Source organism: Desertivirga xinjiangensis (genome assembly GCF_024436435.1).
GTDB lineage: Bacteria > Bacteroidota > Bacteroidia > Sphingobacteriales > Sphingobacteriaceae > Desertivirga > Desertivirga xinjiangensis.
This window is the reverse complement of the sequence record NZ_JAFMZP010000002.1, coordinates 634,385-691,264: the sequence shown is the minus strand read 5'-3', so window position 1 is coordinate 691,264 and position 56,880 is coordinate 634,385. Positions and strand designations below refer to the sequence as shown.

The 56,880-nt window shown below is 41.9% G+C and carries 60 protein-coding genes (2 of these 60 only partly in view); 33 read left to right on the top strand and 27 right to left on the bottom strand.

Annotation, left to right across the window (positions count from 1 at the left end; genetic code table 11):
- From J3P37_RS07740 to J3P37_RS07710, 7 genes are all read left to right on the top strand, one after another.
- Positions 1-774 carry the 3' portion of a GTP 3',8-cyclase MoaA gene (locus J3P37_RS07740; protein WP_256010524.1) on the top strand. The gene continues 192 nt to the left of window position 1, outside the view, so 774 of the gene's 966 nt are visible here — the last part of the coding sequence; its start codon lies off the left edge, out of view; its stop codon occupies positions 772-774.
- A 14-nt stretch (positions 775-788) separates the two neighbouring features.
- Positions 789-1,022 (top strand): MoaD/ThiS family protein, encoded by a 234-nt coding sequence (locus J3P37_RS07735; RefSeq protein ID WP_256010523.1) that lies wholly within the window; start codon positions 789-791, stop codon positions 1,020-1,022.
- Entirely contained in the window at positions 982-1,488 is a 507-nt protein-coding gene (locus J3P37_RS07730) for a molybdenum cofactor biosynthesis protein MoaE (RefSeq protein WP_256010522.1), read from the top strand. The genes J3P37_RS07735 and J3P37_RS07730 overlap by 41 nt, the downstream gene beginning before the upstream one ends.
- A 12-nt stretch (positions 1,489-1,500) precedes the next feature.
- A complete protein-coding gene (locus tag J3P37_RS07725; protein WP_256010521.1) occupies positions 1,501-1,785 on the top strand; it encodes an Rdx family protein in 285 nt (94 codons plus the stop codon).
- Complete coding sequence (locus J3P37_RS07720) at positions 1,782-2,345, top strand: molybdenum cofactor guanylyltransferase (protein WP_256010520.1); 564 nt, start codon at positions 1,782-1,784, stop codon at positions 2,343-2,345. Before J3P37_RS07725 ends, J3P37_RS07720 begins: the two co-directional genes overlap by 4 nt.
- Positions 2,346-2,493: 148 nt before the next feature.
- Positions 2,494-2,664 (top strand): hypothetical protein, encoded by a 171-nt coding sequence (locus J3P37_RS07715; RefSeq protein ID WP_256010519.1) that lies wholly within the window; start codon positions 2,494-2,496, stop codon positions 2,662-2,664.
- Positions 2,665-2,785: 121 nt separating this feature from the next.
- Complete coding sequence (locus J3P37_RS07710) at positions 2,786-4,117, top strand: sigma-54-dependent transcriptional regulator (RefSeq protein ID WP_256010518.1); 1,332 nt, start codon at positions 2,786-2,788, stop codon at positions 4,115-4,117.
- Here J3P37_RS07710 and J3P37_RS07705 read toward each other — a convergent pair.
- Entirely contained in the window at positions 4,059-6,611 is a 2,553-nt protein-coding gene (locus J3P37_RS07705) for a hybrid sensor histidine kinase/response regulator (RefSeq protein ID WP_256010517.1), read from the bottom strand. The genes J3P37_RS07710 and J3P37_RS07705 overlap by 59 nt on opposite strands.
- Positions 6,612-6,725: 114 nt before the next feature.
- Here J3P37_RS07705 and J3P37_RS07700 point away from each other — a divergent pair, with 114 nt between their 5' ends.
- Entirely contained in the window at positions 6,726-7,499 is a 774-nt protein-coding gene (locus J3P37_RS07700) for a DUF481 domain-containing protein (RefSeq protein WP_256010516.1), read from the top strand.
- 45 nt (positions 7,500-7,544) lie between these two features.
- Here the strand turns inward: J3P37_RS07700 and J3P37_RS07695 are convergent, their stop codons facing one another.
- The 5 genes from J3P37_RS07695 to J3P37_RS07675 all read right to left on the bottom strand — a co-directional run bounded on the left by J3P37_RS07695 (position 7,545) and on the right by J3P37_RS07675 (position 11,088).
- A complete protein-coding gene (locus J3P37_RS07695; RefSeq protein WP_256010515.1) occupies positions 7,545-8,042 on the bottom strand; it encodes an FKBP-type peptidyl-prolyl cis-trans isomerase in 498 nt (165 codons plus the stop codon).
- A 194-nt stretch (positions 8,043-8,236) separates the two neighbouring features.
- Positions 8,237-8,917, bottom strand: a complete 681-nt coding sequence (locus tag J3P37_RS07690; protein ID WP_256010514.1) for an MCP four helix bundle domain-containing protein — start codon at positions 8,915-8,917, stop codon at positions 8,237-8,239.
- A 115-nt stretch (positions 8,918-9,032) separates the two neighbouring features.
- Positions 9,033-9,242, bottom strand: a complete 210-nt coding sequence (locus tag J3P37_RS07685) for a hypothetical protein (RefSeq protein ID WP_256010513.1) — start codon at positions 9,240-9,242, stop codon at positions 9,033-9,035.
- Between the two features lie 61 nt (positions 9,243-9,303).
- Positions 9,304-9,675, bottom strand: a complete 372-nt coding sequence (locus J3P37_RS07680; protein ID WP_256010512.1) for a hypothetical protein — start codon at positions 9,673-9,675, stop codon at positions 9,304-9,306.
- Positions 9,676-9,861: 186 nt separating this feature from the next.
- Complete coding sequence (locus J3P37_RS07675) at positions 9,862-11,088, bottom strand: metallophosphoesterase (RefSeq protein ID WP_256010511.1); 1,227 nt, start codon at positions 11,086-11,088, stop codon at positions 9,862-9,864.
- Positions 11,089-11,230: 142 nt separating this feature from the next.
- Here J3P37_RS07675 and scpB point away from each other — a divergent pair, with 142 nt between their 5' ends.
- The 3 genes from scpB (at position 11,231) to J3P37_RS07660 (ending at position 13,293) form a co-directional block, all read left to right on the top strand.
- Entirely contained in the window at positions 11,231-11,809 is a 579-nt protein-coding gene (scpB, locus tag J3P37_RS07670; RefSeq protein ID WP_256010510.1) for an SMC-Scp complex subunit ScpB, read from the top strand.
- Between the two features lie 123 nt (positions 11,810-11,932).
- Positions 11,933-12,103: a hypothetical protein gene (locus J3P37_RS07665; RefSeq protein WP_256010509.1), complete on the top strand. Its 171-nt coding sequence runs from the start codon at positions 11,933-11,935 to the stop codon at positions 12,101-12,103.
- A gap of 71 nt (positions 12,104-12,174) precedes the next feature.
- A complete protein-coding gene (locus J3P37_RS07660; RefSeq protein WP_256010508.1) occupies positions 12,175-13,293 on the top strand; it encodes a GNAT family N-acetyltransferase in 1,119 nt (372 codons plus the stop codon).
- 29 nt (positions 13,294-13,322) lie between these two features.
- Here the strand turns inward: J3P37_RS07660 and J3P37_RS07655 are convergent, their stop codons facing one another.
- The 6 genes from J3P37_RS07655 to J3P37_RS07630 all read right to left on the bottom strand — a co-directional run bounded on the left by J3P37_RS07655 (position 13,323) and on the right by J3P37_RS07630 (position 18,223).
- Entirely contained in the window at positions 13,323-13,664 is a 342-nt protein-coding gene (locus tag J3P37_RS07655; RefSeq protein ID WP_256010507.1) for a helix-turn-helix domain-containing protein, read from the bottom strand.
- Positions 13,665-13,688: 24 nt separating this feature from the next.
- Positions 13,689-15,047: a UDP-N-acetylmuramate--L-alanine ligase gene (locus J3P37_RS07650; protein ID WP_256010506.1), complete on the bottom strand. Its 1,359-nt coding sequence runs from the start codon at positions 15,045-15,047 to the stop codon at positions 13,689-13,691.
- 55 nt (positions 15,048-15,102) lie between these two features.
- On the bottom strand, positions 15,103-15,942 hold the full coding sequence (gene prmA, locus J3P37_RS07645; protein WP_256010505.1) for a 50S ribosomal protein L11 methyltransferase: 840 nt from the start codon (positions 15,940-15,942) through the stop codon (positions 15,103-15,105).
- A 3-nt stretch (positions 15,943-15,945) separates the two neighbouring features.
- Complete coding sequence (gene tpiA, locus J3P37_RS07640; RefSeq protein WP_256010504.1) at positions 15,946-16,713, bottom strand: triose-phosphate isomerase; 768 nt, start codon at positions 16,711-16,713, stop codon at positions 15,946-15,948.
- 10 nt (positions 16,714-16,723) lie between these two features.
- On the bottom strand, positions 16,724-17,905 hold the full coding sequence (locus J3P37_RS07635; RefSeq protein WP_256010503.1) for a GlmU family protein: 1,182 nt from the start codon (positions 17,903-17,905) through the stop codon (positions 16,724-16,726).
- 69 nt (positions 17,906-17,974) lie between these two features.
- Positions 17,975-18,223, bottom strand: coding sequence for a type B 50S ribosomal protein L31 (locus J3P37_RS07630; RefSeq protein ID WP_256010502.1), 249 nt, complete (start codon positions 18,221-18,223; stop codon positions 17,975-17,977).
- Between the two features lie 134 nt (positions 18,224-18,357).
- Here J3P37_RS07630 and J3P37_RS07625 point away from each other — a divergent pair, with 134 nt between their 5' ends.
- Positions 18,358-18,813, top strand: coding sequence for a ferritin-like domain-containing protein (locus J3P37_RS07625; RefSeq protein WP_256010501.1), 456 nt, complete (start codon positions 18,358-18,360; stop codon positions 18,811-18,813).
- Between the two features lie 109 nt (positions 18,814-18,922).
- On the opposite strand, the gene J3P37_RS07620 is transcribed toward J3P37_RS07625, so the two are convergent.
- The 3 genes from J3P37_RS07620 to ccsA form a co-directional block, all read right to left on the bottom strand.
- The gene (locus J3P37_RS07620) at positions 18,923-20,356 is read right to left on the bottom strand and encodes a Glu/Leu/Phe/Val family dehydrogenase (RefSeq protein WP_256010500.1); all 1,434 of its coding nucleotides are present in this window, start codon (positions 20,354-20,356) and stop codon (positions 18,923-18,925) included.
- 106 nt (positions 20,357-20,462) lie between these two features.
- Positions 20,463-20,675: a CcmD family protein gene (locus tag J3P37_RS07615; protein WP_256010499.1), complete on the bottom strand. Its 213-nt coding sequence runs from the start codon at positions 20,673-20,675 to the stop codon at positions 20,463-20,465.
- A 2-nt stretch (positions 20,676-20,677) separates the two neighbouring features.
- Positions 20,678-21,400 (bottom strand): cytochrome c biogenesis protein CcsA, encoded by a 723-nt coding sequence (ccsA, locus tag J3P37_RS07610; protein ID WP_256010498.1) that lies wholly within the window; start codon positions 21,398-21,400, stop codon positions 20,678-20,680.
- A 53-nt stretch (positions 21,401-21,453) separates the two neighbouring features.
- Here ccsA and J3P37_RS07605 point away from each other — a divergent pair, with 53 nt between their 5' ends.
- The 7 genes from J3P37_RS07605 to J3P37_RS07575 all read left to right on the top strand — a co-directional run bounded on the left by J3P37_RS07605 (position 21,454) and on the right by J3P37_RS07575 (position 34,680).
- Positions 21,454-22,788: a glycoside hydrolase family 88/105 protein gene (locus tag J3P37_RS07605; protein ID WP_256010497.1), complete on the top strand. Its 1,335-nt coding sequence runs from the start codon at positions 21,454-21,456 to the stop codon at positions 22,786-22,788.
- Positions 22,789-22,816: 28 nt separating this feature from the next.
- Positions 22,817-24,049 carry a nucleoside recognition domain-containing protein gene (locus J3P37_RS07600; protein ID WP_256010496.1) on the top strand — a complete coding sequence of 411 codons (1,233 nt, stop codon included), beginning with the start codon at positions 22,817-22,819 and terminating at the stop codon, positions 24,047-24,049.
- A gap of 68 nt (positions 24,050-24,117) precedes the next feature.
- Positions 24,118-24,504 (top strand): methylglyoxal synthase, encoded by a 387-nt coding sequence (locus tag J3P37_RS07595; protein WP_256010495.1) that lies wholly within the window; start codon positions 24,118-24,120, stop codon positions 24,502-24,504.
- Positions 24,505-24,658: 154 nt separating this feature from the next.
- Positions 24,659-27,292 (top strand): PAS domain-containing protein, encoded by a 2,634-nt coding sequence (locus J3P37_RS07590; protein ID WP_256010494.1) that lies wholly within the window; start codon positions 24,659-24,661, stop codon positions 27,290-27,292.
- A 211-nt stretch (positions 27,293-27,503) separates the two neighbouring features.
- The gene (locus tag J3P37_RS07585) at positions 27,504-28,082 is read left to right on the top strand and encodes a DinB family protein (RefSeq protein WP_256010493.1); all 579 of its coding nucleotides are present in this window, start codon (positions 27,504-27,506) and stop codon (positions 28,080-28,082) included.
- Positions 28,083-28,210: 128 nt separating this feature from the next.
- Positions 28,211-33,652, top strand: a complete 5,442-nt coding sequence (locus J3P37_RS07580) for a PKD domain-containing protein (RefSeq protein WP_256010492.1) — start codon at positions 28,211-28,213, stop codon at positions 33,650-33,652.
- Positions 33,652-34,680, top strand: coding sequence for a PorP/SprF family type IX secretion system membrane protein (locus J3P37_RS07575; protein ID WP_369414059.1), 1,029 nt, complete (start codon positions 33,652-33,654; stop codon positions 34,678-34,680). The genes J3P37_RS07580 and J3P37_RS07575 overlap by 1 nt, the downstream gene beginning before the upstream one ends.
- 311 nt (positions 34,681-34,991) lie before the next feature.
- Here J3P37_RS07575 and J3P37_RS07570 read toward each other — a convergent pair whose 3' ends face one another.
- Positions 34,992-35,327, bottom strand: a complete 336-nt coding sequence (locus tag J3P37_RS07570) for an MmcQ/YjbR family DNA-binding protein (protein WP_256010491.1) — start codon at positions 35,325-35,327, stop codon at positions 34,992-34,994.
- A 200-nt stretch (positions 35,328-35,527) separates the two neighbouring features.
- Here J3P37_RS07570 and pxpB point away from each other — a divergent pair, with 200 nt between their 5' ends.
- From pxpB to J3P37_RS07555, 3 genes are read left to right on the top strand one after another with little or no spacing between them, the layout of a single operon-like run.
- Positions 35,528-36,280, top strand: coding sequence for a 5-oxoprolinase subunit PxpB (pxpB, locus tag J3P37_RS07565; protein WP_256010490.1), 753 nt, complete (start codon positions 35,528-35,530; stop codon positions 36,278-36,280).
- On the top strand, positions 36,280-37,269 hold the full coding sequence (locus J3P37_RS07560; RefSeq protein ID WP_256010489.1) for a 5-oxoprolinase subunit C family protein: 990 nt from the start codon (positions 36,280-36,282) through the stop codon (positions 37,267-37,269). The genes pxpB and J3P37_RS07560 overlap by 1 nt, the downstream gene beginning before the upstream one ends.
- 14 nt (positions 37,270-37,283) lie before the next feature.
- The gene (locus J3P37_RS07555) at positions 37,284-38,045 is read left to right on the top strand and encodes a LamB/YcsF family protein (RefSeq protein WP_256010488.1); all 762 of its coding nucleotides are present in this window, start codon (positions 37,284-37,286) and stop codon (positions 38,043-38,045) included.
- Between the two features lie 47 nt (positions 38,046-38,092).
- On the opposite strand, the gene J3P37_RS07550 is transcribed toward J3P37_RS07555, so the two are convergent.
- On the bottom strand, positions 38,093-38,344 hold the full coding sequence (locus J3P37_RS07550) for a hypothetical protein (protein WP_256010487.1): 252 nt from the start codon (positions 38,342-38,344) through the stop codon (positions 38,093-38,095).
- A gap of 111 nt (positions 38,345-38,455) precedes the next feature.
- On the opposite strand from J3P37_RS07550, the gene J3P37_RS07545 reads away from it, so the two are divergent.
- Both J3P37_RS07545 and J3P37_RS07540 read left to right on the top strand, forming a co-directional pair.
- Entirely contained in the window at positions 38,456-38,635 is a 180-nt protein-coding gene (locus J3P37_RS07545; protein ID WP_256010486.1) for a hypothetical protein, read from the top strand.
- 16 nt (positions 38,636-38,651) lie between these two features.
- Positions 38,652-39,398, top strand: a complete 747-nt coding sequence (locus tag J3P37_RS07540) for an SRPBCC family protein (protein ID WP_256010485.1) — start codon at positions 38,652-38,654, stop codon at positions 39,396-39,398.
- 116 nt (positions 39,399-39,514) lie between these two features.
- Here the strand turns inward: J3P37_RS07540 and J3P37_RS07535 are convergent, their stop codons facing one another.
- Together J3P37_RS07535 and J3P37_RS07530 are read right to left on the bottom strand one after the other, a co-directional pair.
- Positions 39,515-40,243, bottom strand: coding sequence for a (Fe-S)-binding protein (locus J3P37_RS07535; RefSeq protein WP_256010484.1), 729 nt, complete (start codon positions 40,241-40,243; stop codon positions 39,515-39,517).
- A gap of 45 nt (positions 40,244-40,288) precedes the next feature.
- Positions 40,289-41,575: an MFS transporter gene (locus J3P37_RS07530; protein ID WP_256010483.1), complete on the bottom strand. Its 1,287-nt coding sequence runs from the start codon at positions 41,573-41,575 to the stop codon at positions 40,289-40,291.
- A gap of 180 nt (positions 41,576-41,755) precedes the next feature.
- Between J3P37_RS07530 and J3P37_RS07525 the strand changes: the two genes are divergently transcribed.
- A complete protein-coding gene (locus tag J3P37_RS07525) occupies positions 41,756-42,286 on the top strand; it encodes a hypothetical protein (RefSeq protein WP_256010482.1) in 531 nt (176 codons plus the stop codon).
- Here J3P37_RS07525 and J3P37_RS07520 read toward each other — a convergent pair whose 3' ends face one another.
- The gene (locus J3P37_RS07520; protein WP_256010481.1) at positions 42,287-42,499 is read right to left on the bottom strand and encodes a hypothetical protein; all 213 of its coding nucleotides are present in this window, start codon (positions 42,497-42,499) and stop codon (positions 42,287-42,289) included.
- A gap of 36 nt (positions 42,500-42,535) precedes the next feature.
- On the bottom strand, positions 42,536-43,069 hold the full coding sequence (locus J3P37_RS07515; RefSeq protein ID WP_256010480.1) for a hypothetical protein: 534 nt from the start codon (positions 43,067-43,069) through the stop codon (positions 42,536-42,538).
- A 266-nt stretch (positions 43,070-43,335) separates the two neighbouring features.
- Here J3P37_RS07515 and J3P37_RS07510 point away from each other — a divergent pair, with 266 nt between their 5' ends.
- Both J3P37_RS07510 and J3P37_RS07505 read left to right on the top strand, forming a co-directional pair.
- Complete coding sequence (locus J3P37_RS07510) at positions 43,336-43,869, top strand: SRPBCC family protein (RefSeq protein ID WP_256010479.1); 534 nt, start codon at positions 43,336-43,338, stop codon at positions 43,867-43,869.
- A gap of 12 nt (positions 43,870-43,881) precedes the next feature.
- Positions 43,882-44,448 (top strand): hypothetical protein, encoded by a 567-nt coding sequence (locus J3P37_RS07505; protein ID WP_256010478.1) that lies wholly within the window; start codon positions 43,882-43,884, stop codon positions 44,446-44,448.
- Positions 44,449-44,487: 39 nt separating this feature from the next.
- Here J3P37_RS07505 and J3P37_RS07500 read toward each other — a convergent pair whose 3' ends face one another.
- Positions 44,488-44,841, bottom strand: a complete 354-nt coding sequence (locus J3P37_RS07500; protein ID WP_256010477.1) for a hypothetical protein — start codon at positions 44,839-44,841, stop codon at positions 44,488-44,490.
- 374 nt (positions 44,842-45,215) lie between these two features.
- On the opposite strand from J3P37_RS07500, the gene J3P37_RS07495 reads away from it, so the two are divergent.
- Positions 45,216-45,830: a YigZ family protein gene (locus J3P37_RS07495; protein ID WP_256010476.1), complete on the top strand. Its 615-nt coding sequence runs from the start codon at positions 45,216-45,218 to the stop codon at positions 45,828-45,830.
- Positions 45,831-45,979: 149 nt separating this feature from the next.
- Positions 45,980-46,963 carry a c-type cytochrome gene (locus tag J3P37_RS07490; RefSeq protein WP_256010475.1) on the top strand — a complete coding sequence of 328 codons (984 nt, stop codon included), beginning with the start codon at positions 45,980-45,982 and terminating at the stop codon, positions 46,961-46,963.
- Positions 46,964-47,203: 240 nt separating this feature from the next.
- On the opposite strand, the gene ltrA is transcribed toward J3P37_RS07490, so the two are convergent.
- The 4 genes from ltrA to J3P37_RS07470 form a co-directional block, all read right to left on the bottom strand.
- Complete coding sequence (gene ltrA, locus J3P37_RS07485) at positions 47,204-48,658, bottom strand: group II intron reverse transcriptase/maturase (protein WP_256010474.1); 1,455 nt, start codon at positions 48,656-48,658, stop codon at positions 47,204-47,206.
- Between the two features lie 18 nt (positions 48,659-48,676).
- Positions 48,677-48,865, bottom strand: coding sequence for a hypothetical protein (locus tag J3P37_RS07480; RefSeq protein WP_256010473.1), 189 nt, complete (start codon positions 48,863-48,865; stop codon positions 48,677-48,679).
- A 274-nt stretch (positions 48,866-49,139) separates the two neighbouring features.
- Positions 49,140-49,397 (bottom strand): hypothetical protein, encoded by a 258-nt coding sequence (locus J3P37_RS07475; RefSeq protein WP_256010472.1) that lies wholly within the window; start codon positions 49,395-49,397, stop codon positions 49,140-49,142.
- Between the two features lie 77 nt (positions 49,398-49,474).
- Complete coding sequence (locus J3P37_RS07470) at positions 49,475-51,712, bottom strand: Tex family protein (protein WP_256010471.1); 2,238 nt, start codon at positions 51,710-51,712, stop codon at positions 49,475-49,477.
- 127 nt (positions 51,713-51,839) lie between these two features.
- Here J3P37_RS07470 and J3P37_RS07465 point away from each other — a divergent pair, with 127 nt between their 5' ends.
- The 3 genes from J3P37_RS07465 (at position 51,840) to J3P37_RS07455 (ending at position 55,430) form a co-directional block, all read left to right on the top strand.
- Positions 51,840-53,192 (top strand): MATE family efflux transporter, encoded by a 1,353-nt coding sequence (locus tag J3P37_RS07465; protein ID WP_256010470.1) that lies wholly within the window; start codon positions 51,840-51,842, stop codon positions 53,190-53,192.
- A gap of 104 nt (positions 53,193-53,296) precedes the next feature.
- Complete coding sequence (egtB, locus tag J3P37_RS07460) at positions 53,297-54,448, top strand: ergothioneine biosynthesis protein EgtB (RefSeq protein WP_256010469.1); 1,152 nt, start codon at positions 53,297-53,299, stop codon at positions 54,446-54,448.
- A gap of 7 nt (positions 54,449-54,455) precedes the next feature.
- Positions 54,456-55,430 carry an L-histidine N(alpha)-methyltransferase gene (locus J3P37_RS07455; protein WP_256010468.1) on the top strand — a complete coding sequence of 325 codons (975 nt, stop codon included), beginning with the start codon at positions 54,456-54,458 and terminating at the stop codon, positions 55,428-55,430.
- Between the two features lie 596 nt (positions 55,431-56,026).
- Here J3P37_RS07455 and J3P37_RS07450 read toward each other — a convergent pair.
- Complete coding sequence (locus J3P37_RS07450) at positions 56,027-56,275, bottom strand: hypothetical protein (RefSeq protein WP_256010467.1); 249 nt, start codon at positions 56,273-56,275, stop codon at positions 56,027-56,029.
- A 113-nt stretch (positions 56,276-56,388) separates the two neighbouring features.
- Between J3P37_RS07450 and J3P37_RS07445 the strand changes: the two genes are divergently transcribed.
- Positions 56,389-56,880, top strand: the beginning of a protein-coding gene (locus J3P37_RS07445) for a LacI family DNA-binding transcriptional regulator (protein ID WP_256010466.1). The gene runs 510 nt beyond the window's last position; the window shows 492 of its 1,002 coding nt (coding positions 1-492); the start codon lies at positions 56,389-56,391; the stop codon falls past the right edge of the window.

Here is a 56,880-nt window from a genome sequence, read left to right as displayed (position 1 = left end):
GTTCTAAAGTTAGATACCGTTCGTTTCACGGGTGGAGAACCACTCCTCTATCACCAACTGCCTGAGATAATAAGGTCGACAAGGCTTCTCGGCATCGACAACTTAAAACTTACCACTAATGGCTTATTACTGGAAAATCAGGCTGCGGCCCTGGCCGAAGCCGGGCTTCGCTCCATTAACATCTCACTCGATGCCATAGATGAAGAGGTATTTTACAGTGTTAGCCGGAGGCATGGCATAAACCGAATCTTAAAAGGTATTGATACTGCAATAGATGAGGGACTAGAAGTTAAGTTGAACGCTGTGATTATGCGGGGCCTTAACGAAAACCAGATTATTCCATTACTTAAGTTCGCCTTTGAAAGGAACATCAGAATTCGCTTTCTTGAGATAATGGCAATGGGGCACTTGTTTGGCAAGGCGGATGAACACTTCTTTTCACAAGATGAGATCCTTTCTGAAATTAGCAAAGGTTATGATTTCGAGCGCCTGGAACGCAAGCCCTGTTCGACAGCCAATTACTGGAAAACTACCAGTGGTTACACATTTGGTATCGTAGCCAATGAAACCGAACCATTTTGCGGAGATTGTGATCGTTTGCGACTCGATTCGCTCGGAAACATTTACGGCTGCCTGAGTAGTAATTCCCCGGTTTCCGTAAACCACATCCATGATGATGCAGCGTTGATTGATTGTTTACAGGCTGCCATGTCACAAAAACAAAGCTTGAAGTTTACCGGGAGCAATTTGAGTATGTTAAGTATTGGAGGCTAATTAAAAATAAACATATGAAGGTGGAAGTTTTTGCACTACTGAAAGAGTATTTCGACAAACAGTTTTTCGTACCGGATCTGGTAGAGGATATCAATTCATTGAAAGATTATCTTGGCCAACAAAACCCTGAAGCTACCCGGATCCTAAGTTCATGCCGTTTTGCTGTGAACGACGAATTTATTGACACCTCCTATAAATTTAAACAGAATGACAGCATCAGCATCATCCCTCCCAGCAGCGGAGGCTAATACATATATATCTGCACTTCCGTTAGACATAGTTGGTCTGCTGTCCTCTGCTCATCATCCGCAGGCAGGAGCACTTGTTGTCTTTAGCGGAGAAGTAAGAGACAATAACCTGGGCATGGCTGTAGCTTACCTTGAGTACGAAGCCAAAGAAAGTCTGGCTGCTAAAATGATCCATGAAATACTGGATAAAGCCAGGGAAAAGTGGAAACTGAACATTGCTGTGGCACAGCACAGGATTGGCAAAGTTTCCGTGGCCGAATCAGCAGTGGTGGTTATTACTGCAAGCCCGCATCGGCGGGAGGCATACGAAGCGAACCGCTACATAATCGACCGTATAAAACATGAAGTTCCGATATGGAAGTGTGAGTACTTCAAAGATGGTTCAAAGAAATGGGGTGGAAATTGCAATTGCGAGGATTTTACCGGCGACCCTAACAAACATGTTTATGAGACTGGTTCCTATTAAAATTAAACTTACATGAAACCTCTGATCACTATAGAATATTGCCCGAAGTGCGGATGGCTGCTCCGTTCCGCTTATTTTGCACAGGAACTCCTGACTACATTTACTGAGGAACTGAGAGGTGTGTCCTTACACCCCGCTGAATTGGGTGGTACTTTTAAAATATGGCTTGACGGTACTCTGATCTTTGATCGAAAAGCTGCAGGTAAGTTTCCCGAAATCAAAGAATTGAAACAACACATCAGGGATCTCGTCAATCCGGACAAGAATTTGGGTCATTCTGATAAGGCTGATCTATGAAGGAACTTCTTGGCGTAATTTTATGCGGAGGCCGGAGCACCCGGATGGGAAGCGATAAAGGCTTGTTGATGATTCAAAACAGGCCCTGGGCTAAGGTTATTGCCGCTAAGCTGCAATCTATAAACCTGCCTGTGGTGGTATCGGTCAATCACGGGCAATTCGACAAATACCAAGAGGCTCTCCCGGAATTCACGTTGATACAAGATAAATTGCCAGTCCAGGGTCCGCTGAATGGCCTGCTCAGCGTTCACGACGCCTACCCGCAAAAAGACCTACTGTTAATGGCTTGCGATCTTATCGACATGGAGCAGCAAACCCTCTCCTTCCTGATCCAAACATATAACGAACAGACCAACTTCGATTTCTACGTTTATGAACTGGCTGACTTCCCCCAGCCTTTTTGTGCAATTTACACTGCTCAGGCCCTGGCGGAGACTTACAAAGCCCTACAAGAAAATAAGATTATAAAGTATAGCCTGCGAAACCGCTTTGAAGCCGGTAATACCAAATACATCCCAACTGCCAACAGCAGCGCTTTTAGCAACCACAACAGCTTATAAGTTGCGGCCTAATGCAGCAGTGTGTAGAATAATTCCACAAAGAAATAAGCGCACAAAAATCAAAACACACTAATTATCAATGTATTAACAATTTATATTTTCATGGCACTATGTTGATACTATAGGTGGCGTACTAAAAACTAAAACTATGAAAAGGACAGCATTAGCAATTATAGTAGCTCTGGCATTTGCAGGCATCAATTCAACAACTGCATCTATTTCGTCAAACTATTCAGGAATAAGCTTGCAGGATACGACCAAAAAAGACACAGCTCAAACCCCTACAGACACCTTAAAAACTAAAAAGCCAAAGCAATAGCCTAAAAAGCCATAGGCAAACAATTTTCAATACAATATTTTACAGTTAATTACAGTTAATCCTTTACAATAGCCGAAGAATCCTTCGGCTTTTGTATTTTTGATTAATTAAACCCGTTGCTATGGCTAAGCTTCTGCTTGTTGAAGATGATATAACTTTTTCAGAATTATTACAAGGATTTCTTACTAAAAAAGGGCATGACGTAGAAACTGCATCAAAGGTGAAGTTGGCCGTCAAAGCCTTGGAACAAAAAGAATACGATCTGTTTCTCCTCGATTATCGCTTGCCTGATGGAACTGGACTCGACGTAATAGCTGCCGCCAAATCCAAAGGAATAGTTGCTCCCTCTATTATAATGACTAGCTTCAATGATGTGAGGACCGCCGTGAGAGCAATGCGGTTCGGTGCGCTGGACTACATAACAAAACCTGTAAATCCAGATGAGCTTTTAATGGCTGTGAACGAAGCCCTGGAGAAAAAAGTTGAAAAGACTAACAACCAATTTCCTGTAAATTTAAACTTTATTGAAGGACGAAGTGATGCTTCGATTCAGTTACATGATTATATAAAACTGGTAGCACCTACAGACATGTCTGTTATAATCCAGGGTGAAAGCGGTACCGGAAAGGAATATGCTGCCAAATCTATACACCGCTTCAGTAAACGGGCACAGATGCCCTTTGTATCTATTGACTGCGGAGCTTTGTCCAAACATCTCGCAGGAAGTGAATTATTTGGCCACGTTAAAGGCTCTTTCACCGGGGCTGTTCTTGATAAAAAAGGCCGGTTCGAGGCAGCAAATGGTGGCACACTCTTTCTTGATGAGGTTGGGAACCTCGATTATGAGGTTCAGGTGCAGCTCCTGCGCGTGCTACAGGAAAGAGTGATACAGCCTATTGGAAGTAACAAACAGGTAAGTGTTGATGTGCGGATCATTACTGCCACTAACGATGACCTCTATAATAGTGTGAGTAAAGGTGACTTCAGGGAAGACTTATACCACCGGCTCAATGAATTTAAAATTGAGGTACCCGCCCTGCGCGAACGCGATGATGACATCGATATTTTTATAGACCATTTTATTCGTCAATCGAACAAAGAATTGGACCGGAACGTGCAAGGTGTATCCCTTGAAGTTAAAGATCTCCTTTTAAAATATGACTGGCCAGGCAATTTGCGTGAATTGCGCAACGTGATCAAACGGATGGTTCTTCTAACACCGGGACAAATTGCTCAGAAAACCGCTTTACCTTCCGAAATGTTCATTGCCGTAAAGCATGGTGCGAAACCGTCAACATCCGACATCAAAGCTGTTAACGAAGCTAATGAGAAGGAACTGATCGCCCAAACATTAGTAAAAGTAAAATACAATAAATCGCAGGCTGCAAAGCTGCTTAATATTGACCGGAAAACTCTTTACTATAAGATGGAGAAATACCAGATAGACGGCTGATCTCCATTTCAATTTTTCCCATAACACTTTCAACTTCTGCAGCAATTGCTTTCAGATCATCTTTTGTTACCGAAGAGGGGGCCTCGTGCTCCTCTTTATATGCTAATATCTCAAGCTCCCTCATTAACGCCGCGAGTCTGGCTGCACCCAATTGAGCACTTCGCCCTGCTAGCTTGTGTAGTAAGAAAGGCACCTCAGACTCGTCACCCTGCAGATCACTTAGCTGCCTTACATCCTCTCTGCTATCCTCTACATATTGATTAAGCAACCGGATCATTTTTTCTGTGTCTCCAAAGGTCATTTGCTCCAGAGAACTCAGATCAAAATCTTTCTCCAGCTGAATCTCCGGAAGCTGTTCGGTTGGAACAGTATCCAGCAACAGAGCCAGAACATCCGCTTCCCTGAAGGGTTTCATTAATATTCCATTAAACCCTGCCTCTAGGATCACCTGCCTCTCCTCGGGTAGGGCCTGAGCAGTCAGAGCATATATACGCAGTGATGAACTTTTCTTTCTTAGTTCAGTACAAAGTTCAATACCACTCATTTCAGGCATGCGTATATCGGCCATAACCACAGATTTGTCCGGATCTTTCAGATTATTCAACAGCTCCAAAGGCGAAGTAAAGCAGTGATAACGGATATGGTGTTTCTCAAATATGGAGCATACCAGTTGAAGGATCAACTGATCATCATCGACCAGATATACGTCTAATTCGTTAGCCGGAAAATTGCTAACCACCTCATAAGAAGACTTTAAAACAGCAGTCGGCTTAGCAAAGCCAAGTCGTACTTCGAATGTAGTACCTCTTCCCAACTCTGACTCAACGGTTACCGATCCGCCTTGCAGTTCCACCAATTCTTTAACTATGCTCAAGCCCAGGCCTGTTCCCTTCGTCGCGGCCACCGCCGAAGTATTTACTTGTTCGAACTGGTTAAAAATGTTAGCAAAACTATCTTTAGGAATGCCGTGTCCTGTATCTGCCACCTGGAAAACAAAATGATAACGGTGCTCTGTTTCAGTTGCACGCACACATAAAGTGACAGATCCCTCATCTGTAAATTTAATAGCATTGCTGATCAGGTTTAGGAGGATCTGCTTCAACCTAAACGAGTCCGCTATAACCTGATCCGCTTGTGTATGATCTTCCAATATTAAAGCCAGTGCTTTTTTGGATGCTTGAGGCTGTACGAGTGCAATAATTTCCTGTAGCAGGCTTTTTAGGCTAAAAGTTCCGAAATTAAGGCTGAATTTACCTGATGCAAGCCTCGAATAATCTAAAATTTCATTTACGATCTGCAGGAGATGCTCTGATGAGTAATGGATGGCGTTGATAGCTTCATTGCTTTGTGTATGGCCTTGCCGTAACTGCTCCGAATACCCGATTATAGATTGCAACGGAGTCCGGATCTCGTGACTCATATTGGCCAGGAAACGCTGCCTTACTGCACTATGATGCTCCGCCTCATCCTTTGCCAGTTCCAGCTGGTTTCTATAGCGTGCACTACGTGAAATATCTGTCAGGATAAGGTACAACAGAATCGCAGTGGCCAAAACAAACAGCAAAATAATGTTAATAATATTTCTGGCCCCTTCTTCGACAACCCCTTTTGTTTTGCTGTTATTTCTCTCCACCTGCGCCAGAGCATCCTTCTCTACCTCCTGCAGGATATTCAACATCTGGTTAATAAGAATATTCCCTGCATTGGTCAGGGCAGCCTCACGGTCGATAAAACTGGTACTTTTTAGGCGCTGAGTGCTGACAATGGTTCGGCGGGCCTTATCGATCTCCCTCTTTAAGCTATCCGGATTCACCTGAGCTGCCGACGAAATGGTATCGATCTTCACATCTACGGTTTCACTTGCCAATTGTTCGTGAGGCAACTGGTCTACTTCTGTCGTCTCCGGTGCAACATCCCGCTTTTTACCGAAAAGTCTGCCCAAAAATCCCCTGGATGCCTTTTTATCGTCTTCGTATCCAGGCGGGTTGATGGTAATAGTCGACGTTTTTTCCGTTGTAATTATTTTCTCAACAAGCACCGGGCTTTTAGAATAAATGCTGGTCAGCCTGCCGAGCTGCCTGGAAAGCTCTTTACCACTTACCAGGCCTTCCCTTACCCTCATATAATTTGAGAACAAGCTGTCCCGGTCGCGTAATATCTTTTTCATGGAGGCTATCCGGGCCAATTGGGATGAATCGCCCGTATACATCTTTCCAAGGTTGTCTAATGATTTCCTTAATTCCAGTGATTCATTGCGCAGATTATTAGAATCCCGGTCTTTACCCTGGATGGCCTGCGCACGCTGTAATTGTTCCAACTTATTGATATCACGAAATAACTGATTGACCAGATGTAATTTGTCGACTGGAGTCGATAAACTATCTACATTCCCAAGTATCTGTATGGAGGCCTGCCGGCTGGCTTCCCAGGCAAAAAATAACGCTATACATCCCGAAAGAAAAGCTACAATTACCTTACCCTTTATAAATTGCATAGATTCTTTTTAACCTTCATGAATGTATCTATTAATAACGAATAGATTTAGTTTTTTGTGTTTCCTATATCCGTTCAAAGCATTTGAAGCAAATTTAGTCAATCAGCATTTGGTATGTACCAATACAATCCAGTAGTTTTGATCAGCACACAATCTATGATCATTAAAACTCTTACATCTCTGCTTCTGGTACTTTTATACTTATCCGGCTATCCGCAGTTCAAGGACAGCACGCATCATTTCATCGCTTTTAATGCAAGTGGCAATATTAATAAAACCAATACAACGGATGCATACATCCTTAATAATTCCCTGAAATTCAGTGTCCGGAATAAAAAAGCAGTGCTTAACTTTAATAACAACTGGCTTTATGGTAAACAAAACCGGCAACTTTCCAATAATGACTATACGGCAAGCCTTGATTTCAATCTCTATCAAAAGGAGCCTTCACCTTACTACTGGGGCCTGGCTAATTTTACCACAAGCTATTCCTTAAAGATAGTCAATCAGTTGCAAGCGGGGCTAGGCCTTGCGTATAATGTCGTAAATTCGGAGCGCATACAGTTGAATATCAGCAATGGGATACTATTTGAAACGAGTAAACTCCTGGTCAATGATCACAATGAATACTACCAAACATTCAGGAATTCTCTACGAGTATTTTTTAAATATTCAATAAAGAAAATTATTGTCCTGGACGGTACCGGATTCTTACAGAACTCACTAAATTACAAGGATGATTATATTATAAGTACCAGCTCCGGATTTTCGGTGATACTTAATAAATACCTATCCCTTAATACTTCACTTAAATATAATAAATTAACAAAAACGAGGAGTGAGAACCTGATCCTCACCTACGGGTTTAAAGCAGAAAGGTATTTCTAAAGCGCAAAAAGCGCCGTTGGTCAAACGACGCTTTTTTTATTACTCTTAGTGTCCTGAATGGCCATCAGCACCATGAGCATGACCATGTGCCAATTCATCTTTCGTCGCTTCGCGAACGTTTAAGATCTGCCCCTTGAAATGCAGGTCCTGACCTGCCATAGGGTGATTCAAATCAACAGTAACATTGGTGTCAGACACGTTGGTCACCCGTGCGCGAAACTGATTGCCATGGTTATCCTGTAAAGGTAACACAGCATCAACTTCCGGTAGATCTGCTCCCTGGAACATTTCTATGCCAAGTTCAGCAACAGCATTCGCATCTTTTTCACCATAAGCATCTATGGCAGACAGATGGAAATCATAGCTATCACCTGCAGCTAGTCCGGATAAATTTTCCTCAAATTTTGGCAACATCATGCCTACTCCGTACAGGAACACAAGAGGTTGTTCTTCTGAAGCTTTCTCGACAAAAACTTCCTGACCATCTTCGGTGGTGTACAAATCGTACGTAAGCGCCACTACGCTGTTGGGTTGAATCTTCATAATATAAAAAAATAGGTCGGCTTCCGAACATTATAAAATATCCACAAGCCGCAAATGGTAAATGCATCCGATAAATTTTAACGGGCAACAGCTGGTTCTGTTTTCACAAACAAAAAAAAGCCATTATAGCACTGAATACAATTCTTTTGAGATGCAAGAAATTTCGCTAAAGTAATTAAATGTTAGCAAAGAGCTCAATTCAAGTGGAAATTCTTTTCTGTATGAGTAACGGCCTTGGAAGCAGTAATCAAGGAAACAATTACCAGGCCAATTCCAATCGCCAGAGCCATCTGAAGATGCGATAAAAGGTCAGACGTGGCTAGTATTCTTTTGGTATTATTTAATAGTTCTCCTCCAACCGTTGTCTGAATTTTCGTAAGTTCAGATAACTTTTGAACAGTGGAGATAAGTGAGCTTTTGCCTTGTGTATCATATAAAGCAAGGGCTTCCCTTTTCGAATGGTTTTCAGCCAGCAAAAGTATTTGCTCTTCTATCCGGGTATAACTGGTCACCTTTTGCTTAAACTCGTTCAAAAAAGTCAGCTCTTTATCAACCATATAAGTTTTCTCAAACTGATTGATAAGGAGTTTTATATTCTGGTCATGAACTGCCAGACTTAACCTCAGGGCCTTTATGTCCTGGCTGCCCGAAGAAAGAAACTTTTCAAGCAGGAACCTTTTGCTATATAAATTATCGGTAAGATAAAAGATGCCGGTAGCCGGAACCAACCGGTCATTATAGATAGAAGTAACTGAACGGTTCATTTCAGCAATATTCTTTCGCTCGATTAGATTGAACAGAACCACCATCAACATTACACCGGCCAGCAACGAAGCTACTTTAAGCTTCTGCTGAATTACAAAAGTCCATTTCATAAAGCTAAAAATGAATTACAATTAAGAGAGAGCCGGTTATAAGAGATTACTGGTCCTCTATATATATCTTAAAGATAAACATTCTCCTTCTAATCAGGAATGGGTTAGATTACAATTATAAAGAACTTAGCTCATTTAGCTCTAAAAATTTCCACCCCCCTTCTGAACCGGGGCTCCTTTCAAAAGAAACCACATAGGTATGCAGTGTTCCATGGTCGTCTTCCATATCTACAGCAATATCAATTTTATTGTCTCTTATTAATCCGGCCTCTTTATCCTGCAGGGATGCCTTTCGTATTATATCCTCATCTGAATGCGGTCTCATATAGACTTTATTAAAGATAACTTAAAAAGCATTTTAAAAGTTTTCTCTTCTACCGCCAATTTTAAAACTCGTCAGGCTCCCTTTCTGGAAAATACTCTCCGGAAATATTCAGCTCCGCTTTGTCCATATTCAGAACAAAACTTAATTTCATCTTTTCTTCATGGAAACTGTCTACATCAGCACAAGCATTAAAATGTCCGATGGAATAATGTACATATAAATAGCCGTTACTTTCATCTTCCATAACAGGTTTATTGATCATCACATTGAAAACACGACCTCGTGCATTAAAATAATAGCCCATCAGCAGATCTTCTATTCTGTTTTTATTGAATAAAAACTCATTTAAAAGTATAGATCCAGGTTCTGCTGCACGACTGATCATTCCATTGAGGCTGATCCCCGAAAGTTTAATTATTAAATGTTCCTGCATAATTGATTTTTGATGTAACATTAACTGAATTACAAACGTAATAATAGTGTCCTTTCCAAAGAGGACATGTTTTTCATAGGTAGATGTAGAGTCAGATTTTTAATCTGGCTCTTTTTTTTTCGAAAATAGCGAATATTAAGTCCGGTAAGGCCTTGAGTACTTCTAATTAAAGACATTGTATATACATCACACACTTTTGTGTAAAGTAATTTCCGTTATTTCGGGCCATATTCCTACCCTTCCCGAAAAACCCAGGAAGCCAAATCCTCTGTTGATGTACAAATACCTTCCATTCTCATGCGCCAGTCCTGCCCAATGTGGGTACCTGTATTTGACCGGACTCCACTTTAATCCCAGCGCCTCAATACCAAACTGCATGCCATGTGTATGTCCTGAAAGCGTGAGATGGACTTTGACAGGATAATTTTTAACAATCGTGTGCCAATGCGTAGGATCGTGCGATAATAATACTTTGAAATCTGAAGGATTCAAATCCCTCATCGATTTTTTCAGATCTCCTCTTTCTCCAAAACCCAAACCCCAATTCTCCACCCCAAGTATTTTAATCTCTTCGCCGCCCTTTCTTATACTCACACTTTCATCCAACAGTAAACGAAATCCTATCTCAGCATGATATTTTTTTAAACTGTTCAGATTTGCTATTTTTTCGTTGATACTATCCCACCGGACGTAATCCCCATAATCGTGGTTTCCTAACACTGACAATTTTCCATATTTAGCTCTAATCTCACTGAAAGTACTTAGCCACGGGATTATTTCCTCTGATTTATTGTTCACTAGGTCCCCTGTGAAGACAACCAGATCGGCGTTTTCTGCATTTATTAACTTTACTCCTCTTTTCACTGCTTTAGGGTTGTCAAAACTGCCAGCATGTATATCTGAAATCTGAATAATCTTAAAACCATCAAATACCGGAGGCAAGTCTTCAAAATGAAGTTTATGCCTGTGTATTTTATAATTGTATTTGCCTTTAGTAACTCCGTACAGAAAAGAGAAAAACGGAAAGGCAGAAAGCATAAGAGCCATTTGACTGATAAAATGAAAACGTTCCGGCCACCTGCCATCATTAAAAATCGCATATCCCATTCTGAAAACGTCCTCAGCAAATAGAACCAACACAAAAACTAGTTTTGTCACGAAAAAAGTCAGAAAAGTATTTACTGCGAAATTAAAGTAAGACGGAATGTTTCCTGTCGAAAGCGCACGGATAACATTATAAGTAAAAGTGGCGGCAATTGTAACCGATACCAGCCAATAAAGCCCCCAAACGGGATATCCCAAGCTTATACCACCAGCAAGTAAAAGCACCTTGATGCCTTGAAAGACATATAGGTCCATCAACAACACAAGTGTTAGCACCAAAAGAACAGGTATATAATTAACTTTCTTCATAAAACGTTTTGCCTGTTAGAATCAAATCGCCTAAAAATGCTACTTATAAAAGCAATTATTAAATTAGACTGACAAAATCGCTCGCTGTGAGTTTTCAAATGCACCTTTCTCTAACGCCTTAAAGAAGAATTTTTAATTAAGTTTGCCAAAAAAAACAGATTTGGAGCAACTACAGTTAAATATTGAAGCCTTAATATTTGCTTCTGAACAGAGCCTTACCTCTGATGAAATAGTGCAGGTATTGCAAGGCAGTGAAGAAGAGACACTAACAGCAGAGAAAATTGCATCACACTTAGAAATTATCCGCAGAAAGTATGACAGCGACGAATTTGCATTCTCCTTAGTTCAGCTGAATGGCGGATACCAGTTTCTTACGAAGAAAAGATTTCACCAGATCGTGAACCAGTTGCAAATGCAGCGATCAAAAAAGAAGCTTAGTCAGGCAGCCCTCGAAACCTTGGCAATTATTGCTTACCGGCAGCCCATAACTAAACTTGAAATTGAACAGATAAGAGGGGTTAGCTGTGATTATACCATTCAAAAATTACTTGAGAAAGAGCTGATCACTATATCTGGCAAGGCGGAAACAATCGGAAAACCCATTCTCTATTCCACCAGTTCATTATTCATGGACTACTTCGGAATTAACAGCAGTGCCGAATTACCTCAATTAAAAGATATTGCAACTGACGAAAACGAAATCGGAGAAAATAAAGAATAATTGGGCCCTGCTTTCTGCATCCCTGGATTTTATTTTATTTTTGCCTTGGACAGAAATAAAAAAATTACATTAAATTAGTGTTTAAATCAATTTGATTAGAAACTTACCCAATTACCGAGTATTATGAGAACGCCGAAGAAGCCAAGCACAGCAAACAGCGCTAAAATGTCAGACAGTAAGCCTGTTGATTCAAAAGCAAACAAAAGCTATGACGACGATGACTTTGATGAACAAATTGATGATCTGGGTGGCTTTGATGAATTTAGCTCTTACGATGATGACGACGATTATTAGTTTTTCTTAAATACTTTTTACAGGAAAGCATTCATCTTTGAATGCTTTTTTTATATTGCTTGTAAAAACCTATGACAATTACTGAGGTACAGAATAAGGGAAACAAAAAAGACTTTTTAAATGTTGCGCGACTTATCTATAAAAATGACCCGGTTTGGGTTTGCCCCTTAGATGAAGACATTGAAAAAATATTTGATCCGGCAAAGAACAACTTTCATCAACATGGAACTATTACGCGCTGGATTGTAAAAGATGAGAATGGCAATTTAGCTGGCCGGATTGCTGCTTTCATAAATTATAAGAAAGCAAATTCATATCCTCAACCAACCGGAGGGATCGGCTTTTTTGAATGTATCGATGATCAGAAAATCGCTAACCTACTTTTCGATACAGCGAAAGAATGGCTCATGAACAAAGGAATGCAGGCAATGGACGGCCCCATTAACTTCGGCGAAAACGACACATTCTGGGGACTCCTGGTAAGTGGGTTTACTCATCCTTCTTATGGAATGAATTATCATCCGCCCTATTACAAAAAGCTGTTCGACTCTTATGGGTTCCTGCCTTTATATGAGCAGATAACAAACCATTTAAGTGTTAACAAACCTTTTCCTGAGCGATTCACAAAAATTGCCGAGTGGGTCATCCGGAAACCAGGCTATACTTTCAAGCACCTGAATATCCATGAGATCGACCAATTTGCAGCCGATTTTATGGAAATTTATAATGATGCCTGGAAGAACTTCGAAAACTTCGTACCTATCAATAAGGCTACACTTCTGGAAAGCTTTAATAAAATGAAGGCCATTATGGATCCAAAGCTAATCTGGTTTGCTTATGTGAATGGCGAACCTGCTTCTTTTGTCCTGATACTTCCAGATGCAAACCAGATCATTAAACCTCTTAAAGGAAAACTAGGTTTGATAGAAAAGATGAAATTTTTATATTACCGGTGGAGGGGCGTTTCCCGGATGAGAGCCGTGGTTATGGGGACTAAGGAAGCCTATCAAAAACACGGACTTGAAAGCGCCATGTTCATAAAATTGAAAGAGTATGTTCTTCCTTTGAAGCAATATGAAGAGTTAGAACTTTCCTGGGTGGGCGACTTTAACGAAAAGATGCTTGCCATCCATGAAGCAACAGGTGCTACTTTTGGCAAAAAGCATGTCACCTTAAGAAAAGTATTTTAATAAAAATGCCCCTTCGAAAGGGGCATTTTTTAAGCAAGTACTTTAGTTCTTCTGATTTCCTCAAACAGATCAATGATCTTTTTCTGTAGCTCGATTACCTCAGACTCTCTGTCCTGAAGCCTCTTGGAAATAACCTCCAGTTCTGAAACGTACTTCTCCTGCTGCTCATTATCATTATAGGTAAGCAGTTGCACTACTGTCATATCAAATAGTTTAGCAATTTGCTCCAAACGGGATAAATTAATATCCGTTATACCTGTTTCAATTTTAGAGAACGCAGGAATAGAAATATCCAACCGTTTTGCTACATCTTCCTGGCTCCAGGCTTTTTGATGCCTCAGGAGTCTTATTTTTTTTCCTAATGTTTTCATTTTCCTTTACTTTTTTTTATACCTCTAATCACTCAAAACGCTCTCAGCAAAGCCTTCCAAATCTAATCCGCCAAAATTTCCAGAACTCATAAGAAGCAAGTTTTTACTCTTATAATTAATAGAGCGCAAAAACTCTACCAACATTTCGGTCTCACTGAAGAAATTTAACTGATTGTTACCAAATGCTTGTTTTACTATATTTTGACCATAAGGTTCCAACTTTTTTTGTTCAAATGTCTTGTTGCATATAAATACGACTGCCACATCTGTCATATCCATGCACCCCCTGTATTCATTCAGAAAATCCTTATTTAGACTACTGAATGTATGCAATTCCATCACAGCTACCACTTGTCTTTCAGGAAATTGCTCCTTAACGGCGTCAATTGTGGCTCTTAATTTAGACGGAGAATGAGCGAAATCTTTATAGACTGATGTGAAAGAATTTTTCCCCAACAGCTCCAGTCTCCTCGCAGCGCCTTTAAATGTACTAATTGAAAGATAAAATTGTTTATCATTTACCCCTAAACTATTACAAACATGGCGAGCCGCTTCAATGTTCTGCAGGTTATGCTTACCAAAAACAAGCAAAGGGGTAGATTGTTCGTCAACTTTCAAATATGTTATTCCGTCCTTTATGAAACTTTCTGGTGACGAATATGCTTCTTTCTTTAAATTAACATCCTCTTTTTTCACCAGCCCGGCAACTGTCTCATCTTCCTGATTATAAATAATTGTTCCTCCAGGCTCAATTGTCGTCAAAAACAGACGAAACTGTTCAACATAGTTATCGAACGTTGGAAATACATTTATATGATCCCAGGCAATCCCGCTTATAACACCTGTTGTCGCGCGGTATAAATGAAACTTTGGCCTACGATCAATTGGCGAGGACAGATACTCGTCCCCTTCAATAATGATTACAGGCGCATCGCTTAACTGAACCATAGTGTCGAAACCTTCAAGCTGAGCTCCAACCAAAAAATCACAGTTTATGCCCGACTGTTTAAGTACGTGCAGGATCATCGAGGTGATGCTTGTCTTTCCGTGACTCCCACCAATTACCACACGGATCTTATCCTTAGACTGCTCATAAACATATTCCGGATAAGAATATACTTTTAGTCCCAGTTCCTGTGCCTTCAAGAGTTCAGGATTATCAGGCCGCGCATGCATTCCAAGTATTACCGCATCTATGTCTGAAGTAATATTTTCGGGAAACCAACCCATTTCGGCTGGCAGGATATCAAACCGTTTCAATCTTGAGAATGATGGTTCAAAAATCGCATCATCCGACCCGCTCACCGTATGACCTTTTTTACTCAGGGCAATAGCCATATTATGCATGGCACTTCCCCCTATTGCTATTAAATGTATCCGCATTTAAATACCCGAAGTTAATTCCTAGAAGTAAAAGACAAAGATAAAAAGATCTAATTTAATTTTGTTTCACAAACTTAACAGCAACCCATCTATCCATTAATTTATGTAAAGAATAATTAAGATTATATTTTGCTGCTTCAGCCGTGATCAAAGGCAAATCTTCCTGATAAAAGCCACTCATAAACAGCAGACCGTCAGTTGCTAAGACTTTAGAATAACGGTCTATCTGGTCGATTAGTATATTGCGGTTAATATTGGCCAGGATAATGTTGAACTTTTTATCGGGAATTATTTCCTTAGAGCCGCAAAGAACGTGTATGTTTTTGCATTGGTTAAGTTGAGTATTTTCAACGGTACTATCATAGCAAACCTGGTCATAGTCCATAGCCAGGAGTTCTTTAGCTCCGCATTTCTCGGCAAGAATTGCCAGAATGCCAGTACCACAACCCATGTCTAACACTTCTTTATATCTAAGATCTTCTTCCAGAATAAATTCCATCATCATGGTTGTGGTTTGATGATGCCCCGTCCCGAAAGCCATCTTAGGATCAATGACTATCTCGTAAGGAAATTCCGGCATGGGTGCATGGAAAGTAGCGCGAACATAACACTGATCATTTATCACCAAAGGTTCGAAGTTGCTCTCCCAAACCTCATTCCAGTTCTTTTGCGGAATAAGACTCTTCTCATAAGAAAATGAGAACATCGCATCATAACCGGTCAACGCATCATTTAACTTTTGCTGATCGAAATCAGTTGAAATAATGTAGGCATTAAAGCCTTCAGAAGTCTCTTCAAAAGTGTCAAAGCCGGCTTCAGACAAGGAGTTGATCAATAGATCCTTGTGATAGTCCTCATCTGAAGCAAGCTTGAAAACAAATTCGTAATAATCCAAAATCTATTTATTAAAAGCTTTGATGATATCTGTAAAATCCCTTGACTTCAAAGAAGCTCCACCAATTAACCCTCCGTCGATATCGGCTTGTGAAAATAGTTCAGCAGCGTTTTTAGGATTGCAGCTTCCGCCGTACAATATTGTCGTATTCTGAGCAACCTCTGCACCGTATTTTGCAGCGATCTCGGAACGAATGAAAGCGTGTATCTCCTGAGCCTGCTCCGGACTGGCTGTTACGCCTGTACCAATTGCCCACACAGGCTCATAAGCCAAAACAATCTTAGCAAACTCCTCAGCTGATAAATGAAATACACCTTCTTCTAGCTGCGTTTTTATAAGTTGAAAGTGAATATTCTGGTTACGCTCGTCCAGTGTCTCTCCAATACAGAAGATCGGTTTCAAATCATTCTTTAAAGCAGCGTTCGTTTTTTCGGCCAGGAGCTGATTTGTTTCAGCAAAATACTGGCGGCGCTCAGAATGACCAAGGATAACATACTCGGCTCCGGCCGACTTAATTTGCGATGCAGATATTTCGCCTGTATATGCACCTGAATCTGCCTGATGACCATTTTGGGCTCCAACACTCACTCTTGAGTTCTGCTTAGCCAGCTGCGCAAGGCTATATACAAAAAGAGAAGGTGGGCAAACGATCACTTCCTGATCGCCTCTTACTTCATCGTTAACCATATTCAGCACCTCAGAGAACAGGCTTAGACCTGCTGTATAATCAAGGTTCATTTTCCAGTTGCCAGCTACTATTTTTTTTCTCATGTTATTTATTCTAAAAGTTTCTAAAAGATCGTGTTAATTCGAAGATATTGGATAGGATTTCTTTGTCTGCGCTATCAAATGCAACGCCGCGCCGTTCATACACTTTCTCTGCTGTTTCAAATACTTTATTTAAAGCATACACCTCATAGCCCTGCGCCCCTCCCCATGAAAAGTCAGGAATAAAATTGCGGGGATAACCGGCGCCAAAGATATTTGCACTCACACCAATAACAGTCCCGGTATTAAACATCGTATTAATTCCGCATTTTGAATGATCGCCCATTATTAAGCCGCAGAATTGCAATCCCGTTCGCCGGAAGCGGCGCTGGTTATAATCCCAGAGCTTTACCTCGGCATAGTTATTTTTAAGATTAGAATTATTGCTGTCAGCACCAATATTGCACCATTCACCTAGCACAGAGTTACCCAGAAAACCTTCATGTCCTTTGGAAGAATTAGCGTATAAGACTGCATTGTTGATCTCTCCTCCTACTTTTGAATACGGGCCGATAGTTGTTTTCCCATATATCTTAGCGCCCATTTTTACCAGGGCATTATCGCATAATGCAAATGCTCCCCGGATAGATGCTCCCTCCAGCACCTGCGAATTTCTTCCCAGGTAGACCGGACCAAGGGTTGTATTAAAAATCGCGCACTCGGCAGCTGCACCTTCTTCTACAAAGATATTATCGCCCATGATCCTGTTGGTAGAACTCAGCACTTCTGATGTTCTTCCTGCAGTGAGGAGTTCAAAATCAATCCTTAATTCTGAGTCATTAAATTTGAAGATGTCTTCAGGGTAGATAATTCGAGTAAAAGTGTATTCAAATTCTATATTTCTTAAATGTACAATATCTTTAAAAGAGTCTTTATTTATTCCTTTTGCTTTAACTGCAATAAGCACTTTGTCTTTAAACAGTGCCGAGCCGTCTTCGAGCTTGTCAATAGCTTCAAGTAACGGAGGACTGGGGCAAACAGAACCGTTAATAAAAATCCCATGATCCGCTTCTTTATATGGAAACTTTTCTTCAAGATAAGGAGCTGTGAGAAACGATACTTCTTCAGACTTTAGGTGCTTCTCCCATTTCTCCGCGATAGTTAATATACCAACGCGTAAAGAAGCCACCGGACGGGTAAATGTAAGAGGTAACAGGCTTTCCCTGGAGGAATCGTCAAAGAGAACAATATTCATATGCGGGCAAAAATAAAAAAAGTCCCGGCTGGAGAAACCGGGACTTAAATATATTTTAAAAATAAATTACTATTTTTTAGCGTAACGGGTACGGAACTTGTCAATACGTCCAGCCGTATCGACCAATTTCATTTTTCCTGTATAAAACGGATGTGAAGTATGAGATATCTCTAATTTGATTAAAGGATATTCATTTCCATCCTCCCATTTAATGGTTTCCTTGGTTTCTATGCAAGATTTGGTTACAAAAGCATAATCGTTAGACATGTCTTTAAAAACTACCAATCTATAATTTTTTGGGTGTAAATCAGCCTTCATTGTATAATCCTCCTATTGAGAGGCGCAAATATAGAAATTTCATTTATAAATAAAAATAGTTTTATTTTTTTAAATAAACATCTGCGCCTTTGGAACAATACTTGTACAGTTCTGATCAAACATTTTAATCTATTATGGAAACTAAAGAAACGACCACCATGGTATTAAACGACCTGGTACAAATTAACAACGATCGTATTGTAGGATATGAAAAAGCGTTGAAAGAATTGAAAGAAGGTGACTCCGATCTTAAAGTTCTTTTCGCAGGCTTCATCGCCGAAAGTCATACAAATAAACTAGCGCTCGCTAGCGAAATTACTGCATTAGGCGAAGATGTTGATTCAGGAACCACTAACAGCGGAAAAATTTACCGTGCATGGATGGATGTGAAGGCTCTCTTTAGCGGTCACGACAGAAAAACAGTTCTCGAAAATTGTGAATTTGGAGAGGATGCTGCACAAAAAGCATATAAAATGGCATTAGAAGACGATTCATTACCGGCTTATATCAGGCAGCTTATTACCGAGCAAAAAGCTCTCCTGAAAGAATCACATGATAAGGTTAAATCTCTAAGAGATATGCAACGTTAAAAAAGAAAGAGAGGCTGGTTTAGTCTCTCTTTCTTTTTACTTTCGTATTTGGCACACGCTCTTATGTGCCCTATCACGCGCCTCATACTAATAAGTCGGCAATTATTACTTAAGGCCAGATACCCATATTCATATAAGATATAGCCACCTTATCAATAGCCCCTATAAACGCTGCCGTTCTAAGATCCTCTATTTTACTGTTTGTGAGCTTGATATCTCGGATATCGTGGTAGGAACGGATCATGGTCTCTTCCAGTCCTGAATTTACAAGTTCAAGCTCTGTTGCACCCTTAGCTACAAGATTTTTTTGCTCGGCACTCAAAGACACCCCTGTCATTTTTTCCATCAGGTTGATCAGATTCATACTGGACGTTTCTTCATACCGCTTATCCATACGACCGAAAGCAACATGGTAAAGGTTCTTCAGCCATTCAAAATAAGATACCGTTACGCCTCCTGCGTTGCAATACATATCCGGAATGATGATCCCGCCCTTCTTTGAAAATATCGCCCCGGCTTCCGGGGAAGTCGGACCATTTGCTCCTTCGGCGATGATCTTTGCTTTTATCCTGCCTATATTCTCCCCGGTAAGTTGGTTTTCCAGGGCCGCAGGTACCAGGATATCACAATCCTGTTCTAAGCCTTCCGCTGAATTACTAAATTCTGACCTGGCACCTTTGAAACCTAAAATTGAGCCGGTCTCTTTGCGATGAGCAACTATATCTTCGAGATCTAAGCCGTCCGCATTATAGATCGCTCCTTCAAATTCGCAGAGGCCAACTATAAGTGCTCCAAATTGAGAAAGGTATTTTGCGGAATGATATCCCACATTACCAAGCCCCTGAACAATAACCCTTTTTCCCTCAAGACCGGCGGTTAAGCCCAGCGCTTTCATATCTTCAGCGACACTAACGCACTCACGGGTAGCTATAGCCACTCCCCGCCCTGTCGCCTCCTTTCTTCCATGAATGCCATGCAGCGCAATAGGCTTACCAGTAACACATCCCATAGCATCAAGCTGTCCGGGATTCATGGTATAATAAGTATCGGCGATCCAGCTCATCTCGCGCTCTCCGGAACCATAATCAGGAGCGGGAACGTCAATTGCCGGACCGATAAAATTCTTCTTAATTAGCTCGACGGTATAGCGGCGTGTTATGTTTTCGAGCTCCGCAATCGAATAATTTTTAGGATTTATTTTGATGCCACCTTTGGCGCCTCCGAATGGCACATTAACTATAGCACATTTATAGGTCATTAACGCGGCTAAAGCCATAACTTCATCTTCGTTGACCATTTCGCTGAAACGAATACCACCCTTGGTTGGAGACATGTGATGAGAATGCTCCACCCGCCAGGCATCAATTACCTCTACACCGTCCCCTTTTCTGATTGGAAAACGAAAACGGTAAACGCTATTACAAGCTTTGATTTGGTTTAGTAAGCCAGTAGGGTGCCCTGTGAACTGCGCAGCATGATCAAAAAAATTACTAACATCGTCAAAAAAACCACCGGCATTCGGAGCCACTTTGTTGTCTGCCATATTTATAAACTTAGTTTAGAATACATCAATTATATTTCCAAATAAAAGCATTAAGGTAACAAAGTGTTTTTAAACTGCATACTCCGCAGACAAATTGGATGCAACCTTAGTGACGGTTCTCCATTTTTTTCAGGCGCCTGTCCATAGTAAAAAGATAGAACAGCAATCCAATCAGGATCACAGCAACAACTGCAACCACCACATATATCTTGCCCGAGCTACGCATATCATCAGCCATCTCAACCTCATTTGCAGTTTGAGCAAATGACGTCATCACCATAAAGAACAGGGATAAGGCGCTAAAAAAAAGTCTTTTCATGATTAATTATGTTGTTTGTATTCCAGTTTCCTCATTCTGAAACGCAGAGATGCAATCCACACGCCCAGCAAGATCCATCCTAAAACTGCAGGATAAAATACAGTACGCATCCTGCTGTCGAGGTCGTAAGAATTGAAACCAGGATTTCCGCCGTTGCCTGGATGAAGTGAATCTGTCATTCTTGGAAGGATAAAAAGCAGCACCACCATAACTGGAAATGCAAAGATGTTATAAATTGACGAAATACGCGCTCTTTTTTGCTCTTCATCCATTGAATTGCGCAGAACCAGATAAGCAAGGTACATTAGCGTTGAAATTGCTGCGCTATTGAGCTTTGGATCATTTGGCCATGGTTCTCCCCATGTATAATTCGCCCATATCATCCCTGTTATTAAGCCCAAAAATCCGAACACTACCCCCGCATTAACAAACTCAACAGCCACTAAATCATGCTCTTCGCTATTTGACCCAAGGTACTTTATGCTATAAATGACCGATACTAAATACAGAACAATCATCGTAAACCACATTGGAACGTGAAAATATAAGTTACGAATACTCTCATGTAAGATCGGCAAATGCGGAACTCCCAATAAAAAACCCGAGACAAGAGAGTAAAGAACAAGAACTGAGGCAAGTACTTTCCACCAGTTTTTTCTCATAAAATTAAAAATTAGTGGATCAAAGGTATAAAAGTAAATAGCCGCTTCAAACAGGAATTTCATCAGATTACCGTTAAAATAGGAAAAGGCCTCGAAAAATGTTAATTTGCCCTCGCATGAAACTGTATTTTTTTATCTTAGTCTGCAGTCTGGCTGCATGTAGTACCCCATTAAAGAAAGTTGAAAGCCCGCAGGCGACCTATTCGAAGAAAATGGTAGAGAGCCGCGCTATGAAAAGCTTTTACACAAACAGAAACCAGCAGCAACTGGCAAAGGCACATTGGGATTATGTCCCGGGTTTAGTTGCTTTCAGTGTTTTAAAGACTTGGGAGCAGTATCCTGAAAAAGAAGAATACTATCAGCTTGTAAAGACCTACACAGACCATTGCCTTCAGGGACAAGATACAGTACACGTTAATAAAAGCAATATTGATGACCTGGCGGCCGGAAAGATCCTCTTTACCCTGTACCGCGAGGAATTGAAAAGGGGAAATACCGCTGATGCAAAACGTTATAAGAACTGCGCTACATTCCTTCGGAACAAGCTAAAGTACGATCATAGTCGAATTGACGCCTCCAAACCTGGAGCCGGCGGATTCTACCATAAAGCTCAATATCCTAACCAAATGTGGCTCGACGGCTTATATATGGGTCCTGCTCTGTATGCACAATGGCAGGACGTTTTTGCCCGGGAAATAAGCACACAAGAGAACAATCAATCATGGGCTGATATCGCTCTGCAGTTTAAAACAATCCACCAGTACACCTACGACGGAGAAAAGCAGCTGAATTACCATGGATGGAGCGCTGATCCGGAAGACGAAAATTCATTTTGGGCCAGAAAAAGCGGACCATATAAAGGTTGCTCGCCCGAATTCTGGGGACGGGGAATGGGCTGGTATTTCGCGGCACTAGTAGATGTCCTTGAAATTATGCCTAAAGAGCATTCTGATTATAAATCCTTAAGTGAAATTATGAATCAGGTTGCTGCCGGACTTGCAAGATACCAGGATAAACATAGCGGCAGCTGGTACCAACTGTTACAGTACGACAACACTAAAAAATCCGACAATAAGGGAGACGAAATCTCCGGAAACTTTTATAACCAGTGCGATCAGGCTAATTATTTAGAATCTTCCGCCTCCTCGATGTTTACCTACGCGTATCTGAAAGGCATCCGCTTAAGACTTTTAAATAAAGACACCTACCAGCCAGTGGCGGAAAAAGCCTATAGGGGACTACTTAGTAACTTCATTCGCGAAGAGAAGAATGGAGATCTGAATATCTTACAATCCTGTGCATCCGCAGGTCTCGGTCCGGCTAAAGACCCGTCTAGAACCGGAACCGTTAACTATTATCTTTGCGGCAAGGACGTAACCATTACGCAAAACGAAGGAAAGGCAATTGGCCCATTTATCCTAGCCAGTTTAGAGTACGAACGCAGAAAATGATTTCTCACTAAACCGGTTACAATAGCGCATGGCTCTTAATTACGTTTGGATAGCGTTCTTTCTCGTTTCTTTTGTAGTGGCCCTGGTAAAACTCATGTTTTTCGGCGATACTGCTATATTTTCGAGTGTGATCAATGGAATGTTCGACAGCGCGAAAACCGGGGCAGAAATATCCCTTGGGCTGATAGGAATAATGACCTTTTGGCTTGGGATAATGAAAATAGGCGAACGTGCCGGCATGATAAGTCTGTTTGCAAGAGCTGTTAATCCTTTTTTCAGCAAGTTGTTTCCAGGCATACCCAAAAACCACCCTGCCTCAGGCTCGATCATTATGAACTTTTCCGCCAACATGCTTGGCCTGGACAATGCCGCTACCCCTTTGGGATTAAAGGCAATGAAGGAGTTGCAGGAAATAAACCCTGTTAAAGAAACCGCCAGCGATGCACAGATCATGTTTCTGGTGCTCAATACCGCAGGATTAACGTTGATTCCTACCTCTGTGATTGCCCTCCGTCTTGCAAATGGCGCTGCCAATCCCGCGGATATCTTTATTCCCTCGCTCATTGGAACGTTCATATCCTTTATTTCCGGAATGCTGGCAGTTGCGTTGTATCAAAAAATCAATCTTTTTAAGCTTCCGGTGCTGGTTTTCATATCCTTATTCTTAGGGATAATGGCTGCCTTATACTTCTGGTTACATGGCCTCCCTCCTGAAAAGATCGAAGCTTACACCGGCTCGCTCGGAGGTCTCGTCATCTTTTCGATCATTACTCTCTTTGTCGTTTACGGAGCATCAAAAAAACTAAACGTATATGATGCATTCATTGACGGAGCCAAGGAAGGGTTCAGTACCGCAGTGATGATCATCCCCTTTTTAATTGCCATACTGGTAGCAATCAGTGCTTTCAGAACCACCGGCTGTATGGATTACATCATAAACGGGATTGCATCTGTTGTAGCGGCCTGTGGCTTCGATACGGCGTTTGTACCGGCTTTGCCAGTCGGAATTATGAAATCGCTAAGTGGTGGCGGAGCCCGGGGCTTGATGATTGATGTCATGAAAACTTATGGCGCCGATTCTTTCCAGGGAAGGTTAGCCAGCATCATTCAGGGTTCCACAGAAACCACATTTTATGTACTCGCCGTTTACTTCGGGTCAGTAGGTATTAAGAAAACAAGGTACGCCCTAGTCTGCGGCCTCATTGCCGACCTCGTAGGTGTAATTGCAGCTATTATAATTGCATATTTATTTTTTAAATAATATATATATATATATCGATACACATGCTGGCGCACGCGTGCCGCGTGTGCCCTATAAATAAATAACATATGTCAACACAAACTATTGCTCTTATTGCTCACGATGGAAGAAAGCCTGAAATGGTGGCTTTCGTGAAAGAATACTATGATATTCTAAAGAACATGAAATTAATAGCGACAGGAACTACCGGTTCAAAGATCCAGGAAACTGGCCTTGAAGTTAGTCGGAAACTGAGCGGACCGCAGGGCGGCGATGCACAGATAGCTGCAATGGCAGCCGAAGGAGACCTGAAAGGAATCATATTTTTTCGCGATCCTTTAGGTAAGCATCCTCATGAACCAGATGTACAAATGTTACTCAGAGTTTGTGACGTTCATAATGTCCCCCTGGCTACCAATCCCGCTTCAGCAAAGTATCTCCTCCTTGGTATGGTCGAAGAGACTGAAAGTAAATAGAAAACGTCTCAGGAGGCATCAGCAAACCTCTTGAGGTGTTTCGCCAATATCCTTCCTTCTGCAAAAATAGCACACATCTTCTGGTTCTTTACAATTTTTAAAATCCAATAGAATCTGAGTAACTATTTAGGTGCTGAATTGTTACTTATTTGCAGTGAACAGAGCACTTAAAAGCACGTGGACAGACTTCGATAATGGTTTCGAAACCATTGTCAGTAATATTAGCGAGGTTTTTTTTCTCCTTGACCGCAGCCAGCACTTTATGTATCTGAATCCTAAAGCTCTCCGTTTTTTTGGGATTCAGGATGAGGATACCTCCCATATCACCTTATGGCATGTTTTTCCCTTTGAAAAAGGATCGAAACTGGCAGAATTTCTCACATTCTCTATTTTAGAAAATAAAAGTATAACTGATCAACTTTACTCAACATCACATTCCCGATGGTTCAAAATTGCTACCTACCCAACGGAAACAAGTATCGCTGTGCTTATCGCTGACGCTAATGAGGATAAAGTCGCCTATGAGAAATTAAAGAAGAATGAAGCCAATTTCCGGCTCGTCCTCGACTTTATTCCGCATATAGCCTTTATCCTTAAAAGTGGAATGGAGGTTTCTTTTTTGAACCAAAGATGGACTGAATACACCGGTAGAACACTTGAAGCCGGCTTAGGTACAAAATGGGCGGAAATGATACATCCCGATGATTATGCCGCCAAACGAAAACTATGGGATGAAAAAAGTCAGTCAGGGGACCCCTTCGAAACCGAATTCCGGGTCAGAAATGCCAGTGGCGAATATCGCTGGCATAGTGATCGAATCATTCCGATTCCAGCCAGAAATGGAACAATAACAATGTGGGTGGGCACTGCAACAGAAATCCATGAAACTAAGCTAAACAAGGAGACACTGGAAAAGGCTGAAATGATGACAAACTCAGGGCACTACGAGTGTAACTTACATAGTGGAAAAATCACTTTCTCGCCAGGGGCTTTTCGCTTATTCGGTTATCCCCCCAACTCATTTGAACCTACATTGAAATTCCTCAATTTTGTTTCTCATCCGGAAGACCCGCCTAAGATCAACGATGTTATTAACCAAGCTATCGCTACTTCCGTGTCTTTTGAGTATATCCGCCGCATTTATCTCCCTAACAGACAGTTGCGGCATATTTTGACCAAAGGCACAGTGATCTACAATAGCGAACAAAAGGCAGAAAAGATCTTCGAAATAATACATGATATCAGTGATAAAATAGCAGCAGGAGAAGCCTTAAGGCAACAGCACCATTTTGTGAGGCAGATTGCTGAAGCTACGCCCGATTTAATCACTGTTATTGAGATCGATAGCTTCAGGATAACTTATGCCAATATAGAAGTCAGCACCTTTGTGGGCTACTCAGCAGAGGAATTGAAAAAACTTGACTACTTTGATATAAAAAATCTGATTCATCCTGACGATTGGCAAAACTTCAAGGATTTTTTCAACGGATTCAGATCGGCCCAAGACAAGGAAATTCGTGAAATTGAGTACCGGGGAAAAGACGCCGGGGGGGAGTTAAAATGGTTCAAGGTCAGAAGTAAGGTTTTTGAAAGAAATCAAGAAGGGCTGCCAACACATTTTATTTCCATTACGCAAGATATAACTGCAAAAAAGTTAGCAGAAAAGGAACTGAAAAAAAATGAACACTTTATAAAAGAAGTTACCGAAGCCAGTCCTGACCTTATATTCGTGGTTGATCTGACCCTGGAAAAAATAAGTTATGTAAACCATAGTTTCTATCCGGATCTTGGCTGGAGTATTGACCTAACCGAGCTCAGCCTGAACGATGTGAAACAGAAGATCTATCACGAAGACCTTCCCGCTTTCGAAAAATTCCATTCAGAATTAAAATATATATCGGACGAAGATGTTAAGGAGATTGAATACAGATTACAGAATAGACAAAATCGATGGAAATGGTTAAGAGAACGTGGAAAAGTTTTTCAAAGAGATGATAAAGGAAACGTAACCCAATTTATAATTAACATTCAGGAAATAACAGAAAAAAAGGAAGTGCTTGAAAAGCAAAAAGAGAATGAGGTTTTAAGCAAGCTGGTTGAGAAAAAAGATGAATTTATGAGTATTGCCAGTCATGAACTAAAAACCCCTATTACTACTCTGAAGGCCTCTATACAGGTGATGAAACGCCTCATTGAAAGACATACAGATGAAAACACCCTGTTGGTTTTTGTCTCAAAAGCTACTCAACAGGTCAATAAATTAACTTCACTCATAAGTGACTTAATGGATAACGCCAAAATTCAGGCAGGAAAATTAAACATGAATATTTCTGCATTTTCCATGCATGAACTGATCATGGAGACAGTCGCGCACCATTCGAACCTTCATAACATTACTGTAAATAACAACCTGGACGAGCTGGTTGAGGGAGATAAAGTCAGAATCGAGCAGGTAATAACCAATTTTTTAAGTAATGCCATTAAATATTCGCCAAAAAACAAGGAAGTGAGGGTTGACGTAAAAAGGGAAAACAGATTTATTAAAGTCTCGGTAACAGATTTCGGCATTGGAATACCTGAAGAAAAGTTGTCTCACGTTTTCGATCGCTTTTTCAGAGTAGAAGAAAAATCCCAGGAGTTCTCAGGACTTGGATTAGGTTTGTACATTTCAGCTGAGATCGTAAAAAGACATAAGGGCGAATATGGCGTTAACAGCCAACTGGGGAAAGGCTCTACTTTCTGGTTTAAAATTCCACTTAAGCAAGCTTTTTCGATTAAGGAGGAATGAGGTCACAAATTATGATCTCATATTTGTATCTAAATACCTACAAAACTGCGAATGTGTCTTGTTTTTATGAAGCGTAGCCTCACACTTCCCCACCCCTATTGCGCAGGGATGAAAAACTTATCAGAAAACTCACAGTCAGTTAACATCCGTGCCGGACATTTGGCATAGTTACTGACTATAGTATCAGAGAAAGAACAATATTCATAAACGCATGTTACCTAGTGAACTAACCAACAGTAATTTTTCTATGAATTTACACTCTCATAGTGTCGAGCGATTTTGTAATCAGCACAAGACGATTAAAAATTACATCGACGATCTTCCTCCGGAAGCCATTTACAACAGGCTTAGCCAGGACAGGTTTTCTATTCATGAAACAATTGCCTACCTCACCAGGTATCAGCATATTTTTATGGAGAGAATAAATAGAATCGTAAATGAGGTGAATCCTTATTTTGAAATCTATAAACCAGATCTAGACCCTGAATTCAATTTTACAAATGCCAAAACCACAGGCTCTTTACTGCACGAACTATATCGTTTGCGTAATGATCTCATGTTGCAATTTGAAGAAATGCCGTCAGAGAACTATGCACGGGTTGGAACCCATGCCGTGTTAGGAAGGATGAACGTAAGCCAGTGGATTGAATTTTTTCTATTGCATGAATCCAACCAGTTGTTCAAGATATTTAAAATGGCGGGAAGTTTCTGGTCTATGGAATTAGGAAAAAATGATAATGTTATTTATCTGCCGCGGCTTTCTGAATACATCGATGAACTCGCGGTTTAACATAAAACTCTCAAATACAGCAAATAAAAAGCCGGCGACAAACTCGTCGGCTTTTTTTATTTTTCATTAAATGGAACCTTAATTAAGTCTCTCACCGTATACACGTTACAACATTAAAGTAAATAGCCTTGGTAGAGTTTGTAGTGCGGTTAAGTAGAATAATCAAGATTTCTTTAGTTTTATTGTTTGTAAATGCAACTGGGCTACTTGCCCAGACCATTGCGACAGGACCTGTAGATGCAGGACCCTATGGAAAGGGATCGACTTTAGCAGTTCCTTTAACAATTGAAGACAGTAAGGGTAAATTACTTTCTGACAATGTTTTTAAACTATATCTTTCTGATGCAACCGGAAATTTCGCAACAGAAAAGGAAATAGGCAGCTATAAAGGTTTTTATAGCACCTTTGTTAATGGAGTAATACCTGTGAATACCACTCCAGGAAATTATCGGGTTCGGATAAAAAGTACAAATCCAGTTGTCGTTAGTGCACCTTCTAATGAATTTAAAGTGGAAAGCTCAGCAGGTATAGTAGCCGGTATCGACGCACCCTCTCAAACCATAGGCACTAATCCCAAAACATTTGGAAACTGCGCTTCCGGCAGACCTAACCTACGATTTAACTTTAATAACGCTTCCACTACGGGCGCAACAGTAACAGCCACCTTTACCAACGGATTTAACGAGGCTGACGTTAAAAATGTGACCTTTAAAGGTGCCGAAACGGAGCAGTTCACCGCTGCCGTAACACATTATACGATCTTTGTAAAAGCTGAATCAAACGGCATTGTCGGTACTCAGGCTTATTTTCTTATCAATAATACGCAAAATACTCCCTTTAGTACCTTCGGAAGCAATACGGTATGTTTACCCTTAGGTGTATTAGAGTATGGAGTGGAGATTAACGGGGCGAGTGGTATTCATTCAAACTTCCCCGGCTATTCTTACCGGATTAAGTGGGGTGATAATACAATAGAAAATTATACTATAAATCAAATAAGGGCAAACAGCGGCCGGGTTAAGCACACCTATATTAAATCATCTTGTGGTAGCCAGATAACGGCGGGCTCACAAAAATACTATAATGTATTTGGTATTGAAATACAGTTGATGAGTCCTTTTTGTAATGAGATAGGAACACCGGTATCTACTCAGGCAAAAGTGGTAACACAACCAGAAAACCGTTTCGCGCCACCTGAATTTGCTTGTATCAATACCCAACTGACCATTTCAAACAACTCGATAGCCGGAGAAAATCCAAGTTCGGCAACACCTGCATGTACCAATAATAATGTGGTATACTACTGGTATGTAGACAATGTTCTTATCACCCCGCAGGGTGTTTCGTTAAGCTATCAATTGAAACACACTTTTACCACTCCTGGCGTACACACAATTCGTCTTGAGTCTGAGAGTACTTCCGACTGCCAGGCGGCTCCTGTAGAGAAAAAGATAAAAATCCAGATGCCCCCTAAACCCGCATTTACTTTAAGTGAAGAGGCAGTATGTGTATCCTCTATTTTAGCCCCCCTTAACACCTCGGTGATCGATACCACCGGAGGCGCAAAAAATACCTATCAATGGATCACCACTGGTCCTTCGACAGCTGCCTACGTAAATGGAACCAATGCCGAAAGTCAGAATCCGCAATTCAAGTTTAACAAGGCTGGAATTTATAAGATAAAACTTACCATCACATCTTCCTGTTCACCTGTTACTTCTCCTGAGCAAACCATTATTGTAAATGAGCAGCCTGGTATCACCGCCAACTGGCAGAGTAACCTGTGCGGCAAAGGCCAGTTGCTCCGTTTTAGCAATACCCAGGGAAATCCGGTTACCACCTCTTTCTCCGGCACCTATAAAGAAGAAGCCGATACCTATTTATGGGAAGTTAGCGGTGGTGCATTTTCATTTAAAGAAGAGACAACAGCCAACTCAAAAGAGCCGGTGATCTTCTTTGAGGACTATGGCACCTATACAATCAAGATAACATCGAAGAATAATTGCGGTGTCAAAACTTTAACAAAAACCATAACTTTTAACGAATCGCCCACGGTAAACGCCGGTACCGATCTTATTATATGCGCCGGGAACAGTGCCCGCTTAAACGGTACGCTTAGCGGTCCCCCGGTAGCCGGATTCTCATGGGTTGGCGGAACCGGAACTTTTATCCCGGGAAGAAATTCGTTAAACGCCGAATATCTCCCATCAGCAGCAGAGATCAAAGCGGGAACAGTTCAGCTTAGCCTTACTGCCACCACTTTAATCCCTGCACCATGTGATAAAGTTGTCGATGTTGTGATTGTCACCATAAACCCACCTAATAAAATTACATCCCCGAACTCGGCCGTTATTTGTACAGGAACGGAGTTAAACTACAAGCCTGTAGCAGTAGTTGAAGGAAGTACGATCAGCTGGACAGCCACGGGCTCTGCAAATGCCAGAGGGTTTTCAGCAAGTGGTACCGGTGACATCAAAGAAACACTTAGCAATATTGATGCAGCCGCTAACGCGACAGTGACTTATACTATCATTCCTGAAGCGAACGGATGCCCCGGTGAAGCCTTTACTTATACCGTTACCATCAATCCAATGCCTTCCGTTCAGGCAAAGGCTCTTAATGAAACTATTTGTACGAACCAGGCTGCAGGAATTAGTTTAAGTTCACCTGTGCCAAACATCTTATATACCTGGACAGCTGAAGCTAATGGAGCCATTACAGGATACAAAAATCAGAACACTCCAACATCTGTCGCTTCAATCGCCGACATACTGGTAAATACCGGAACAACTAACGGCACAGTGACATACACTTTTACCCCGGTAAATGCGACGGGCTGTTCTGGAGAGCCTGTAAGAGTAGTGGTTAATGTTACCCCATCTGCTGTAATAGCAGACGCTGGTGCCGACCAGAAACTTTGTACGGTGACTGAAGTTAAACTTAATGCCAACCATGCTGGGCTTGGAACAGGTAAATGGACGCTTGTATCAGGCCAGACAGGCGTAACCTTCGACTCCGATTCAAAACCCGATGCAATGATCAGCGGTTTGGTATCAGGCGAGGTGTACCGTTTCAGGTGGACGATCACTGGCCCCGGAACCTGTAATTCAAGCAACGATGAAGTATTAATTAATAACCTTACAGCACTGGCAGGAAACACCATTAGCTATCCTGGCTTTATAGTTTGCGAAGGATCAACTATAACAGTGACCGGAAGTATACCAGCAGGAGGCGACGGAAACTATGCTTACAAATGGGAAGCAAGCACAGATGGCACCACATGGACCGCTATTAACGTTAACAATCAAAAGAACTTAAGTGTTGTAGTTACTGAAAGCACTTTATTCCGTCGTACTGTGAGCTCGGGCGACTGCAGCATCATAAGTGGACTGGTAAAGGTTGATGTTCAAAAGGGAATTACAAACAATACGATCAAAGGCACAAATTTACTGATCTGTGTAAATACGGCACCTGCTAAGCTTGAAGGTAGTGTTCCTGCAGGCGCAGACGGCACTTATAAATACCAATGGCAACAAAGCAACGATGGAAAGAACTGGTCAAACATCATTGCTGCTACTGGCATTGAGTACCAGCCGCAAGCGATCAGCAAACTAACATATTTCCGCAGACTTGTCACTTCCACAATATGTACCGGCGCTCAGCAAAGCGTAAGTAATGTTGTGGAGATAAAGGTTTCGAACGGAGCTGTTGCTGCATTCACCTGGACTTCGGAATCTGCATGCGCACCGTTCAACATCAGCGCTCAGAATATAAAGGCTCAGGCTTCGGGAACCGGAGATACCTACCAATGGTTCGCTAGTAAAAAACTGATTGGAACTGGTATTGCCTTCCCTGGATATACCCTAAATAACCCTGGAGATATTACCGAGATCACCCTTAAAGTAACAAGTGCCTTAGGTTGCGGTGAAAAGACATTTTCGCATACCTTTAAAACTAATTCTTCCTTAACTGCACAGTTTACAGCCGACAAGCTGCAAGGTTGTGGCACTACAATAGTTAACTTCAATAATCAAACCTTAAATCCGGAGGGTGTTAACTTTGAATGGAACTTTGGTAACGGGCAGAAATCAACTCTGAAAACACCTCCTGCAGTTACCTTCCAGGCACGCACCGACGGCAAGGACACCACTTACTCTGTCGCCCTCAAAGCAACTTCTGCCTGTGCAACATCTTCTGATACGCTTAATATCAAAGTGATCGGCCAACCAGTACCACGGTTTACGCTAAGCACGGTTGAAGGATGCTCTCCGTTGAAAGTTACTTTTAAGAATCTGACGCCGGGTGGTTCAAACACTTATATCTGGAACTTTGGCGACGGCACTCCGGATGAGGTATATACTGACAACCGTTCTGTAGTACATACTTATACTACCGGAAAAAGTAAAAACTTTGTTGTTACCATGACGGTAAAAAATGCTTGCGGTCAGAAATCACAGAGCCACACCATTAAAGTTGCTCCGAACACCGTACAGCCTGACCTGGTCGTAAATGCCGATCAATTAAGTGGTTGTGCCCCTCATACCGTAAAATTCTACAATTATACAGTTGGCGCAACCAGGTACGCTTATGTCTTCGAAGACGGATCCGATACTTTAAGAACAATCAGCGATGATCCTATAGAACACACCTTTACTGAGGGAGGAACCTACCTGGTGAAACTAATTGCATCAAATTGTTCAGATACCGTGGTCGTTAAAAAGATCACCGTGTTCCCTGCAGCAGCTACTGCATTTACAGCAGACGTTACCGTGGGCTGTGCTCCTTTGAATGTTAGGTTCAGTAATACAACAACCAATGCGATATCTTATTTCTGGGATTTTGGCAACGGTTCAACTTACAATGGACAACATCCACCAAAACAGGTCTATACTTCAGCTAAGTCTTCGTATACCGTTAAGCTGATTACAAAAAGCAACTATGGCTGTATGGACACTCTAATCATGAAGGACTATATTAAAGTTAGCAGTGCCCCTGTAATTGCTTTCGAAGTACAGCCAGGTGAAGTTATACAGTACCCCAATTTCAAATTCGCCTTCAAGAACACCAGCACCGGTGATATTTCAAGCATGAGCTGGGATTTTGGAGACGGTAGTCCGGTATCCAATTCCCGGAATCCGGAGCACTCCTATCCTGATACCGGTACATACAAAGTGAAACTGATCATGGCCAGTGAATTCGGATGCAGCAGTTTTGTTGAAAAAACAGTTCGCATCACGGGTACTCCCGGACAATTGTTTGTTCCGAACGCCTTCATGCCTAATAGTGCGACTACAGAGCTGAGAAGCTTTGCGGCAAAAGGATCCGGAATTGACAAATGGCATTTCAGAATCTTCAACAAATGGGGAGAAATGATCTGGCAAACAGAAAAACTTGATGGGAACGGAGCTCCCGGCGAAGCCTGGGACGGAATATATAATGGGAAACCAGCCCCTCAGGGGGTTTATTTCTGGGAAGTCTCAGCATCATTTAAAAATGGAACCGAATGGGCAGGAATGTCGTATAACAACCAGGAGCCGAAAAAAACAGGCCCCATACATTTAATAAGATAATGATGCGGTTGATACATGTACCTTTAAAAAACTTCTTAATCCTTTGCCTTATACTATTTTTGGGAAGTAGTATAAAAGCTCAGGACCATATTTACTCGCAGTTTTACAATGCGCCGATCTATCTAAATCCAGCCTTAACAGGCCAGTTTGATGGCTCATTCAGAATGAATATGATCTACAGGAACCAGTGGACAGCAATGTCGGGCGATTTAAGTTATATTTCAGCGTCAATGGATTACCAGTTCAAAAATATCAATGGTGGTGTTGGATTGATGTTCAATAGTTCTTCTGAAGGTACCGCGTACCTTAAAAAGAACAATATAGCGGGCACCTATGCTTATAACGTAGGCACCGACGGCTTTATCGCTTCTTTCGGACTACAGGCGGGTCTTACCAACCGGCAGATGGACTTCAGCAAACTGGTGTTCTCAGATCAGCTGGATTCCCGTCTGGGTTTTGAATCATCCGCATCTCAGGCTGAGCAACCATTTAGCGACAGCAAATACTATTTTGATTCAGGTGCAGGAGTTAATTTTGTGATAGGCTCAGCGATGCTGGGTGCATCACTGCTTCACTTAAACAAACCCGACGAATCATTCACTGGCAGCCCGGTTCCAACACCCGTGCGCACCGCCATACATGCCAGTTACCGGTATGCTATGGACAGAAATGACCCCTTCAGCGAAGAGGGATCCTTCTTAATTCCATCAGTAGTTTATTATAAACAAGCTCAGGCAACTTCAATCAGCGCCGGGGTCCAATATAAACGCAGAGCTGTCAACGCCGGGGTCTGGTATCGTTCAAACGGAAAAGGCAGTAACGACTCATTTGTCTTTTCTTTGATCTTCGACATCTTTACCGGAAGCTATAACAAGCAGAAACTACGTCTGGGAGTTAGCCACGATGCCACAACGAATAAATTAAACTACGGTAATACCAGCGGTACTTCAGAACTTAGTGTTGGTTTCGAAACTGGCGAAGGCCGCGAAAAAGGCTATGGAAGTATGCGCTGCTACGACTTTTATTAAATTTCAATTCTCAGCACACGCGGCACGCGGCGCCAGCCGGGACACTTTAACGTCATGCCGAATTCATTTCGGCACCTCTTGAGTATGTTCAGATGACCTACTTAAGCAAGAGGTCCTGAAACAAGTTCAAGATGATCACCCCCCACTGTCCCCCACCGTCCGTTATCTTGTGAGAAGGGCCAAGCGCCAGGCGACTACAGACGACATCAAGTGTTTGCTGGATTTTTGTTGTTCGCTGACCTTATACCGACTCTTGCTAGTGAAAGCATGCCGCGTGTGCCTACCAATTGCTCGGGAATCTGAGATAACCTCTATTTTGAAACCTTTTTCTTTGATTTAGAAACCAACTCATAAGAATGATCAATCATCTCTTTGAGCTGATTAACCGATAACCTACCCGTCATACTTACTGTATTCCAGTGTACTTTATTCATATGATAACCAGGCTGCACCTCCTCATACTCCTCCCTTAATTGAATTGCACGTTCAGGATCACACTTTACGTTAAAGCTCGATGGCGAGTTTAAACCAACAAGCAGAAAAATCTTTCCTCCCGTTTTAAAAACAAGCGTTTGATCTCCAAATGGTAAGCTCTCGGTTACCCCCTCCTTCTCAAGGCAATAGTCGCGCAAAGATTCGATATCCATATTTGTAAAAATAAGACTCATTTAAATTCTTACATACTTAAAAGACGTATTTTTTCTTCGAAAACTAAGAAAAATGCACTAAATTTACTTAACATTACCTAAAACACAGCTTCATCTTCCTTGTATAAACCGGAATCACTTCTACGGATAGAAATTGTGATTTCAGTTTTGGAAAGCCTAACTTAGTACTAAATATGCTTATGCAAGACAAGTCAAATAGTGCCGGGTTGTTTGAAATCTATGCTTTGTCAGAAAAAGCTATTACGCTTAACTTTGGAAATGTCATCGACGAAGCACTTCTAAAACACGTAACTGATTTTAAACATACTTTATCTCAGCATCCTTTTCCCGGCCTCATCGCAGTTGTACCCACATACGCATCGCTGAGCATTTTTTATGAGCCTGTAACAGTTTATAAATCAACTTTGCCTGGTATAAACAGCTATGATAAAGTGTCGGCTTACCTGCAAAGCCTGGCCGGAAAAAATCACACTTCTTTAACCCAGCAAAGTTCGATCATCAACATACCTGCCTGTTACGGCAACAACTGGGGGCCAGACCTCGATTATGTTGCCGGCATCAACAATCTTAGCACAGAGGAAGTAATTAAACAACATAGTGCTGCAGAATATAAAGTGTATATGATAGGATTTATTCCAGGCTTTGCTTATTTAGGTGGAATGCCGGAAACAATTGCGGCACCACGTAAACCAAGCCCCCGCAGGTATGTTCCTGCGGGATCAATAGGTATTGCAGGTAATCAAACGGGAATATATCCCCTCGACAGCCCCGGAGGTTGGCAGGTTATCGCGCAAACGCCGCTGAAAATGTTTGACGCTGGCCGGGCAAATCCTTCCCTTTTGAAAGCCGGAGATATTGTAAAGTTTCAACCTGTCAGTTTCTCTGAATTCAGAGATATTGTGGAGAATCCCGGTTATTTAAATGCTTACTGATGCAAATAAAAATACTTAAACCTGGTTTGTTAAGCACGATACAAGATCTGGGGAGAACACAGTTCCTGGCCGATGCCGTGCCTGTATCGGGTGCGATGGATGTACTTTCAGCACGTCTTGCCAATCTTGTGCTTGGAAATACAGAAAATGCAGCTGTGATCGAATTCACTTATCATGGCGCCGAGTTTCTGGCAGAGACAGACCTGCTGATTGCGCTAAGTGGTGAAGGAAGTATATTATATACAGAAGACCAGGAGCTTCCGGCGGACAGGCCAATATTCATACCTTCTGGCACGAGGTTGTTCCTCAAGAAAAATGATGGTTCGTTCAGCTATCTGGCGGTTGCCGGAGGCTGGAAAGTTCCAGAAGTACTTGGCAGCAAAAGCACTTATCTTCAAGGTGGCTTTGGTGGCTTCGAAGGTCGCCGGCTGCGCGAAAAGGATGTACTTAAAAATACAGACTCCTTAAGTGCAGAAAGTAACGCCATTTTAAAATCGCTTAAGGGTTCAGCCTCGGTAAGTTTCCCTCCGTGGAAAGCCGCAAAAAACGATTTCCTTCCTCTCGAACGTAAGACCATCCGTGTAATTCCGGGAAGGGAATTTACATGGTTTACTGCTGATACACTGCTGGACCTGTTATCAAAAACATTTACTGTAAGTCCCCGGTGCAACCGCATGGCCTATGAGCTTGAGGGACCACCAATCATCCGTCTTAACACTCAGGAGCTCCTTTCTACTGTGGTCACCTCCGGAACGATCCAGGCAACCGGAGATGGAAAGCTGATGATGTTAATGGCCGATAGCCAGGTTACGGGAGGATATCCCAGAATCTTGCAGGTTATCGCGGTCGATCTACCCCTTTGTGCCCAGTTAAAACCTCGGGACGAAATTTATTTCGAAATCCTCGGACGCAAACAAGCCGAAAAACTGTATATAGAACAAGAGCTAAACATCCGGCAGCTTGCAGCCACAATAAGAACTAAGTATTGATACTTACCCTATTAATGACAACAATTGATATTAATTGCGATATGGGCGAGGGATTTGGAAATTACTCCTGTGCCAATGATGACCTTCTCTTCGATTTTATTAGCTCTGCCAATATTGCCTGTGGCTTTCATGCAGGCGACTACCAGGTAATGGAACACACCGTAAAAAAAGCTCATGCTAAAGGTGTTGCCATTGGAGCGCATCCCGGTCTACCCGATCTTCAAGGCTTTGGACGCCGGGAAATGAAAATATCGCCAAAAGAAGCGTATCGGATCACCCTGTATCAAATTGGCGCTCTGGCTGCATTTGTAAAAGCAACAGAAGCAAAACTCCATCACGTTAAACCTCACGGTGCATTATATAACATGGCTGCAAAAAGCAGGGACCTGTCTGAAGCCATAGCGCAGGCGATAATCGACTTTGATCCCGCTCTATTCCTGTATGCCCTGTCAGGCAGCGAAATGATAGCAGCCGCAGAAAGAAAAGGATTAAGATCCGTTTCTGAAGTGTTTGCTGACCGTACTTATCAGAATAACGGAATGCTTACCCCAAGAACAGAACAAAATGCCACAATTCATTCGCCGGAGCAATCGCTCGCCCAGGTGCTAATGATGGTCACCCAGCAGCAGGTAACTTCCACTACAGGTGCTGTGATACCAATCTGCGCAGAAACAATATGCATCCATGGGGACAATCATCAGGCCCTTGAATCATCCAGAGAGGTGTTTTTAACCTTAAAACAGCAGGGTATAACTATACAAGCACCTCTTAACTAAAATTTCCATTAGAAAAGCGCCCGGATATCGATATCGGGCGCCTTTTCCTAAGTTAAGTTATCCTTACTGTAAATACTTTTTTCAGCGTCTTCCGTCGTAATAAATGTATACGTGTCTAAAACCTCTTCAAACTGATCATCATCGTCCCATACCGGAATAATATTTTTTAAATGATTCAGCGTTAGAAAGGCATTCAAGGCCGTGACCTGATTTTGATCTATTTGTGGTATACCTGAAACAGCCATACCCGCCTTCACTGCTGTTTGTGTATCGTGTGATATAAAAAACAATTGCTTCATTATTTCTGTGTAATTTTTTACCTTATTGCACTATCAATTGAAGTGCCAATTACTTTCCTGCTCTTTGTTAAAATCTTACTAACATTTTTGGACTTACATTGTTGTAGAAGCATGACAGAACATAACATCTACACCAAATTCATATTTAAAGATAAAAATAACGACCAGTTGCTTCAGGAACTTATCGTCCGCAATCACGCAAATAAATTCGACTGTGTACGTAAGATCATCAAAGAGCTCACTGAAAAATTCTGTTTATCAGAAAACGAAATAATAATTGAAGGCAATTAAACAAATAAGGTAAAACATGCTTGAAACACTAACATCAAAAGTAAATAACAACCTGAAAGGTTCAATCCTCGAACCGGGTGAGCAAGAAAATGTAAATACTACCGAGCGAGTGATCTCAATTGCTGCAGGAACATTCATGTTATATAAAGGCTTGACCCAACTGGTAAAACACCCCTTTATTGGTTTACAGGAAGCTGCTGCAGGCGGTTTATTACTGTATCGCGGCGCTACAGGCTATTGTCCGGTTTATAATAAGATTGGAAAAGATACTACAGATCTTCCTGCAATCAGGATCACAGAGCGATTCATCGTCAACGCTCCACGTGAAGAAGTTTATTCTTTCTGGAGAAACCTGGAAAACCTGCCGAAATTCATGAAACATCTCCATTCGGTAGATGAAACCAGCGCCACACATTCTTATTGGAGAGCTAACCTTCCCGCCGAGATAGTAAAACTTACCTGGAACGCCGAAATCACTCGCGAAGAGCAAGACCGTTATATTGGATGGCAGTCCGTAGAAGGTTCAATGATAGATAACGCAGGAAAAGTAGAGTTTATTGATGCCATCAGCGGATCCGGAACTGAATTGAATATAGAAATTAACTATTTCCCTCCTGCGGGAGCAATAGGACACAGTATCGCAAAACTTTTAAATGGCGTTTTTGAGAGCATGGTACGCGAAGACATCACCAATTTCAAGCACTATGTTGAAGGCGACGAATACAAAAGGTATTCTAGCAACCGGAAGACATCGGTATTATAAAACCAACATTAAGTACACGCGGCACGCGTGCGCAAGCAAACCTTATATCCTGAATTGCTTGCGCACGCGTGCCGCGTGTACGTTATTACAAATCCAAACACTATTTCTTTCTTCCGCTAAACATTTCCCCAGCCATGTGCAAGCACATCCGCGAGGTGAATGGTTTTAATAGGAATATTGTTCTTATCAATATATGCCTGAAGATTCAACAAGCATGATACATCCGTCGAAATAATATAATCAGCCTCCATTTCGAGTGCATTATTGATTTTTTGCTGCGCCATAGCACTTGATATACTCGAAAACTTCACTGAAAAGGTTCCTCCAAATCCACAGCAGCTTTCGGTATCTTTCATCTCTACCAGATCCAATCCATGTACTTTAGATAGCAGAGCTCTTGGTTCATCTCTAATTTTACATTCACGTAAACCTGAGCAGGAATCATGATAAACAGCTCTCCCCTCCAGTTCGGCACCGAAATAATCCTTCTTCAATACATTAATCAGGAAATCAGAGAGTTCGTAGATATTACCCTGAATATTCCTGCATTTATTATGAACCGCCGTATTGGTAAACAAATCATTATAATAGTTCTTCACCATACCCGTACATGATGCCGATGGCGCCACGATATAGTTGTTCTCCGTAAAATCGTTCAAAAACTTGTAGCCTACTTCCTTCGCCTCATCCCAGAAACCGGCATTAAACGCAGGCTGACCGCAACAGGTTTGCTCCGGGTTATATTTAACCTTACAACCAGCTTTTTCCAAAATCTTTTTGGTATTGAAGGCTGTTTCGGGATATAGCTGATCAATAAAACATGGAATAAATAGTTCAACCGTCATAGAATGCCAAAGGTAATCAGAAATGCAAAAGCAGGCTGTCTATTTTCAATCTTTTGACGTTTTTGTACGTAACAAAATGATCAGCATAAAAAATCCGATCACAAAAAAAACGCTTAAGCCGAGTGCTGAATTGCGAATGTTCGAGCGTTCTTCAACAAAGGCAAAGGTAGCCAGACCAATTACGATGGCGATTTTCTCCGTAACATCATAAAAACTGAAGAACGATGCCGTATCTGTCGTATTTTCCGGAAGGTACTTTGAGTAAGTCGAGCGTGAAAGCGATTGAATACCGCCCATGATCAAACCAACCACTGCAGCCAGGATGTAAAATTGTGTTGCATTTGAAATATAATACGAGGATACACAAACAGCGATCCAGATGATTACTACCAGCATCAGCACCCTCACATTGCCGATGATGTTTGCTAAGCCCGACATGAGGTAAGCACCGGCAATCGCTACCAGCTGAATAATAAGAATCGTCGCTATCAGGTTTGAGGTGCCCAGATGCAATACTTTTTCTCCAAAGCTGGCAGCTACCAGCATAATTGTTTGCACACCTATGGAATAAAAAAAGAAAGCGTATAGAAAACGCTTCAGCTGATTGTTCTCTTTTAGTTGATGCCATACCTTAGCCAGCTCCTGGTATCCGTTAACCGCAGTCTTCTCTGCATTACTGCTTCCTTTAGGAAGTTTTGAAAAAGGAATCTGCGCAAAGCCAATCCACCAAAGCCCTACCAGAAAAAAGGACAAACGGGCGGGGAATGAACCGTCAGTTATACCGAACAGCTCCGGCTTTAAAACAAACACAAAACAGATGATCTGCAGCAGCACGCTGCCTATATACCCATATGCAAAACCCTGCGCGCTTACTCTATCCTGCTGATCAACGGTAGCTATTTGTGGCAGATAAGAATTACTGAACATCACCCCTCCTATGTACCCCATCGCAGCAATAGCAAAACAGATCACTCCCCATTCAAGCGTATCCAGTTTAAAGAAATAAAGTCCCATGCATGCGGCGCCGCCTAAGTAGGTAAAGATCTTCATAAAGAACTTTTTATCACCAGACACGTCAGCCTTTGAGGATAGCCATGGAAGCAATGCAGCCATGATTAGATAAGCCACAGCTAATGCATAGTTGGACAATGCGGTATTCACAAAGCTAAAGCCAAAAAAAGAAACTTTATCTCCATGCTCTTCTGTTGTAGTTATGATAGTATAATAGGCGGGAAAGATTGTTGATGTTATAACCAGGTTATAAGCCGAATTTGCCCAATCGAACATCGCCCAAGACCGTACAAGGGTCTTATCATTTTTTGATATTTGCATACGTCTTCGAAAGTAGACAAAAAGGTCAAATAACGAAACATTTCGTTTAAAGAAATCCTGAAACAGTTTACTTGGTATAAATTTCTCTTTTTGAACAAAACGAGATACAATTACCTGATTTATACTAATTAACCGAAGCTTTCAGCGAAATTCGGGAAAGGCGAAAAACTTGTTTTAACTATGATAAAGTTCATAACACTGGCATTTATAACAGTTACTATGCATGCCACGGCGAACTGTCGTACAGATTCTTCGAGGGTAAATTTCAAAAAGAACCAGATCACACTCGCCTGGGGCGGCAAAGGGAATACAGGTTCAATAAACTTTGGTCATACGTTTTCGTCATCCCGAAAATGGCATTGGGAGTACAATATCGGAATAGCCCCTTTCGAAATTAGCGATCATTTTTCATTCCCTTTTTCGCTTAACACATTTACCAGGGGCAAGCTGCATCATTTTGAGATAGATCTTAGAAATGCACTTTATTTTACCAAGTTCCATCCCTACAACGGAGGGGTGAAAAAAGACTATAACATGCAGTTGTTTCTAAACCCCAGTATCGGCTATCGTCTGCAGGGTGCAACAGGCATGATCCTGAAAACAGGTTTTGGACCGCAATTCCTTATTGATCCGCCCTCAGACAATATCGCCCGCGTCCGAACCCGCTTTCTCAAGCCTGTTGCTTTTATAACGTTCGGCTACCAGATATGATCAAGGAGTAGGAACAGGGACACTGGATGAATCAGTGCTGCTGCCATTTGAAGAAGTATCGATCATCAGCGTATCAGTATTCATCTGTGCATTCGAATCCGCGGATCCGGATTCATCAACACCCTGGTTAGTACTCTGATTACAACTGCTGCCGGCGAGGCAGAAAGCCGTCATAATCGCTAGAAAAAAAGTTTTAAAGGTTTGCATCTTCATAATTAACTGATTAAAATAGTGTAAATCTTAGTCGCACTACTGCTCGATCAGCAGCAGAACGGAACAAAAGGCATTGTATATCTTTCTTAACAGAATAGGTTCTGTTATGCAGCCATCAACCTTTAGCTCGAGAAAAGGCACCTTGCCGTCTGAGTCATCAAGTGTATAATGAACAATCCCCATACTTAAACCGGGGATCGACTCAAAGACCTTCCTGATATTAGCATCAGCAAAGAGAGATTCGGTTAATCCTTCCTGGTTGGTTTTAACAACATACTTGTCGTCAAAGTCCTTAAAGCCCAGGACAACATCTTCCATACCAAAAAATTTCCCGATCTCATCAATAAATCCCTGAGGATAAATGGCAAAACGAAAATCGCTTCGGCCATATAGGTATGCACTAAAAATTGTACCTTCCGGCTCTTCGATGATATCCAGCAGTATGCGCCGTCCCTGCTGGTCTAATGCTATATGATATTCTCGCGGATTAGAGACAGTTGAATAGTGCTCAGTAACTTTCTTCCACAGAACAGATTCGTCTTCCCCGGTTATCGTTAAGGTTTCTGACATTAGCCGTATTTTTTAGATAATTTCAATACAACTATAAGACTGGTGATTAGTTTTAAAGAATAGATAAAATTGCAGCAAGAACGCCACTTTAAAGCGATTATTACCCACACATCGATCGCTCCTTTGTTCTGTCGGATTAAACCTCTGTATTGGCGTGTTTGCCCCTCATTAACTAGTATAGCAGACCGTATGTTTGCCTGTGTTATACATAACTGAAAATGTGCAGCAAAAATTAATTTAATTGTCTAATTTAAAACTTATAAAAAATGAAGATCGTATCTAAAATTTGTATCGCTGTTGCTGTATTAATAGCAATTCCTCTCATCATTGCCTTATTTGTTAAGAACGAATATGCAGTGGAAAACCAGATCATTGTACACAAACCCAAAAAAGAAGTATTCAATTATGTGAAGTTCCTTAAAAACCAGGAAGACTATAACATTTGGTTGAGGAGGGATCCCAATGTTAAAAGAGACTTTAAAGGCACAGATGGTACCGTTGGGTTTGTCTATGCCTGGGATGGCAACGACGAGATTGGAAAGGGCGAACAGGAGATCAAAACACTGAAGGAAGGTGAAAAAATAGAAACGGAGTTGCGGTTTATAGAACCCTTTGAAGGAATTGCTTCTGCTTCGATGATCACCGAAGCAGTTTCTGAAAATCAAACGCGGGTAAGATGGACAATGAGTGGAGAGAGTAAATACCCCATGAATTTAACCAACCTCTTTGTTGATGGAATGCTTAAAAAGGATCTGCAGACAAGTTTGAATGACTTAAAAAACAAGTTAGAGAAAAACTAGCATCTTAATTATATGGATTCATTAACCCGGAAACATCTGGAAAATCTAGGATCCCCTGATGCAAAATCCAGGAATGAATCCTTTAATTATATTATAGGGGTAACCGAAAGGCCGGTGGACTGGGCTTATGAGGTCTGGGAGGATCTGCTAAGTCTGCTAAAACACCGGGATAACCATCAGCGGGCAGTGGCGGCTAAAATCTTAGCCAACCTGGCAAAAAGTGATCCTGAGAAACGGATGCTCAAAGACCTTAATGACATGATCATAGTCACCAGAGATGAAAGATTTGTCACAGCCAGGCATTCCCTGCAGTCTTTATGGAAGGTAGCTGCTGCAGGAAAGGAGCTCCAAAGCAAGGTGATCGAATACCTTATCGATCGTTTCATGAATAGTACCACTGAAAAACATTACACGCTGATCCGGTACGACATTATTCAGGTTCTAAAAAACCTATATGAACATACGCTTGAAGAAAACGTCAAATTACAGGCGCTTCAGCTAATTGGAATGGAAAAAGATATTAAATACAAAAAAAAATATCTGACCCTATGGAAAAGTAAAAAAACAGGGAACGGATGATGAATCTGAAACTGGTTCCTTCTAGTGTAACCGCCGGCATTATTGAATCTTTATTTGACTCGGGTCTGTGATAATTATCTGAGGCTTCCCGCCATACTCCGTCAGTTTCCCTGTCACACAAACAGATTTCTTAACCAAGGCATCTTCCGGCTTATATTTAAACTTATCCCGGTCGCCCCCCTTTATAACTATAGTTAATAAATGGTATGGAAATTCTTTACCGACGCTAAGTAAAGTTATAGAGGTCCTTTGAAGAAATCTTCCTCCATAAACTTTATCACATACGGTCACAGAATCACCGATATAGTTTGAAAGCTCAGTGGCGCTGACTTTTTTCTGTGCGAATGAACTTAAAGCAAAGAGTAATATTACAAGGGTCAGGAGTCTTTTCATTGTTAGGAATTTTATGGAAATATTGCTTTCATCTACAAATAAGAGCTTATCAAAATTAACGTAATATAGTAAGAATTGAATATATCGCAATAGTCTGATTATAGTTTTGCGTCTGGGATAGTGAAATCTGGCAAAATCAAAACCCGCCCTTATTTGTCATATATAAATCACTCTTTAACAAACACATAACACATTACGATCTATTCCGTTAAAACTGTATAAGATTTCATTTTAGGTTTGATAGGTTAAGTTTGATTAAGAAGGGAGAGACCAAAAGTCCTCCCTTTTTTTTTGAAATGATTTTCAATCGCCCCAAACAATTGTGAATTCTGCACATGCAGATTTTTTTATAGCAAAATTGCTATCATTGCCTCATGCTTTTTGACAACACCTATAAAACAATTGAAAAGCCCTCAGAAGGTATATTTAGAGACAAAGGAAGCAAGTTCATTACTTATGCGTATCCGATAAAAACAGAGGAGCAGGCAAAAACAATTATACAACAAGTGCGGGCACAGCATCCTAAAGCGCGGCACCATTGCTGGGCAATGCGTCTTAGCTCTGACAGAAGTATTTTTAGGTTGAACGACGATGGAGAGCCTTCAGGCACTGCTGGCCGGCCCATTCTGAATACCTTACTTTCAAACGACCTTACCAATATTCTTATAATTGTAGTGAGATATTTTGGCGGCACCTTACTGGGAGTTCCGGGCCTTATTAATGCTTACAAAGAAGCAAGTGCCGATGCAATTAAATCCGCAAATGTCATCCAACTGACGGTTAACGACATTTACTCTATTGAATACAATTATGTGCAGATGAACGAAGTGATGCGCATAATAAAAGACTCAAACCTCAATATTTTGAAACAGTGGTTTGAGAGTGAGTGTGTGCTGCAACTTGAAATCCCCAAATCAAAGCTTAATTTAGTGCTTCCCAAACTCCAAAAAATAGAGAGCCTAAAGACAAAATACCTTTTTACCGTGTAAAGATTTCGCTCCTTCTCGAATAACGTAAAAAAAATATTAATTAACTGTAACGAAACTGGATACAGCTACGTCATAATAAATTACTATTTTGAAACTAAATTTCACCTAGCGATGGTAGAAGGATTAATCACAATTAATGAAATTTCTCAATGAAAAAAGTCGGAAAGATTATTGTCTATGTTTTCATAGCAGTCGTAATTCTAGTTGGCGGCGCTCTCAGTTATGTAAAAGTTGCACTTCCTGATGTGGGGGATCCTCCCAATATACAGGTAGAGCTCACCCCAGCACGGATTGAGAGAGGCAAATACCTGGCAAATCATGTTACAGTATGTGTAGATTGCCACTCAACAAGGCACTGGAATAAATTTTCCGGCCCGCTTGATACCAATGGTGTAGGTACCGGGGGCGAGAAGTTTGACCATAACATCGGGTTCCCTGGAGAGGTTTATGTGCCAAATATTACCCCTTATAACCTCGGTAAGTGGACAGACGGCGAAATTTACCGGGCAATCACTTCTGGCGTTAAAAAAGACGGATCTGCAATTTTCCCGATCATGCCGTACAAGGCTTATAGTAAGATGGATACCGAAGATATTTATTCAATTATTGCCTACCTTAGAACACTACCACCCAAGGAAACAGGCTCTCCGGAACGTTCTCTTGATTTCCCCGTAAATTTCCTTGTCAATACGATGCCGGTTAAAGCACAGCCACAAAAAATTCCTGCTAAGGAAGATCAACTCGCTTATGGTGCTTATCTTGTGAATTCTGCATCTTGCAGAGATTGCCATACCAAACAGGAAAAAGGCACTCCTATCGAAGGAATGGATTTCGCGGGAGGCTATGATTTTAGACTACCGGGAGGCACAGTTAGCTCTGCCAACATCACACAGGATCTGGAAACAGGAATTGGCCGTTGGTCCAAAGAACAATTTATAAGCCGGTTCAAGTCGTACCAAAATCCTCACGCAATGAAGTCTGTTAGTGAAGGGGATTTTCAGACCGTAATGCCCTGGACGATGTATGGCAATATGGAAACCAGCGACCTGGAGGCTATTTTTACTTATCTAAAAACGGTTAAGCCAATAAGGAACCAGGTTACGAAGTTCTCACCCTCGATCGCTAGCAATTAACATTAGCGATTCGTTATAAAACACCACTTAAGGGGCTGGAATATTCAATTTCAGCCCCTTTGCTGTTCTTTATCGCACAATCCCCAAATCCCGGCCACCATATAATGAAATATCTGTAAAGCCACAGTATGTCAACAGTGAGGCAACGGTGAGTCTACATGTAAGGCTAAAACCAGTAATTTCGACTAACCCGCAAGCATCGAGTAGGAGGCGAAAGTTAGCTTTACTTTCGCCGTCCTCTCACACCACCGTACGTGCGGTTCCGCATACGGCGGTTCCATTAATTAATGATTTCTGATAGAACAAGACCTTTGCCTTTAGCTCCACCAGTTTTAGTGATTTGAAATAGGATCTACCATAGGCTGCATTCATGTGGCTGGCTCCTGAGTTCCACCATGGACCCCGGCCGTTGAAGGCTGAATCGACTGCCCGTTGTTCCGGCAGACCCCGTTCCATCAACTTGTTCCGTCTTGTCCACCTTCGTTTCCAACTGCGCCACAGCAGCAGACGAAGCCTCCGGCGTATCCATTCGTCCAGTTTCTCTACCGTGCTTTTCGTTTCGCCGATACGATAGTAGTTGATCCAGCCTTGTAAATAAGGGTTGAGCAGATCAAAGACAAAGTCGCCTATGTTCATTCCTCTTCCCATTCGGCACAGATCTTTTACTTTACTTCGAAAACGACTGATACTTTCTGGGGAGATGCGGATACCGACCCTTCCTTTACGATAGTAGAACGAGAAGCCTAAGAATTTACGGTTGCGGGGCTGATCCACTTTACTTTTCTCACCGTTTACCTTTAGTCGCATTTTCTTTTCCAGAAACTGGCTAACTGAGGCGAATACCCGCTCTCCTGACCGCTTCTTCTTCACGTAGATATTGCAATCGTCCGCGTAGCGGACGAACTTGTGCCCTCGGTGTTCTAACTCCTTATCCAATTCATCCAATACAATATTGGACAATAGCGGAGACAGAGGTGAGCCCTGAGGTGTTCCTTTCTCCCGGGTTTCTACCAGGCCACCTTCCATTATACCCGCTTTCAGGAAGCGGTGAACCAATCGGTGGAGGGCTTGCTCTCCGGGAGTGCGTTCCATCAGTCGGGACATCAGACGGCTATGGTTAACCTCATCAAAGAACTTCGACAGGTCGATATCAACTACATACCTATAACCTTCTTCCTGATATATTCTGGCTTTGTTTACTCCATCCGATGCTCGACGCCCAGGACGAAAGCCGTAGCTGTGCTCTGAGAAATTTGGTTCCCATAGAGGGCTTAGCACCTGATGGATAGCCTGCTGGATTAAGCGGTCTACTACCGTGGGGATGCCCAGCATGCGTTTACCGCCTCCGGGTTTAAGGATTTCTACCTTGCGAACTGACTGTGGTTGGTAACGACCTGTTTCAAGCTGGGATTTAAGCTGAACCCAATGCGCTTTCAAATAGTATGGAAGCTCTTCTACTTTCATCCCGTCGATCCCCGGTGCTCCTTTGTTCCTTTTCACTTGCTGGTACGCCTGACGCATGTTTTCGCTATTGGTAATGCGTTCCATCAGGCTTGCTCTCTCCGGACATGAGGTCTCTGATAAGGGTACAGAAGGAACAACACCATCTGAACTCATTACTCCTTCCGGGAGTTTTCCTATACCGATGGCCAAAGGAGATTCCTCCCTTAATTCTGTTTCTTGCTTCTGTATCATAAAAGGCTCTGTCCTTATTTAATGGTTCCGTCCTTCATAGCATTCGCTATTACTATGACTTCTGCTGACTCCTGAATGTTCAGCCATCTGTTGCCAAATGGGTTGCCCCTTCCGGGAACCGCTTGTCCCTTCCGCAGGCCTCTCATTCAGGTCTCCCCGGGTAAGACGTTTTACTTTCACGCTTATACCTGCCGTATATACTTTCATGACTTCCGGGTAAGTTTGGGACTTTAGAGATGATTGCCTCCTCATCCGTCATGACAGTCTCGTATACGGTTTCTGTTCGTCAGGCCAGCGATTTGCCTTCGGCTTCCTTCAGATTTCCAGTCACCCGGAACACCCTTGCCGCTCAGCTAATGGTTCCCCTTACCGGGCCCATAGAGGACTTGCACCTCCTAGTAAAAAAAAATATATATTCCGCCATGCCGGGCGCACAACAAAAAAAGCCCCCCTTTGGGAGGCCTTTTCTGCAAGACAAATATTAATTTTTTTCCTTGTTGGTGATATTGCGTGTAATATCGGGGATGATAAAGGAAGGGATTGATCCGTTGATTAGTTCCCAGCTGTTATCGCTCTTATGAGACAGCGTTCCCAGATAAGTGTCGCCAAAATCCACCTGATATTCATCCGACCGGCGAGTAACGATCATTTCGTTAAATTCGCCTTTATCAAACAAATCAATATAGATGTTAAAACTATTTTTGCCTTTCTGATTCATATTTTCAGGATGGTGTAACATGTTTATTTAACCAACAAGTGTTGATATTGTTCTAACTTTTCGATAAGCATACCAACAATTCCCTTATCTTTTATTCTTTACGAAAATTTATTTCGCAAGGCAGCAAGTTTAGACGCCATATCCGATTCCTTTGATGGTTTTCCTTTCTTCTCCAGGGATCTTCCACCAGTTCGCTGCACCGCGGTTCTTTCCTCTGTTTTCATAGACAGAGCGATCCTTTTCCGTGCAATATCTACCTCTGTAACGATCACTTCAACCTTCTGATGAACTTTAACTACTTCATTGGGATCCTTCACGAAACGGTTTGACAACTGGCTCAAATGAACTAGTCCGTCCTGGTGTACACCGATATCTACAAACGCTCCGAAGGCCGTAATGTTAGTAACGATTCCAGGTAGCTTCATTCCCGTCTTCAAATCTTCGATGGCATTGACGCCTTCCGTAAAGCTGAATGTTTCGAATTGCTCTCTCGGATCTCTGCCCGGCCTTGCCAACTCACTGAGTATATCCGTTAAAGTTGGCAGTCCCACCGTTTCCGTCACATATTTCTGCAAATTGATCTTCTTCCGGAGTGCTTCATCCTTAATAAGATCAGGCACGCTGCAATTCAAATCTTTAGCCATCTGTTCTACCAGTGCATAACGTTCGGGGTGTACTGCGCTGGCATCAAGAGGATGCTGCGCATTACGAATGCGGAGGAATCCCGCAGCCTGCTCAAAAGCCTTCTCGCCTAAACGAGCCACCTTCTTCAGCTCCTCTCTCCTTTTGAATGCACCGTTTTTATTGCGGTAATCCACAATGTTTTGCGCCAGTTGGGGTCCCAGACCTGATATATAAGAAAGAATCTGTTTCGATGCCGTGTTCAACTCTACGCCTACAGCGTTCACGCAACTTATCACCGTATCGTCTAAGGATGTTTGTAACTTGTTCTGATCCACATCATGCTGGTACTGACCTACGCCGATTGACTTCGGATCTATCTTTACCAGCTCGGCCAAAGGATCCATCAAACGCCTTCCGATTGACACCGCCCCTCTTACTGTAATGTCTTTATCCGGGAACTCTTCTCTCGCCACTTCTGATGCTGAATAAATAGATGCGCCGCTTTCATTGACCATCACAACGGTAACACCGGGTAAATTTAGCTTTTGAACAAAGGTTTCGGTTTCCCTGCCGGCTGTACCATTACCAATAGCAATTGCTTCAATCTGGTATTTTTCAGCCAGATGTTGTATGGTTTTACCGGCCTCCGCAAGTCCACCGGCTCCTGTATGAGGATAAATAGTAGTGTTTTCAATCAGCTGCCCCTGTTCATCCAGATAGACCACTTTACAACCGGTCCGGAATCCCGGATCTATTGCCAAAACCCTCTTCTGGCCCAGAGGTGCTGCCAGTAAAAGCTGGCGGGCATTTTCAGCAAATACTCTTATCGCTTCTTCGTCGGCTTTCCTTTTGGTAAGCAGGCGAACTTCTGTTTCCATAGAAGGTTTTATGAGTCGTTTGTAGCTATCTGCAATGGCAAGCCGTACCTGATCCGACGCAGCACTGTTGCCCTTAACGCATAAACGGTCCAAAATAGCTAGTGCCTCGTCTTCCGGAGGACAGATATCCAGTGATAAAACCAACTCTTTTTCGGCACGGCGCAATGCCAGGATCCGATGTGAAGGGGCAGACTTTACTGGTTCTGACCAATCAAAATAATCTTTATACTTATGGCCTGCTTCCTCTTTACCTTCTATTACCTTTGATTGAAAGGTTCCCTTTTCAACAAAAAGTTCACGAATCGATCCACGGATCTCAGCATTCTCATTAATATTTTCTGCAATAATGTCGCGTGCACCGGCTAAAGCTTCTTCCTCCGAGTTTACTCCCTTTTCTTCGTCTATAAATTTGGAGGCCTCTAAACTGACATCAAACTTATCCTGCTGCATGATCAGATCAGCCAACGGCTGCAGCCCTTTTTCGCGTGCAGCGGTAGCCCTGGTCTTACGTTTCGGACGATAAGGAAGATAAATATCTTCTAACGCTGTCATGGTTTCAGCCGCTCTCACCTGTTCTTCCAGTTCTGGACTTAACTTGCCCAAATCTGTAAGCGATTTAAGGATCGCTTCCCGGCGTTTGTCTAGCTCCCGCAATTGCTCTACCCTATCCCGTATACCCGCAACCTGAACTTCGTCCAGACTACCTGTTAATTCCTTACGGTAACGTGAAATGAAAGGCACAGTAGCGCCTTCATCCAGCAAACCTATGGTGGTGCTAACCTGCTGTTCTGATATCGAAAATTCGTTTGCTATCTTTTTGAAATGTGGAATCATATCCTTCTATACTGTAATGGACGCGAAAATGAGGCTAACTATCGAAAATTCAAAAAACCTTATCCACAATTTTCATATTAAGGCCAAGCGGGACTTATCTTTGGCAGCATTCACTTTTGATCTTGCTTTGAAAACATTTTTCCTTAGATACAAACCTCATTACATCACCAATCTTAGTTTAGCCATTCCGGTGGTCATATCTCAGTTGGGACATACACTTGTACATATGGCCGACAGTGTGATTGTCGGACATTTTGCTGGCACAATTCCGCTGGCAGCCGTTTCCCTGGTGAACAGTATCTTCACCATCGTGATGGTTATTGGCATAGGGATCTCTTATGGCCTTACCCCGCTTATCGCACAGGAAAACGGTCGGCGAAACTTCCGGGAATGTGGAAAGCTCTTATCCAACAGTTTAATAATCAATACCATTACCGGGATATTGCTGTTTATTCTAATCTATTTCGGACTTCTGCTTGTAATTGATGATCTTAAACAGTCTCCAGATGTGGTTAAGCAGGCAAAGCCATATCTTGCGTTACTCGGCGCTTCCATCATTCCTTTAATGATATTTATGACCTTTAAGCAATTTGCTGAAGGCTTGGGCTTTACAAGGCAGGCCATGGTTATTTCCATAGCGGGCAATGTGTTAAATGTGATTTTAGGGATAACCTTTGTAAAGGGCCTTTTCGGTTTAGAACCCATGGGCGTACGGGGAGTCGGTTTAAGCACCTTGATAGACAGAAGCCTGATGTCAATAGTAATGGGGATTTATCTTTTTCGCTCGAAGAATTTCAAAGAGTATCTTAAAAACTTTGTTTTAAGACGCATCAGCTATATCCGTAGTAGAAAGATCTTGAAAATAGGGGCGCCGGTGGCGTTGCAATATACTTTTGAAGTAAGCGCTTTCAGCGGAGCTGCTGTTATGATGGGCACTATCGGCGTTGCTCAGCAGGCGGCACATCAGGTTGCTATTAATCTGGCTTCGATGACTTATATGATGGCCAGCGGTATCTCGGCGGCAGCTACCATAAAGACAGGCAATAATTTTGGCCGTAAAGATTTTAAAGAATTACAGCTTTCAGCAAACTCCAACTATCATATCGTAGTGGTGTTCATGCTGGTAGCAGCATGTATATTTTTTATCTTCAGTAAATACCTGCCCTGGATATATACCTCGGATATCACTGTTATTCAAATAGCTTCGCAGCTTTTAATCATTGCCGGCCTATTCCAGTTGTTCGACGGCGCGCAGGTTGTCGGACTCGGTATTCTCAGGGGAATGGGCGATGTTAATGTTCCTACCATTATTACATTTATGGCTTACTGGATCTTTGGAATTCCGGTTGCCTGGTATCTGGGTATTGTTTTGGGATATGGAGCCAACGGAATATGGACCGGGCTGACGGGCGGACTGCTAGTTTCTGCGGTGCTGTTGTATTTTAGGTATAATCATTTTTTGAAAAGGATTTTGCAGTGAGGAATTGAAGGGCGAAGATATGGCACGCGCGGGCACGTGTGCGCCAGCAATGCATTCATTCAAACAATTCAGGATGTTTGTGCTTTAATAGGATTTAGACATCTATGTTTTTAAATACCTATAAAGCTGTCAGGAAACATACCGAAGATATTTGTGCCCCGCTTAAATCTGAAGATTATGTGGTGCAACCCGTGGTAGATGTAAGTCCGCCGAAGTGGCACCTTGGGCACAGCACATGGTTTTTTGAAACCTTCTTATTAAAGCCTTATTTGAAAGGCTACAGGGAATTTAGCCCTGACTTTAATTATGTGTTTAACAGCTACTATGAAAATGTAGGCGCCAGGGTTATTCGTACGGACCGGGGAAATCTAAGCAGGCCATCGGTAGACGAGATTTATCTCTACAGGCAACATGTCGACGAAGCGATGGAACGCTTACTGGCGGATGAAGAACATGCTATGAGTCTTAAAGACTTGTTGTTACTGGGCTTTAATCATGAACAGCAGCATCAGGAACTGCTGGTCACGGATATCAAATATATACTGGGTCACAATCCACTTTTCCCACCATACTTAACACAGCTTCACAGCCTTGACGAAACAACACCTCCTGCCCCTGGCTGGATAGAAATACCCGAAGGCACATACGAGGTTGGTTTTCAGGGAGACTCATTTTGTTTCGACAATGAGCTGAACCGTCATAAGGTCTATCTCCACGATTTTCGAATAAGCAGTTCACTGGTGCTAAATACCGAGTACATAGACTTTATAAATGCTGGAGGATACCAGGATTTCAAATATTGGCATATGGAAGGATGGGAATGGGTAAAGACATCAAAGGCTACTGCCCCTCTGTACTGGCATAACATTGACGGCGAATGGTTCAATTATACACTTCAGGGATTAGAACCACTTGCTTTAAATGCCCCTGTTTGTCATATTAATTATTATGAAGCCCATGCTTTTGCAGAATGGCGAGAAAAACGGTTGCCTACAGAATTTGAATGGGAAGTTGCCGCTGAACATTTTGAATGGGGCAAGCGTTGGGAATGGACTGGGAGTGCTTATATGGCATACCCTGGCTACAAAAAGGCGCCCGGAGCTATCGGGGAATATAACGGAAAATTTATGGTGAATCAGATGGTACTGAGAGGTGCATCCGAAGCTACCCCCCCCGGTCACAGCCGCAAAACCTATCGTAATTTTTTTCATCCACACCTTAAATGGCAATACACCGGCATCAGGCTGGCAGAATAAGAAGCGCATGAGCACTATTATCACACAGGAAATAGCAGACACAGAAAACTCGTTTAAACAAGACGTATTAAAAGGTTTAAGCAGTGATCCTAAGCATTTGGATTCCAAATACTTTTACGACGCACAGGGAGACAAGTTATTTCAGCAGATCATGACTTCGCCAGAATATTACCTCACCGATTCTGAGATGGAAATATTCAGCAGCAGGTGCCGGGAGATGCTAAGTCTGGTTAAAAGATTTCAGGAAGGATTTGATCTAATTGAGTTGGGCGCCGGAGACGCATTGAAATCCACCGAGCTTCTGAGATGTTTATCGAATGCCCATATTGATTTCAGGTACTTTCCGATAGATATATCGGCAAACATAATACAAATGCTGGAAAGGGAATTACCTCAAAAGATTCCAGGAATCCGGATAGAGGGAATCGACGCGGAGTACTTTGCCGGACTGAAGCTTGCTTCTCAGCGTTCGACGCGCCCGCGGCTGGTGCTATTTCTTGGTGGGAATATTGGAAACATGCCTCCGGATGTGGCCGGGCAATTTCTTTTAAAATTAAGGCAACACCTCCATACCGGCGACATGGCACTTATTGGATTTGATCTGAAAAAAAATCCCTGGACAATATTCCGGGCTTACAACGACGCGGATGGATTAACCAAAGAGTTTAATCTTAATCTTCTGAGGAGGATCAACCGGGAATTGGGTGCAAACTTCGATGCAGAGCAATTTGAACACTATGAAAGTTATGACCCGGCTTCAGGTGCTTGCAATAGTTATCTTATCAGCCTTTGCAACCAGCACGTGGATCTCTGCGGTCAGCAAATCACTTTCGAAGAGAATGAATATATCTTTATGGAAACCTCTCACAAATACACTCCGGTTCAGATTGATAAACTTGCAGATCAAAGTGGTTTTCAAACAATAAGACACCTTTTTGATCGAAAACAATGGTTTACCGACGTAATTTGGGAGAGTATTTAGTGACTGGCACCATCCTTGTACAGGCTTTGGAGATTATTTAGGAATTAAATTTATTACCTATGGATTCTACAGAACACTTAAAAGCTCTCGGCGAAGAGGCCTTATATATAGAGATGCTCTATTTAAATTTGAAAATCGAAAAAGCCCTAATGGGTGTCCGTTTCCGTAAACAAAGACTACTATGTGAGGCTGAAAGCATGTGGCGCGATATTAATACAGAGTACCACAACTTCTTGTCGTACTTACAACAGACGTCAAAAAGAGCAGCGTAGACTGCTCTTTTTGACTTTATTTCTGTAAACACAGATTTATTTATTTTAAATTAAAACTTTATGTATTTTTAACGCCTTAAATACGCTCGTTTAACATTGATTTTTCTAGAGGACTTAAGGTGTAGGAAGTGTAGAACTGTTTATCATTACCAGATTCACAGACCTTCCTGGTTTAGAAAGCTTTTCTATTTTATCCCGTTACGCATTTTTTTCTGTGCCTACTGTTCGACAAGGCGCTATGTCTTAATTGAAAAAAATTGGGTGAACCGGCCGGAAAACCCCGACAGATCCGCACCATATAAGTAATACACGTATCTTATTTGTCTATTCCTGAGGCCTGTTTGGATATTCTTTTACAAGTAGCTCGCCCAAATTGTTTATTTCTTCAGCACTTAGTGACCAATCGTCCTGAGACTTTACTTTCCAACCGTATTCATTATGCTCAATTAATAATGGATGTGGATCCATCAAGCCTCTTTCCAGTGAATACATACGGTGATTAAGGTCCATTGGCTCTGCGTAAAGTTCAACATTAGCACCATTTACAGGGTATTCTATTTTAATTCTCTTCATTGTTTGATTCTAAAATTTTATGGTTAACACAGGATGCATCCCAATGTTTTGTCCATTCGCAAATGCGTTTGATATTTCATTTATATCTTTGCTGAATAGTGGAGATATGAGTTATGTCTAAAATCACGATCAAAGAACTTGCACAAAAACTTAACCTTTCGATTTCTACCGTCTCCCGTGCCCTTAGTGACAGCTACGAGACCAGTGAAGAAACGAAAAAGAAAGTTAAGGCGCTGGCAGAACAACTTGGCTATCAGCCGGATCTGTATGCAAGTAATCTTAGAAGCCGTAAAAGTAAAACCATAGGTGTAATTATCCCCGAAATAACTAACAGCTTTTTCAGCCTTGCAATCAATGGCATTGAAGAAATTGCACGAGAAAAAGGGTATCACGTACTTATTTATCTTACACATGAAAGCTACCAGCAGGAACTTAGTATCTCTCGATTACTTTTAGATGGCAGAGTGGACGGGGTGCTGATGTCTGTCTCAAGCGAAACGACCGACGTGAAACATCTGGCCGACTTTAACGAACGAAAGATACCAGTTGTTCTCTTTGACAGGATCCATGACGGCTATAAGACCCTGAAAGTAGGTACAGACGAT

What these genes read in the sequence shown, in the direction of transcription:
- J3P37_RS07575 (WP_369414059.1), top strand. Translation starts at nt 33,652, where the DNA reads ATGATGCGGTTGATACATGTACCTTTAAAAAACTTCTTAATCCTTTGC.
- ccsA (WP_256010498.1), bottom strand. Translation starts at nt 21,400, where the DNA reads ATGAAATTCCTGTTTGAAGCGGCTATTTACTTTTATACCTTTGATCCA.
- J3P37_RS07550 (WP_256010487.1), bottom strand. Translation starts at nt 38,344, where the DNA reads ATGAAGCAATTGTTTTTTATATCACACGATACACAAACAGCAGTGAAG.
- J3P37_RS07720 (WP_256010520.1), top strand. Translation starts at nt 1,782, where the DNA reads ATGAAGGAACTTCTTGGCGTAATTTTATGCGGAGGCCGGAGCACCCGG.
- J3P37_RS07650 (WP_256010506.1), bottom strand. Translation starts at nt 15,047, where the DNA reads ATGCGGATACATTTAATAGCAATAGGGGGAAGTGCCATGCATAATATG.
- J3P37_RS07475 (WP_256010472.1), bottom strand. Translation starts at nt 49,397, where the DNA reads ATGTTACACCATCCTGAAAATATGAATCAGAAAGGCAAAAATAGTTTT.
- J3P37_RS07530 (WP_256010483.1), bottom strand. Translation starts at nt 41,575, where the DNA reads ATGCAAATATCAAAAAATGATAAGACCCTTGTACGGTCTTGGGCGATG.
- J3P37_RS07675 (WP_256010511.1), bottom strand. Translation starts at nt 11,088, where the DNA reads ATGAAGAAAGTTAATTATATACCTGTTCTTTTGGTGCTAACACTTGTG.
- J3P37_RS07595 (WP_256010495.1), top strand. Translation starts at nt 24,118, where the DNA reads ATGTCAACACAAACTATTGCTCTTATTGCTCACGATGGAAGAAAGCCT.
- J3P37_RS07495 (WP_256010476.1), top strand. Translation starts at nt 45,216, where the DNA reads ATGCTTTTTGACAACACCTATAAAACAATTGAAAAGCCCTCAGAAGGT.
- J3P37_RS07500 (WP_256010477.1), bottom strand. Translation starts at nt 44,841, where the DNA reads ATGAAAAGACTCCTGACCCTTGTAATATTACTCTTTGCTTTAAGTTCA.
- ltrA (WP_256010474.1), bottom strand. Translation starts at nt 48,658, where the DNA reads ATGATACAGAAGCAAGAAACAGAATTAAGGGAGGAATCTCCTTTGGCC.
- J3P37_RS07705 (WP_256010517.1), bottom strand. Translation starts at nt 6,611, where the DNA reads ATGCAATTTATAAAGGGTAAGGTAATTGTAGCTTTTCTTTCGGGATGT.
- J3P37_RS07470 (WP_256010471.1), bottom strand. Translation starts at nt 51,712, where the DNA reads ATGATTCCACATTTCAAAAAGATAGCAAACGAATTTTCGATATCAGAA.
- J3P37_RS07615 (WP_256010499.1), bottom strand. Translation starts at nt 20,675, where the DNA reads ATGAAAAGACTTTTTTTTAGCGCCTTATCCCTGTTCTTTATGGTGATG.
- J3P37_RS07665 (WP_256010509.1), top strand. Translation starts at nt 11,933, where the DNA reads ATGAGAACGCCGAAGAAGCCAAGCACAGCAAACAGCGCTAAAATGTCA.
- J3P37_RS07735 (WP_256010523.1), top strand. Translation starts at nt 789, where the DNA reads ATGAAGGTGGAAGTTTTTGCACTACTGAAAGAGTATTTCGACAAACAG.
- J3P37_RS07685 (WP_256010513.1), bottom strand. Translation starts at nt 9,242, where the DNA reads ATGAGACCGCATTCAGATGAGGATATAATACGAAAGGCATCCCTGCAG.
- J3P37_RS07535 (WP_256010484.1), bottom strand. Translation starts at nt 40,243, where the DNA reads ATGACGGTTGAACTATTTATTCCATGTTTTATTGATCAGCTATATCCC.
- J3P37_RS07525 (WP_256010482.1), top strand. Translation starts at nt 41,756, where the DNA reads ATGATAAAGTTCATAACACTGGCATTTATAACAGTTACTATGCATGCC.
- J3P37_RS07725 (WP_256010521.1), top strand. Translation starts at nt 1,501, where the DNA reads ATGAAACCTCTGATCACTATAGAATATTGCCCGAAGTGCGGATGGCTG.
- J3P37_RS07600 (WP_256010496.1), top strand. Translation starts at nt 22,817, where the DNA reads ATGGCTCTTAATTACGTTTGGATAGCGTTCTTTCTCGTTTCTTTTGTA.
- J3P37_RS07655 (WP_256010507.1), bottom strand. Translation starts at nt 13,664, where the DNA reads ATGAAAACATTAGGAAAAAAAATAAGACTCCTGAGGCATCAAAAAGCC.
- J3P37_RS07620 (WP_256010500.1), bottom strand. Translation starts at nt 20,356, where the DNA reads ATGGCAGACAACAAAGTGGCTCCGAATGCCGGTGGTTTTTTTGACGAT.
- J3P37_RS07570 (WP_256010491.1), bottom strand. Translation starts at nt 35,327, where the DNA reads ATGGATATCGAATCTTTGCGCGACTATTGCCTTGAGAAGGAGGGGGTA.
- J3P37_RS07480 (WP_256010473.1), bottom strand. Translation starts at nt 48,865, where the DNA reads ATGAAAGTATATACGGCAGGTATAAGCGTGAAAGTAAAACGTCTTACC.
- J3P37_RS07560 (WP_256010489.1), top strand. Translation starts at nt 36,280, where the DNA reads ATGCAAATAAAAATACTTAAACCTGGTTTGTTAAGCACGATACAAGAT.
- J3P37_RS07490 (WP_256010475.1), top strand. Translation starts at nt 45,980, where the DNA reads ATGAAAAAAGTCGGAAAGATTATTGTCTATGTTTTCATAGCAGTCGTA.
- J3P37_RS07690 (WP_256010514.1), bottom strand. Translation starts at nt 8,917, where the DNA reads ATGAAATGGACTTTTGTAATTCAGCAGAAGCTTAAAGTAGCTTCGTTG.
- J3P37_RS07630 (WP_256010502.1), bottom strand. Translation starts at nt 18,223, where the DNA reads ATGAAGGCTGATTTACACCCAAAAAATTATAGATTGGTAGTTTTTAAA.
- egtB (WP_256010469.1), top strand. Translation starts at nt 53,297, where the DNA reads ATGTTTTTAAATACCTATAAAGCTGTCAGGAAACATACCGAAGATATT.
- pxpB (WP_256010490.1), top strand. Translation starts at nt 35,528, where the DNA reads ATGCAAGACAAGTCAAATAGTGCCGGGTTGTTTGAAATCTATGCTTTG.
- J3P37_RS07540 (WP_256010485.1), top strand. Translation starts at nt 38,652, where the DNA reads ATGCTTGAAACACTAACATCAAAAGTAAATAACAACCTGAAAGGTTCA.
- J3P37_RS07730 (WP_256010522.1), top strand. Translation starts at nt 982, where the DNA reads ATGACAGCATCAGCATCATCCCTCCCAGCAGCGGAGGCTAATACATAT.
- J3P37_RS07625 (WP_256010501.1), top strand. Translation starts at nt 18,358, where the DNA reads ATGGAAACTAAAGAAACGACCACCATGGTATTAAACGACCTGGTACAA.
- J3P37_RS07680 (WP_256010512.1), bottom strand. Translation starts at nt 9,675, where the DNA reads ATGCAGGAACATTTAATAATTAAACTTTCGGGGATCAGCCTCAATGGA.
- J3P37_RS07555 (WP_256010488.1), top strand. Translation starts at nt 37,284, where the DNA reads ATGACAACAATTGATATTAATTGCGATATGGGCGAGGGATTTGGAAAT.
- J3P37_RS07455 (WP_256010468.1), top strand. Translation starts at nt 54,456, where the DNA reads ATGAGCACTATTATCACACAGGAAATAGCAGACACAGAAAACTCGTTT.
- tpiA (WP_256010504.1), bottom strand. Translation starts at nt 16,713, where the DNA reads ATGAGAAAAAAAATAGTAGCTGGCAACTGGAAAATGAACCTTGATTAT.
- J3P37_RS07545 (WP_256010486.1), top strand. Translation starts at nt 38,456, where the DNA reads ATGACAGAACATAACATCTACACCAAATTCATATTTAAAGATAAAAAT.
- J3P37_RS07715 (WP_256010519.1), top strand. Translation starts at nt 2,494, where the DNA reads ATGAAAAGGACAGCATTAGCAATTATAGTAGCTCTGGCATTTGCAGGC.
- J3P37_RS07695 (WP_256010515.1), bottom strand. Translation starts at nt 8,042, where the DNA reads ATGAAGATTCAACCCAACAGCGTAGTGGCGCTTACGTACGATTTGTAC.
- J3P37_RS07515 (WP_256010480.1), bottom strand. Translation starts at nt 43,069, where the DNA reads ATGTCAGAAACCTTAACGATAACCGGGGAAGACGAATCTGTTCTGTGG.
- J3P37_RS07635 (WP_256010503.1), bottom strand. Translation starts at nt 17,905, where the DNA reads ATGAATATTGTTCTCTTTGACGATTCCTCCAGGGAAAGCCTGTTACCT.
- J3P37_RS07520 (WP_256010481.1), bottom strand. Translation starts at nt 42,499, where the DNA reads ATGAAGATGCAAACCTTTAAAACTTTTTTTCTAGCGATTATGACGGCT.
- J3P37_RS07585 (WP_256010493.1), top strand. Translation starts at nt 27,504, where the DNA reads ATGTTACCTAGTGAACTAACCAACAGTAATTTTTCTATGAATTTACAC.
- J3P37_RS07660 (WP_256010508.1), top strand. Translation starts at nt 12,175, where the DNA reads ATGACAATTACTGAGGTACAGAATAAGGGAAACAAAAAAGACTTTTTA.
- J3P37_RS07710 (WP_256010518.1), top strand. Translation starts at nt 2,786, where the DNA reads ATGGCTAAGCTTCTGCTTGTTGAAGATGATATAACTTTTTCAGAATTA.
- J3P37_RS07450 (WP_256010467.1), bottom strand. Translation starts at nt 56,275, where the DNA reads ATGAAGAGAATTAAAATAGAATACCCTGTAAATGGTGCTAATGTTGAA.
- J3P37_RS07505 (WP_256010478.1), top strand. Translation starts at nt 43,882, where the DNA reads ATGGATTCATTAACCCGGAAACATCTGGAAAATCTAGGATCCCCTGAT.
- J3P37_RS07700 (WP_256010516.1), top strand. Translation starts at nt 6,726, where the DNA reads ATGTACCAATACAATCCAGTAGTTTTGATCAGCACACAATCTATGATC.
- J3P37_RS07510 (WP_256010479.1), top strand. Translation starts at nt 43,336, where the DNA reads ATGAAGATCGTATCTAAAATTTGTATCGCTGTTGCTGTATTAATAGCA.
- J3P37_RS07605 (WP_256010497.1), top strand. Translation starts at nt 21,454, where the DNA reads ATGAAACTGTATTTTTTTATCTTAGTCTGCAGTCTGGCTGCATGTAGT.